The sequence below is a fragment of the Mesorhizobium sp. WSM4806 genome (assembly GCF_055811635.1).
The window spans coordinates 58,607-114,066 of the sequence record NZ_JBVVQZ010000020.1 but is presented as its reverse complement, the minus strand read 5'-3'; the positions used below and the strand labels follow the sequence as shown (position 1 = coordinate 114,066).

The 55,460-nt window shown below is 63.7% G+C and carries 54 protein-coding genes and 1 tRNA gene (1 of these 55 cut by a window edge); 29 read left to right on the top strand and 26 right to left on the bottom strand.

Annotated elements, in window-relative coordinates; translation table 11 throughout:
- Positions 1–88: 88 nt before the first annotated feature.
- A complete protein-coding gene (locus tag AC0L2M_RS27035; protein ID WP_473536351.1) occupies positions 89–808 on the top strand; it encodes a hypothetical protein in 720 nt (239 codons plus the stop codon).
- 94 nt (positions 809–902) lie between these two features.
- On the opposite strand, the gene AC0L2M_RS27030 is transcribed toward AC0L2M_RS27035, so the two are convergent.
- Positions 903–977: transfer RNA gene (locus AC0L2M_RS27030), tRNA-Gly, on the bottom strand.
- 248 nt (positions 978–1,225) lie between these two features.
- Between AC0L2M_RS27030 and AC0L2M_RS27025 the strand changes: the two genes are divergently transcribed.
- The 4 genes from AC0L2M_RS27025 (at position 1,226) to AC0L2M_RS27010 (ending at position 4,092) form a co-directional block, all read left to right on the top strand.
- Entirely contained in the window at positions 1,226–1,723 is a 498-nt protein-coding gene (locus AC0L2M_RS27025; protein WP_287250584.1) for a prolyl-tRNA synthetase associated domain-containing protein, read from the top strand.
- Positions 1,724–1,815: 92 nt separating this feature from the next.
- Positions 1,816–2,814: a thioredoxin gene (trxA, locus tag AC0L2M_RS27020; protein ID WP_473536350.1), complete on the top strand. Its 999-nt coding sequence runs from the start codon at positions 1,816–1,818 to the stop codon at positions 2,812–2,814.
- Positions 2,815–2,979: 165 nt separating this feature from the next.
- On the top strand, positions 2,980–3,651 hold the full coding sequence (locus AC0L2M_RS27015) for an LON peptidase substrate-binding domain-containing protein (RefSeq protein ID WP_128187761.1): 672 nt from the start codon (positions 2,980–2,982) through the stop codon (positions 3,649–3,651).
- A gap of 201 nt (positions 3,652–3,852) precedes the next feature.
- A complete protein-coding gene (locus AC0L2M_RS27010) occupies positions 3,853–4,092 on the top strand; it encodes a Trm112 family protein (RefSeq protein ID WP_128170053.1) in 240 nt (79 codons plus the stop codon).
- 37 nt (positions 4,093–4,129) lie between these two features.
- On the opposite strand, the gene AC0L2M_RS27005 is transcribed toward AC0L2M_RS27010, so the two are convergent.
- From AC0L2M_RS27005 to AC0L2M_RS26995, 3 genes are read right to left on the bottom strand one after another with little or no spacing between them, the layout of a single operon-like run.
- Positions 4,130–7,408 carry an error-prone DNA polymerase gene (locus AC0L2M_RS27005; RefSeq protein ID WP_473536349.1) on the bottom strand — a complete coding sequence of 1,093 codons (3,279 nt, stop codon included), beginning with the start codon at positions 7,406–7,408 and terminating at the stop codon, positions 4,130–4,132.
- Positions 7,405–8,874 (bottom strand): DUF6504 family protein, encoded by a 1,470-nt coding sequence (locus AC0L2M_RS27000; protein WP_473536348.1) that lies wholly within the window; start codon positions 8,872–8,874, stop codon positions 7,405–7,407. The genes AC0L2M_RS27005 and AC0L2M_RS27000 overlap by 4 nt, the downstream gene beginning before the upstream one ends.
- Complete coding sequence (locus tag AC0L2M_RS26995) at positions 8,816–9,871, bottom strand: ImuA family protein (protein WP_473536347.1); 1,056 nt, start codon at positions 9,869–9,871, stop codon at positions 8,816–8,818. The genes AC0L2M_RS27000 and AC0L2M_RS26995 overlap by 59 nt, the downstream gene beginning before the upstream one ends.
- A 185-nt stretch (positions 9,872–10,056) precedes the next feature.
- Here AC0L2M_RS26995 and AC0L2M_RS26990 point away from each other — a divergent pair, with 185 nt between their 5' ends.
- On the top strand, positions 10,057–10,479 hold the full coding sequence (locus AC0L2M_RS26990; RefSeq protein WP_023802719.1) for a metallopeptidase family protein: 423 nt from the start codon (positions 10,057–10,059) through the stop codon (positions 10,477–10,479).
- 227 nt (positions 10,480–10,706) lie between these two features.
- On the opposite strand, the gene AC0L2M_RS26985 is transcribed toward AC0L2M_RS26990, so the two are convergent.
- Complete coding sequence (locus AC0L2M_RS26985) at positions 10,707–10,913, bottom strand: DUF1737 domain-containing protein (RefSeq protein WP_023804277.1); 207 nt, start codon at positions 10,911–10,913, stop codon at positions 10,707–10,709.
- A gap of 25 nt (positions 10,914–10,938) precedes the next feature.
- Entirely contained in the window at positions 10,939–11,823 is an 885-nt protein-coding gene (locus AC0L2M_RS26980) for an HpcH/HpaI aldolase/citrate lyase family protein (protein ID WP_473536346.1), read from the bottom strand.
- A 562-nt stretch (positions 11,824–12,385) separates the two neighbouring features.
- On the opposite strand from AC0L2M_RS26980, the gene AC0L2M_RS26975 reads away from it, so the two are divergent.
- The 4 genes from AC0L2M_RS26975 to AC0L2M_RS26960 all read left to right on the top strand — a co-directional run bounded on the left by AC0L2M_RS26975 (position 12,386) and on the right by AC0L2M_RS26960 (position 17,430).
- A complete protein-coding gene (locus AC0L2M_RS26975) occupies positions 12,386–13,942 on the top strand; it encodes a DUF4153 domain-containing protein (RefSeq protein ID WP_473536345.1) in 1,557 nt (518 codons plus the stop codon).
- Positions 13,943–13,945: 3 nt separating this feature from the next.
- Positions 13,946–14,641, top strand: a complete 696-nt coding sequence (locus AC0L2M_RS26970) for a response regulator transcription factor (RefSeq protein WP_128245785.1) — start codon at positions 13,946–13,948, stop codon at positions 14,639–14,641.
- A 59-nt stretch (positions 14,642–14,700) separates the two neighbouring features.
- A complete protein-coding gene (locus AC0L2M_RS26965; RefSeq protein WP_473536375.1) occupies positions 14,701–16,197 on the top strand; it encodes an ATP-binding protein in 1,497 nt (498 codons plus the stop codon).
- 66 nt (positions 16,198–16,263) lie between these two features.
- A complete protein-coding gene (locus AC0L2M_RS26960; RefSeq protein WP_128245786.1) occupies positions 16,264–17,430 on the top strand; it encodes an NAD(P)/FAD-dependent oxidoreductase in 1,167 nt (388 codons plus the stop codon).
- 42 nt (positions 17,431–17,472) lie between these two features.
- Here the strand turns inward: AC0L2M_RS26960 and AC0L2M_RS26955 are convergent, their stop codons facing one another.
- A complete protein-coding gene (locus AC0L2M_RS26955) occupies positions 17,473–17,898 on the bottom strand; it encodes a GNAT family N-acetyltransferase (RefSeq protein ID WP_023803775.1) in 426 nt (141 codons plus the stop codon).
- 152 nt (positions 17,899–18,050) lie between these two features.
- On the opposite strand from AC0L2M_RS26955, the gene leuD reads away from it, so the two are divergent.
- Positions 18,051–18,656: a 3-isopropylmalate dehydratase small subunit gene (gene leuD, locus AC0L2M_RS26950; protein WP_023803774.1), complete on the top strand. Its 606-nt coding sequence runs from the start codon at positions 18,051–18,053 to the stop codon at positions 18,654–18,656.
- A gap of 61 nt (positions 18,657–18,717) precedes the next feature.
- Positions 18,718–19,647 (top strand): hypothetical protein, encoded by a 930-nt coding sequence (locus tag AC0L2M_RS26945; protein ID WP_473536344.1) that lies wholly within the window; start codon positions 18,718–18,720, stop codon positions 19,645–19,647.
- A 116-nt stretch (positions 19,648–19,763) separates the two neighbouring features.
- On the opposite strand, the gene AC0L2M_RS26940 is transcribed toward AC0L2M_RS26945, so the two are convergent.
- On the bottom strand, positions 19,764–20,558 hold the full coding sequence (locus AC0L2M_RS26940; RefSeq protein ID WP_023803772.1) for a lytic murein transglycosylase: 795 nt from the start codon (positions 20,556–20,558) through the stop codon (positions 19,764–19,766).
- Between the two features lie 265 nt (positions 20,559–20,823).
- On the opposite strand from AC0L2M_RS26940, the gene AC0L2M_RS26935 reads away from it, so the two are divergent.
- The 7 genes from AC0L2M_RS26935 to rpsP all read left to right on the top strand — a co-directional run bounded on the left by AC0L2M_RS26935 (position 20,824) and on the right by rpsP (position 27,890).
- A complete protein-coding gene (locus AC0L2M_RS26935) occupies positions 20,824–22,071 on the top strand; it encodes a flavin monoamine oxidase family protein (RefSeq protein WP_473530378.1) in 1,248 nt (415 codons plus the stop codon).
- A 115-nt stretch (positions 22,072–22,186) separates the two neighbouring features.
- A complete protein-coding gene (locus AC0L2M_RS26930; RefSeq protein ID WP_128245790.1) occupies positions 22,187–23,281 on the top strand; it encodes a zinc-binding metallopeptidase family protein in 1,095 nt (364 codons plus the stop codon).
- A gap of 63 nt (positions 23,282–23,344) precedes the next feature.
- On the top strand, positions 23,345–23,944 hold the full coding sequence (locus tag AC0L2M_RS26925) for a DUF1236 domain-containing protein (RefSeq protein WP_128245791.1): 600 nt from the start codon (positions 23,345–23,347) through the stop codon (positions 23,942–23,944).
- 251 nt (positions 23,945–24,195) lie between these two features.
- Positions 24,196–25,158, top strand: coding sequence for a CPBP family intramembrane glutamic endopeptidase (locus AC0L2M_RS26920; RefSeq protein WP_128245792.1), 963 nt, complete (start codon positions 24,196–24,198; stop codon positions 25,156–25,158).
- A gap of 323 nt (positions 25,159–25,481) precedes the next feature.
- Positions 25,482–27,110, top strand: a complete 1,629-nt coding sequence (gene ffh, locus AC0L2M_RS26915) for a signal recognition particle protein (protein WP_473536343.1) — start codon at positions 25,482–25,484, stop codon at positions 27,108–27,110.
- Positions 27,111–27,117: 7 nt separating this feature from the next.
- Positions 27,118–27,444, top strand: coding sequence for a chorismate mutase (locus AC0L2M_RS26910; RefSeq protein WP_095495656.1), 327 nt, complete (start codon positions 27,118–27,120; stop codon positions 27,442–27,444).
- A gap of 44 nt (positions 27,445–27,488) precedes the next feature.
- Positions 27,489–27,890 (top strand): 30S ribosomal protein S16, encoded by a 402-nt coding sequence (gene rpsP / locus AC0L2M_RS26905; RefSeq protein ID WP_027153676.1) that lies wholly within the window; start codon positions 27,489–27,491, stop codon positions 27,888–27,890.
- Positions 27,891–27,966: 76 nt separating this feature from the next.
- On the opposite strand, the gene AC0L2M_RS26900 is transcribed toward rpsP, so the two are convergent.
- The 5 genes from AC0L2M_RS26900 to AC0L2M_RS26880 form a co-directional block, all read right to left on the bottom strand.
- Positions 27,967–28,230, bottom strand: coding sequence for a YMGG-like glycine zipper-containing protein (locus AC0L2M_RS26900; protein ID WP_287173062.1), 264 nt, complete (start codon positions 28,228–28,230; stop codon positions 27,967–27,969).
- A gap of 144 nt (positions 28,231–28,374) precedes the next feature.
- Complete coding sequence (locus AC0L2M_RS26895) at positions 28,375–28,785, bottom strand: DoxX family protein (protein WP_091592141.1); 411 nt, start codon at positions 28,783–28,785, stop codon at positions 28,375–28,377.
- A gap of 124 nt (positions 28,786–28,909) precedes the next feature.
- A complete protein-coding gene (locus tag AC0L2M_RS26890; protein WP_473536342.1) occupies positions 28,910–29,815 on the bottom strand; it encodes a bestrophin family protein in 906 nt (301 codons plus the stop codon).
- A 319-nt stretch (positions 29,816–30,134) separates the two neighbouring features.
- Positions 30,135–31,169 (bottom strand): aspartate-semialdehyde dehydrogenase, encoded by a 1,035-nt coding sequence (locus tag AC0L2M_RS26885; protein WP_091592145.1) that lies wholly within the window; start codon positions 31,167–31,169, stop codon positions 30,135–30,137.
- 106 nt (positions 31,170–31,275) lie between these two features.
- Positions 31,276–31,425 carry a hypothetical protein gene (locus AC0L2M_RS26880; RefSeq protein ID WP_198032945.1) on the bottom strand — a complete coding sequence of 50 codons (150 nt, stop codon included), beginning with the start codon at positions 31,423–31,425 and terminating at the stop codon, positions 31,276–31,278.
- Between the two features lie 199 nt (positions 31,426–31,624).
- Here AC0L2M_RS26880 and AC0L2M_RS26875 point away from each other — a divergent pair, with 199 nt between their 5' ends.
- Together AC0L2M_RS26875 and AC0L2M_RS26870 are read left to right on the top strand one after the other, a co-directional pair.
- Positions 31,625–33,481, top strand: a complete 1,857-nt coding sequence (locus AC0L2M_RS26875; RefSeq protein ID WP_473536341.1) for a DEAD/DEAH box helicase — start codon at positions 31,625–31,627, stop codon at positions 33,479–33,481.
- 378 nt (positions 33,482–33,859) lie between these two features.
- Entirely contained in the window at positions 33,860–34,543 is a 684-nt protein-coding gene (locus AC0L2M_RS26870) for a DUF805 domain-containing protein (protein WP_473536340.1), read from the top strand.
- Positions 34,544–34,603: 60 nt separating this feature from the next.
- Here AC0L2M_RS26870 and leuB read toward each other — a convergent pair whose 3' ends face one another.
- The 3 genes from leuB to AC0L2M_RS26855 all read right to left on the bottom strand — a co-directional run bounded on the left by leuB (position 34,604) and on the right by AC0L2M_RS26855 (position 38,251).
- A complete protein-coding gene (leuB, locus tag AC0L2M_RS26865) occupies positions 34,604–35,707 on the bottom strand; it encodes a 3-isopropylmalate dehydrogenase (protein ID WP_128170067.1) in 1,104 nt (367 codons plus the stop codon).
- A gap of 224 nt (positions 35,708–35,931) precedes the next feature.
- Positions 35,932–36,309, bottom strand: coding sequence for a RidA family protein (locus AC0L2M_RS26860; protein WP_473536339.1), 378 nt, complete (start codon positions 36,307–36,309; stop codon positions 35,932–35,934).
- A 718-nt stretch (positions 36,310–37,027) separates the two neighbouring features.
- Positions 37,028–38,251, bottom strand: a complete 1,224-nt coding sequence (locus AC0L2M_RS26855) for an argininosuccinate synthase (RefSeq protein WP_023803324.1) — start codon at positions 38,249–38,251, stop codon at positions 37,028–37,030.
- 171 nt (positions 38,252–38,422) lie between these two features.
- Here AC0L2M_RS26855 and AC0L2M_RS26850 point away from each other — a divergent pair, with 171 nt between their 5' ends.
- Complete coding sequence (locus AC0L2M_RS26850; protein WP_023803325.1) at positions 38,423–39,064, top strand: LysE family translocator; 642 nt, start codon at positions 38,423–38,425, stop codon at positions 39,062–39,064.
- Here the strand turns inward: AC0L2M_RS26850 and AC0L2M_RS26845 are convergent.
- From AC0L2M_RS26845 to AC0L2M_RS26825, 5 genes are all read right to left on the bottom strand, one after another.
- Entirely contained in the window at positions 39,036–39,515 is a 480-nt protein-coding gene (locus tag AC0L2M_RS26845) for a hypothetical protein (RefSeq protein WP_023803326.1), read from the bottom strand. The two genes, AC0L2M_RS26850 and AC0L2M_RS26845, sit on opposite strands and share 29 nt — an antisense overlap.
- Positions 39,512–40,747: a dual-specificity RNA methyltransferase RlmN gene (gene rlmN, locus AC0L2M_RS26840; RefSeq protein WP_023803327.1), complete on the bottom strand. Its 1,236-nt coding sequence runs from the start codon at positions 40,745–40,747 to the stop codon at positions 39,512–39,514. The genes AC0L2M_RS26845 and rlmN overlap by 4 nt, the downstream gene beginning before the upstream one ends.
- A gap of 181 nt (positions 40,748–40,928) precedes the next feature.
- A complete protein-coding gene (locus tag AC0L2M_RS26835; protein WP_023803328.1) occupies positions 40,929–41,432 on the bottom strand; it encodes an invasion associated locus B family protein in 504 nt (167 codons plus the stop codon).
- A 234-nt stretch (positions 41,433–41,666) separates the two neighbouring features.
- Positions 41,667–42,029: a YkvA family protein gene (locus AC0L2M_RS26830; RefSeq protein WP_023803329.1), complete on the bottom strand. Its 363-nt coding sequence runs from the start codon at positions 42,027–42,029 to the stop codon at positions 41,667–41,669.
- A 116-nt stretch (positions 42,030–42,145) separates the two neighbouring features.
- Positions 42,146–42,466, bottom strand: a complete 321-nt coding sequence (locus tag AC0L2M_RS26825) for a 4a-hydroxytetrahydrobiopterin dehydratase (protein WP_023803330.1) — start codon at positions 42,464–42,466, stop codon at positions 42,146–42,148.
- Between the two features lie 52 nt (positions 42,467–42,518).
- Here AC0L2M_RS26825 and AC0L2M_RS26820 point away from each other — a divergent pair, with 52 nt between their 5' ends.
- On the top strand, positions 42,519–43,037 hold the full coding sequence (locus tag AC0L2M_RS26820) for a low molecular weight protein-tyrosine-phosphatase (RefSeq protein ID WP_023803331.1): 519 nt from the start codon (positions 42,519–42,521) through the stop codon (positions 43,035–43,037).
- Here AC0L2M_RS26820 and thpR read toward each other — a convergent pair.
- Both thpR and AC0L2M_RS26810 read right to left on the bottom strand, forming a co-directional pair.
- Entirely contained in the window at positions 42,941–43,537 is a 597-nt protein-coding gene (thpR, locus tag AC0L2M_RS26815; protein ID WP_023803332.1) for an RNA 2',3'-cyclic phosphodiesterase, read from the bottom strand. The genes AC0L2M_RS26820 and thpR overlap by 97 nt on opposite strands.
- A 138-nt stretch (positions 43,538–43,675) precedes the next feature.
- A complete protein-coding gene (locus tag AC0L2M_RS26810; protein ID WP_031256803.1) occupies positions 43,676–44,320 on the bottom strand; it encodes an arylesterase in 645 nt (214 codons plus the stop codon).
- 85 nt (positions 44,321–44,405) lie between these two features.
- Between AC0L2M_RS26810 and AC0L2M_RS26805 the strand changes: the two genes are divergently transcribed.
- The 4 genes from AC0L2M_RS26805 to AC0L2M_RS26790 all read left to right on the top strand — a co-directional run bounded on the left by AC0L2M_RS26805 (position 44,406) and on the right by AC0L2M_RS26790 (position 49,480).
- Positions 44,406–45,101 (top strand): ABC transporter ATP-binding protein, encoded by a 696-nt coding sequence (locus tag AC0L2M_RS26805; protein WP_473536338.1) that lies wholly within the window; start codon positions 44,406–44,408, stop codon positions 45,099–45,101.
- Positions 45,102–45,270: 169 nt separating this feature from the next.
- A complete protein-coding gene (locus AC0L2M_RS26800) occupies positions 45,271–47,769 on the top strand; it encodes an ABC transporter permease (protein WP_473536374.1) in 2,499 nt (832 codons plus the stop codon).
- A 241-nt stretch (positions 47,770–48,010) separates the two neighbouring features.
- Entirely contained in the window at positions 48,011–48,790 is a 780-nt protein-coding gene (locus tag AC0L2M_RS26795) for a Bax inhibitor-1/YccA family protein (protein ID WP_473536337.1), read from the top strand.
- A gap of 117 nt (positions 48,791–48,907) precedes the next feature.
- Positions 48,908–49,480, top strand: coding sequence for a GNAT family N-acetyltransferase (locus AC0L2M_RS26790; protein WP_473536336.1), 573 nt, complete (start codon positions 48,908–48,910; stop codon positions 49,478–49,480).
- Here the strand turns inward: AC0L2M_RS26790 and AC0L2M_RS26785 are convergent, their stop codons facing one another.
- A complete protein-coding gene (locus tag AC0L2M_RS26785; RefSeq protein ID WP_023803338.1) occupies positions 49,481–49,867 on the bottom strand; it encodes a DUF2794 domain-containing protein in 387 nt (128 codons plus the stop codon).
- Positions 49,868–50,456: 589 nt separating this feature from the next.
- Complete coding sequence (locus tag AC0L2M_RS26780; RefSeq protein ID WP_091592176.1) at positions 50,457–51,251, bottom strand: DUF1223 domain-containing protein; 795 nt, start codon at positions 51,249–51,251, stop codon at positions 50,457–50,459.
- A gap of 178 nt (positions 51,252–51,429) precedes the next feature.
- Between AC0L2M_RS26780 and AC0L2M_RS26775 the strand changes: the two genes are divergently transcribed.
- Positions 51,430–52,098 (top strand): ceramidase domain-containing protein, encoded by a 669-nt coding sequence (locus AC0L2M_RS26775; protein ID WP_473536335.1) that lies wholly within the window; start codon positions 51,430–51,432, stop codon positions 52,096–52,098.
- A 72-nt stretch (positions 52,099–52,170) separates the two neighbouring features.
- Here the strand turns inward: AC0L2M_RS26775 and acnA are convergent, their stop codons facing one another.
- On the bottom strand, positions 52,171–54,861 hold the full coding sequence (acnA, locus tag AC0L2M_RS26770; RefSeq protein ID WP_473536334.1) for an aconitate hydratase AcnA: 2,691 nt from the start codon (positions 54,859–54,861) through the stop codon (positions 52,171–52,173).
- 285 nt (positions 54,862–55,146) lie between these two features.
- On the opposite strand from acnA, the gene ccmA reads away from it, so the two are divergent.
- Positions 55,147–55,460, top strand: the 5' portion of a protein-coding gene (gene ccmA, locus AC0L2M_RS26765; RefSeq protein ID WP_473536333.1) for a heme ABC exporter ATP-binding protein CcmA. Its footprint extends 295 nt past the window's final position; 314 of the gene's 609 nt are visible here — the first part of the coding sequence; it begins with the start codon at positions 55,147–55,149; the stop codon falls past the right edge of the window.

The following is a 55,460-nucleotide window of genomic DNA, read 5'->3' as shown; positions in this document are numbered from 1 at the left end:
AGTGCGCAAAGTCGAGGCTGTCAAGAAATCCAATGTGCTAGGCAGCCATTGTTTGCGAAAGTTGGCGTAGCCTTGAGAGGGGTTAGGGATGTGGCAATGGCTGTCAGAACTACAGGGTGCGCAAGCGAGCTTGCTAGGCTCGTTTGCCGGCTTTTTGTTCGGTATCTGCGCGCTTGTCGTCGGCGCACTCGTCAATTTTCGGCTAAACCGCAGAAGGGATGCCCTGCTTCGTGGTGAGGAAGCCGACTCGGTCGCTGCGGCCCTATACGGCGAGATCGTCCTCATTAGGAAGGAATTAGCACGAACGGCCAACATCGTGGCGAAGACTGAAATGAGAGGTGGTACGTTCGACAAACACTTCCTCGAGTTGACCCGACTTCAAGAGCCGTTGCTCTACAAGGCGCTCGCAAACAAATTGGGCCTGCTTGCCCCGGAGGTGGTTCTGGCAATTACCGACTTCCATGGCAATGTTGAACTCGCACGCGGCTGGCTTCCCCAGCTGGTAGAAAGTGATGATCGCAAGTTCAGCTACAGTCCGCTTACCGTCCTGGAGCCGGCAATAAAGGCGATCGATGGCGTTAAGCCGACGCTGGATCATACGCCAAAACAATGCGAATTGGACCGCCAGAAGATGATTTCGATCTCAGCAATCCCTATGCAATCGCCGAAAATGAAAGGGAAAAATTTGGAGAGAGATAGGCGCAATCTGTGGCAAAGGCGCACTTCAGGGAGACCTGGTGACGCCGCGATCCCATACGACTTCTTAACTTCGCGAACTCGTAACCGCGCGGTAACCATGGCCTTCTGAGCTGCCTAAGCCAACTGCGATTTCGACAACCCCGAAAACGAAAAAGCCGCGGCGAACCGCGGCTTTTCGATGGCTTGATTCCCCTTGGGGAAACTGGAGCGGGTGAAGCGATTCGAACGCTCGACCCCAACCTTGGCAAGGTTGTGCTCTACCCCTGAGCTACACCCGCTCGCGCGGCGTTTGGGCCGCAAGCCGAGCCTATATGGCTGAAGGGCGCGGCGATTGCAACAGGGAAGTCGCAGGTTTTTTGGCCGCACCCGGCGACGTAAACGAGCCTTCCCGGCGCGGATGGGAATGCAATCGGCAGCCTTGCTGCGCAATGGTCTTGTCTCGGCCGCGTCATTGGCCGTAAACGGCATGATCCAACCACGACAACAAGCCAAACCGCAACAACAAGAAAGTCCGACAAGAAACGACATGCCGAAAACCGAAGCCGAGCTTTTCGCCTTTCTCGCCGATCTCGGGATCGAGGTCTCGACGCTCCGCCATCCGCCGCTGTTCACGGTCGCCGATTCGCAGGCGCTGCGCGGGGAAATCGCCGGCGGGCATACCAAGAATCTGTTCCTCAAGGACAGGAAGGACAATTTCTTCCTGGTCAGCGTCGCTGAGGAGGCGGTGGTCGATCTCAAGCAGATCCACCAAATCATCGGCGCCGCCGGGCGCGTTTCCTTCGGCAAGCCGGAGATGCTGATGGAGCTTCTCGGCGTCGTACCGGGTGCGGTCACCGTGTTCGGCTTGATCAATGATACGCAGTTGCGGGTCAAGGTCGTTCTCGACCAGGAGTTGATGCGCCATGCCGTCATCAACGCCCATCCGCTGACCAACGAGGCAACGACATCGATCGCCGCCGCCGACCTGGTCAAATTCGTCGAGGCAACCGGGCATGATGCTGTTATCTTGAAAGTCACGGCATGATCGCCACATGGATGACGATAAACCGGCTTCTGAGTGAGAATTAAGGATGTTGCGCCGGGCTGGCGGCCGGGCGGCGACCGAAAGGGCACGAGATGAGCGACAACAATCAATTTGGCGGCCCGTTTGGCAGCAATGCCGGACAGTATGCCACCACTGTGCAGTATGGCGGCACTGACGCCACCCCCGCGAAAGTGGCGCTTGGCGACCCGCCTGTCGCTGCCGACGTCATCAAGGAGACGACGACCGCCACATTTGCCGCCGACGTCATCCAGGAATCGCGCCGTCAGCCGGTGCTCGTCGATTTCTGGGCGCCATGGTGCGGGCCCTGCAAGCAACTGACGCCGCTGCTGGAAAAGGCGGTCACCGCCGCCGGCGGCAAGGTCAAGCTGGTCAAGATGAACATCGACGACCATCCTTCGATCGCCGGACAGCTCGGCATCCAGTCGATACCGGCAGTCATCGCATTCAAGGACGGCCAGCCGGTCGACGGTTTTATGGGGGCCATTCCCGAGAGCCAGATCGCCGCCTTCATCCAGAAGGTCGGCGGCAAGGGCAATGGTGCGCCGCAGGTGGCCGAGGCGCTTGCCGCGGCCGCGGAGGCGCGCGTCGCCGGCGATGTGCATACCGCGGCGGACATTTTCGACGCGATCCTGGAACAGGCGCCGGAGACGATCGAAGCGATTGCCGGGCTGGGCGATCTGCTGTTCGAGGCCGGCGATGCCGAGGGCGCCGAAGCCGTGCTGGCGCGGGCGCCGGAAGCAAAAAAGGATGCGCCGCCGCTCGCCGCGGTGCGCGCCAAGATGGCGCTCGCCGTGCAGGCACAAGCACTTGGCAATCCGGCCGAGCTCGAGCGCCGCCTGGCTGAGAACCCCGGGGATCATCAGGCACGTTTCGAGCTTGCCATGATCCAGAACGCCAACGGCGAGCGCATGGCCGCAGCCGACAATCTGCTGGCGATCGTCAAAGCCGATCGCTCGTGGAACGACGACGGCGCCAAGACGCAGTTGCTGCAGTTCTTCGAGGCCTGGGGCATGACCGACGAGGCAACGCTGGCGGCACGGCGGAAATTGTCGTCGCTGCTGTTTTCCTGAGCCCGCACCAAGCTGTTTTTGCCTGATGGCCTTGCGGTCGACAATGGCTGCGCCAGATTAGGAGGCCTGACCGATCCGTTCTTCGCTTGCTGGCGATTATGCGCCAGGTTGCGAAAGGATGGGCGGGCTTGGTGCGCTTCTTGAGGGAGCGAGCGGAGGTTTGAAGTGCAGGCGGGAAACGCGCATTACCGGCTCGATACGGATTTGCCGCCGACGGTGCCGATCTTCCCGCTTGAAGGCGCCTTGCTGCTGCCGGGCGGCCGCATGCCGCTCAACATTTTCGAGCCGCGCTATCTGGAGATGGTCGATGAGGCGATCGCCGGATCGCGGCTGATCGGCGTCATACAGCCCAGCCTCGACGGCGCGCGGCGTCCCGACGGCGAGCCGGCGCTTTGCAATGTCGGCTGCGCCGGCCGTATCATCGCGCTTTCCGAGAGCGGCGACGGCCGCTACCTGATTTCGCTGCAAGGTGTGTGCCGGTTCCGCATCGTGCAGGAGCTTGTGGTCAAGACGCCCTTCCGCCAGTGCCGGTTTGCACCGTTTCTCACCGATCTCGACGAAGATCAAGCCGAGGCCGAGATCGACCGGCCGGCGCTGCTCAAGGCATTTCGCGCCTATTTGCAGGCCAATGATCTTGAAGCCGACTGGGAAAGCGTCAGCCGCGCCGAAAACGCCATGCTGGTCAATGCGCTGTCGATGATGGCGCCCTACGGGCCGGCCGAGAAACAGGCGCTGCTCGAAGCGGCGGACCTGAAGACACGCGCCGAAACGCTGATCGCCATTACCGAAATGGCGCTGGCACGCGAAAACGAGGATTTCGGGTCGAGTTTGCAGTAGAAGGCGCCTCCTTCTCCCCTTGTGGGAGAAGGTGGATCGGCGCGCAGCGCCGAGCCGGATGAGGGGTGTTGGACGGAGTGCCGGTGGTGCCAAGCTGGAGCACCCCTCATCCGTCGCCTTCGGCGACACCTTCTCCCACAAGGGGAGAAGGAAGAGCCGCGCGAGACCGGCAGCGATTGTCCCAGAGAAGGTAGACAAAAAATGGTGGATGGGCGTGAGGGAAAGAAGGCCAATGTCGACCCCAAGCTGCTGGAATTGCTGGCCTGCCCGCTGACCAAGGGTCCGCTTAGCTGGGATCCGGAGCGCAGCGAGCTCATCTCGAGGGTCGCACGGCTTGCCTATCCGGTGCGTGACGGCATTCCGATCATGCTGCCTTCGGAGGCACGCTCGCTCCCCTTCGACGACGGATTGCCGCCGCCGCGGTTGGGTGGGCCGTCCTGAAGCGTGGTGATCCTTCGCTGTCCCGCCGACACATCCCCTATTGAAAATTGCGCCCCTTGGGCATGACCCTTTCTGCCTTCCCCGCGATGTCCTGCCGGTCGTTTTGCACGACAGGGACATCGGGTTTCTCCTGCAAAAGCACGGACAGCCAGGGTGTCAGGTCCTCGACCTTGTCGGCGACGATATGGATGACGTCCGATTCCGACTGCAGTTTGCCGGTGACGCGGATCAGCCGCGCGCCCATGACAATGGGCCGGTAGCGGTTGAAGGTCCTTTCCCAAAAAATGACGTTGGCGACCGCCTGCTCGTCTTCCAGCGTCAGGAAAATCGCTTTGGCGTTGCCCGGCCGCTGCCGCACCAGGACAAGGCCGGCGACCGAAACGCGCTTGCCGTCCCGAACCTGGCCGAGGCGCGCATTGGGGGTGACGCCGGAACGGTCCAGCCGCTGGCGCAGAAAGGCCAACGGATGCGCCTTCAGCGACAGGCCGAGCGAACGGTAGTCGTGGACGACGTGCTCGCCGAGCGGCATTGTCGGCAGCCTGGTCTCGGGTTCGAGATCGCGCAAGCGGATCGCCGGCCGGTCGAACAGCGGCAGGGTCTCCGTGGCACTCCTGCCGTCGAGCGCGCGGACTGCCCACAGGGCGTCGCGGCGGTCGAGGCCGAGCGAACGGAAAGCGTCGGCTTGCGCCAGCTTCTCGATCTCGTCGACGTGGAGGCCCGAGCGCAGCCAGACATCGCGAACGGATGTGTAGCCGTCGCCGCGTCTGGCGACAAACACCTCCATGCGCTCCTTCGACAGGCCCTTGACCTGGCGAAAGCCCAGCCGGACGGCATGATTGGTCCGGATGATGCCGCGCATCTGGGCATGGCGGTCGAGGATGCGGGTTGGATCGAAAGGCACTTCCTCCAGCGCGCAGTCCCAACCGGAAAAATTGACGTCGACCTCGCGGATTTCAACGCCATGGTCGCGCGCGTCGCGGACAAGCTGAGCCGGCTGATAAAACCCCATCGGCTGGGAATTCAGGATCGCGGCGCAGAACACGTCGGGATAGAAGGTCTTGAACCAGCAGGAGGCATAAACCAGCAGGGCGAAGGAGGCGGCATGGCTTTCGGGAAAGCCATATTCGCCAAAACCCTCGATCTGCTTGAAGCAGCGCTCGGCGAAGTCCTTCTCGTAACCCCGCAAAATCATGCCGTCGACCATCCGCCTGCGATAATTGCCGATCGTGCCGGTGCGCTTGAAGGTGGCCATGGCGCGGCGCAGTTCATCGGCCTCGCCTGGCCTGAAGCCGCCGGCGACAATGGCGATCTTCATCGCCTGTTCCTGGAACAGCGGCACGCCCAGCGTCCTGCCGAGTATCTCTTCCAGTTCCGGCTTGGGATATTCGGGCTTTTCCTTGCCTTGCCGACGGCGCAGATAGGGGTGGACCATGTCGCCCTGGATCGGGCCGGGCCGGACGATCGCCACCTCGATGACGAGGTCATAGAATGTTTTCGGCTTGAGCCGCGGCAGCATCGACATCTGGGCGCGCGATTCGATCTGGAAGACGCCGATCGTGTCGGCGCGGCAGATCATGTCGTAGACATGTTTGTCCTCGGCAGGGAGGGTGGCCAGCACATAGGGCCGGCCAAAATCATCCCGTGCATCGGGATAATGATCTTCAAGCAGGGTGAAGGCGCGCTGCAGGCAGGTCAGCATGCCGAGCGCCAGCACGTCGACTTTGAGGATTTTCACCGCGTCGAGATCATCCTTGTCCCACTCGACCATCTTGCGCTCGTCCATCGCCGTCTTGATGATGGGCACGATCTCGTCGAGCCGATCCCTGGTAATGACGAAGCCGCCGACATGCTGCGACAGATGACGGGGAAAGCCCATGATCTCGTTGGCGCATTCGATCACCTGCCTTGTCGACGGATCGGTCTGATCGAGGCCGCCGGCCCTGGTCTCCTTTTCGCCGAGCTCCGAGGTCGACCAGCCCCAGATCGAGCTGGACAGCGCGCTCCTGACATCGTCCGACAGGCCCATCGCCTTGGCCACTTCGCGCATCGCCGACCGGCCCCGATAGCTGACGACGGCCGCGGCCAGCGCGGTGCGCTTGGCGCTGTATTTCGAGTAGATATACTGGATGACCTCCTCGCGCCTTTCATGCTCGAAGTCGACATCGATGTCGGGCGGCTCGTTTCTTTCCTCGGAAATGAAACGCTCGAAAAGCGAATCGATCCGCTCGGGCCCCACCTCGGTGATGCCGATGCAATAGCAGACCACCGAGTTGGCCGCGGAGCCACGTCCCTGGCAGAGTATGCCCTGGCTGCGGGCGAATTTGACGATGTCGTATACAGTCAGGAAATAGCGCGCGTAATTCAGGCGCTCGATCAAAGCGAGCTCCTCGCGGATGCGCCTGGTCACATCGGCGGGAACGCCCGAGGGGTAGCGTATCGCGGCTCCCTCCAGAGCCAGCCTTTCCAGTTCGGCCTGGGGCCCGAGGCCCGATTCCGTCGGTTCGTCGGGATAGTTGTATTGGAGGTCACTGAGAGAGAAGCTCAATTCGCCGGCAAAGTGCTGCGTTTGCGCCAGTGCCTGCGGATGCCGCCGGAACAGCCGCGCCATCTCCATTGGCGGCTTCAAATGGCGCTCGGCATTGGCCGCCAGTTCCAGCCCGGCTTCGGCAACAGGCACGTTGAGGCGGATCGCCGTCAGCACGTCCTGCAACCGGCGCCGTTCGGACGTATGGTAAAGAACGTCGTTGGTCGCCATCAGCGGAATGCCTGATGCCTCGGCCATGGCAGCCGCCTGCTCGATACGGTAGCGGTCGTTGCCGTGATAATCCGGCGAAACGGCAAGCCGCAGGGTCTTGCCGAAGCGATCTTTCAGGCGGCTGATCAGCCTGAGGTGATCCTCGGCCGGCGTCGACAGATCGGGCAGGATCGCCAGCGACATGCGATCGCCCCATTCGAAAAGGTCGTCGCGATAGAGCAGCGGTGCGCCCTTTTCGCTGTCGTCGCGCATATTGGCCTGCGTCAGCATGCGGCACAGATGGCCCCAGCCCTTGCGGTCCTGCGGATAGGCGAGAACGTCGGGCGTGCCATCGCAAAACACCAGGCGGCAGCCGGGATGACAGGAAAGACCTTCCACCTTGGCCTGCTGCCAGGCGCGCACGACGCCGGCCACCGTGTTGCGGTCGGCAAGCCCGATCGACGAAAAGCCCAAAAACTTTGCCGCGACCACCAGCTCCTCCGGTTTCGAGGCGCCGCGCAGGAACGAGAAATTCGACTGGATGCCGAATTCGGCATAGGGAACGACCGCCAGCGCATTCATGCGAAGACCCCATGCATGAACCAGCGCGGCGCCGCCTGCGAGGCGCCGTAGAGACCCTGGCGATAAAGCCAGTAACGGCGGCCGTCGCTATCCTCGATGCGGAAATAATCCCGGGTCGCTTCCTGCCCCGCTGCCTCCCGCCACCATTCCGCGGCGATGCGTTCCGGCCCTTCGGCGCGCGCCACCCGGTAGAGAGCCCGCCGCCAGCGGAAATTCATCGGCGGTCCCTCAGGCATTTCGGTGGCCGGCACCTCGATCGGTTCGGGCGAACGGAACAGCCGGATCGGCCGTTCCGGCGGAAAGACAGGCCTAGTGTCTTTCATCTTGCCCGGCTGCTTCGGCGCAGAGACCCTTTGCGGCGCCTCCGCATAGGGAAGCATGGCGACGGCGCGCTCGGGCAGATGACTCTCGACGGCGACCGGTTTCAAAACCGCGCTGTCGCCGAGCCGGGCGCGGATGCGGTCGGCGAAAAGCGCGATGTCGGCGCCGTCGTCGCGCGTCTCGCCGGTCAGATCCGCCTGCTGCATGTCGAAGGCCGCGGCCGACAGCACCGAGAGGCGCACGAGATCGAAGCCATAGCCGGCATCGATGTCCTGTTCGAGCGCGGCAAGCCTCTCGTGGAACAATTTCTGGATCAGCAACGGCTCGCGCAACGGCCGCGAGGTGCCGACGGCGATGCGGCTGACGGCGCCGTCCACGCGGAAAAGCAGCAGCGCCAGCCTTCTTGCGCCCTCGCCGCGGCGCTCGAGGTCCGCCTTCAATGTCGTCGCCAGCATTTTCACCAGCCGCTCTATTTCGTCGGTCAGCATGATCGGTTCGGCGAGATGGCGTTCGACCGAAAGCGGCGCCACCGGCAGGCGCGGCGACACCGCCTCGTCGAGGCGGCCGAGCGCCTGGTCGAGACGCAAAAGCAGCGATCTGCCGAAGCGGCGGGCCAGCGGCGCGCGCGGTGCTGCCATGACGGCGCCCGCCGTGCGCAGGCCGACGCTTTCCAGGCTGGCGCGGATGTCAGGCTCGATGCGCAGCGCCGCCAGCGGCAAGGGCGCGAGAAGCGCTTCCTCCTCGCCACCGGGGACGATGCGATCACCAGAAAACCGCGCTGCCGCCCAGGCTGCACCTGGTGTGGCGGCAAGGCCGGCGCGGACATCGAAACCCTGATGGAAAAAGCGCGACAGGATGTCGTCCAGCATCGCCCGTTCGCCGCCGAAAAGATGGGTGCAGCCGGTGACGTCGAGGAACAGGCCATCGGCTGCGTCGATCGCCACCAGCGGGGTGTAGCGGTCGCACCAGTCGGCGAGGCTTTCGAGCAGGCGGCGGTCGGCCTCGGGATCGGCTTCCACGACGTCGATCGACGGATGCATGGCGCGCGCGTCGGCTATGCCCATGCCGCGCTTCAGATGAAGCGCCTCAGCCCGCTCGTCGAGGGCGGCGATGCGCTGCGCGTTCGCCTGGCGATGGCTGATCACCAGCGGCAGGTGATCCGACGGCCGCGAACGCCAGGACCGCCCCAGACGCTGGCGCAGGATCCTTTCCGCGGCGAGATGCGGAAACCACAGGGACAGGATTCGCTGCCCGTTCTTGCCGTCTTTCCCCGGCCCTTCTTTCCTCGAAACTGCGTTCATCGGGGTTCCACTCCAGTGTGAATTGTCCTGGCAAGGCGGTGCGGCTCTTGCCGATGCTGACGGTGAAGGCGGGACGGCCGATCGAGCCGGCGAGCGGCCCGGCGATCGTCTGGCGTGGTGCCGACGGCGCCGCCGACAGGACGAGGCGGACGGGTGCCGCCGTCGGCTCGGGTTCGCCGGCCTGGCGCAGCAAAAACACCGGCCGGCCGGCGCTCTGTGCCCGGGCGTGCAGCCGCCGCGTCGCGGTGAGGTCCAGCCGCTGCGGACTGCCGCGGATTTCGAGGATGACGGCGGCGAGCGCCGTCATCCGGGCGGCCTCCTCGGCGGTCCACAGCGCATCGAGGAGCCTTGGCGCCTCGGAAAACAGCAATTGCTCCGGCTCGATGCCGAAAAGGCGATGAAGTCCTGTGGCATAGGGGAAGCCGGCCTCGCGGAAGATTTCCGCGGTGCCGATCCACAGGACCGGCAGTCGCGGCCCCTGTTTGAGGATCAGGCTGACGAGCGACAGGGCGAAGCCGGCGACGGCCCCGGCATCGCGGGTCGCGGCGCCATGGATCTCGCTCAGCGCCGCCTTCGGCAGGCCGCCGCCGAGCGCAGTATCGAGATCTTCGGCGCCGGTGCGCAGAAACGCATCGGGCGGCGCCACGGCGAGGCCGCGGCGGACGATTGTCAGATTCTTGGGCGTGATTTTTTTGGACGTGACATCAGCTGTTGGATTCCGGGGCGCATCAACGGGGGCTGCGGCCGGCGCCTGCAGGCGCTCGGGCAGCGTTCCCTCGATCTTCGCGATCTGGCGGCGCAGGGCAAAAACAGTCTCCCGCGCCACGGCGCTTGTCGCCATGACGGTCAGCTTCCACTCACAATTGTTCCTGTTATGTTCTAATAGATTCCAGAGGGCGGCCGAAGAGTCAAGCGGAGTCATGGGCGCAGTCATGAGGAATTTATTCCTGCCGCGCGTGGACGGCAACCCGGCCAATTGCCGAGTCCGGCGCGAAAGCCTATATGCCGGGATCAGAAGGACAAAGCATGGCCCGCATCTACAAAACCCGTACCTGGCACGACGAGCTTTCGCCGTCGATGGAGGAAATGGAGTTCCTGGCGCTAGAAGCTTACGCCCATCTGCCGGAGGAGTTTCGCAAGCTGACCGGCGAGATCGTCATCCAGATCGCCGAATTCCCGACCGACGAGATCATGGACGATTTGTCGCTGGAAACGCCTTTCGACCTGCTCGGCCTGTTCGAGGGGCGCGGCATCGCCGAGCGCTGGAATCCGCAGACCGGCGAGGGGCCGAACCGCGTCACGCTCTACCGCCGCGCCATCCTCGACTACTGGGCCGAGAACGAGGAGACGCTGGGCGACATCGTCACCCATGTGCTGATCCACGAGATCGGCCACCATTTCGGCCTGTCGGACGATGATATGGAGCGGATCGAAGAGGCAGCCGAGTAAAGGGATCGACGTCTCATTCCTTCGCGGCCCCCCTCTGTCCTGCCGGACATCTCCCCCTCAAGGGGGGAGACTGGCAGCTTTGGCCCGCACCGCACACGCTGCAACTCTGAAGATTGGCGAAAGCCGATGCGACATCCGATCTCCCCCCTTGAGGGGGAGATGTCCGGCAGGACAGAGGGGGGTGCTGGCCCGCCGACATCTGGAAGATGTTTATGCTCGATGCGATGTCACCAATCGCTGAGCTTGGTGCCAGGGCCGTATTCCTGGCCCTCGACATCCTTCACCACGGCCTGGCCGCAGCGCATGACCTTGGTCTGCTTGTCGTAGGAATAGGTTGGCGAGCCGAACAGGTGCCAGCCCTTGTTCAGCGCCGCCGTCACCTTGTGGCAGAAGCTGGAATCGTCCGGGCCGGACAGAAAGCGGTAGAGTTTCATTTTTCATTCCTGTGGTGGGTTGCGATCATGTCCCGCTGGCGCTGGCGGCCGCCTTCGCCAGCAGTTTCTCGGCCTGCGCCAGATGCAGCCGCTCGAGCATTTTTCCGTTCAGCGCAATGACTTGCCTGCCGGCATTTTCGGCAAGCGCGAAGGCCTCCTTGACCGCACGCGCCTCGGCCACGCCTTCGGCAGATGGTGCAAAGGCGCGGTTTGCGGCATCGATCTGGGCCGGGTGAATCAGCGATTTGCCGTCGAACCCCATGGCGGCTGCTTCCGTGCATTCGCGCGCAAAAGCGTCCAGATCACGAAAATCGTTGAAGACACCGTCAAGCAGGTCGAGGCCACCGGCGCGTGCTGCGAGCACCATCTGCATCAGCCATGGCGTGAGATAGCGCCGGTCGGGCGTAGCGAGAATGCCGGTGTCCTTGACCAGGTCGTTCGTTCCGGCAACGAAACAGACCAGCCGCGAGGCCGGATCGCGGCCAAGCTCGGCAATCGGGCCGATGTTGAGCAGCGCCTTGGGCGTCTCGATCATCGCCCACAGCTTCACCGCGTCGGGTGAAAAATTGTCGTCGAGGACGTCGCCGGCTTCCAGGACGTCGCGCGGCGTGTCGACCTTGGGCAGCAGGATGGCGTCGGGCTCGCAGCTTGCCGCCGCCAGCAAGTCCTTGGCGCCCCATTCGCTGGAGAGCGGGTTGATGCGCACGATCATTTCGCAGCGCAGGTTTGCGCGGTGAGCGAAAATATCAGCCAGTTTTTCGCGCGCAAAAACCTTGTCGGCCGGGGCGACGGCATCTTCGAGATCGATGATGACGGCATCGCAGGCCAGCGACGAGATCTTGGCCAGCGCCTTGTCGTTCGAGGCCGGGACGTAAAGCACCGAGCGGCGCGGGCGGCAGGTTTCAGTCATGCCTGATCTATGCCGCCTGGAGGCGATCGAAGCAAGCACACAGGGCAATCGCTTCGGGCAGTCATAGCTTGCATTGGATGCAAGCCAATCATCGAAGTTGGCGCCGCCCCTCATCGCCCTGCCGGGCACTTCTCCCCGTATAGGGACGGGGAGAAGTGGGTGGCGCAGCCTCGACGCCATTCTTGCAACGCTGGTGATTGGCGAAACCGGCGATGAGAGCACCCTCTCCCCGTTACTATACGGGGAGAGGATGCCGGCAGGCAGGTGAGGGGCAGCGCAAGAGCCCGGAAAGGGGTGACGGGGCGGATTCAAAGCTGAAGTGATTCCTGACCCTGCACAAAAACTGCACAACATTGCGGAAAATCTCCTCGGACCCGCCTCGCTGCCTGCATTTCGGCCGGCGAAAAGGGCGCATGCAAGAGCGCGAAAAGCCCCGTTGGTTCCTGCCCCTCCGCGATGACGGTTGCTGGCTCATCGATCCGCCGCGTTCGGCGACTCTCTTTCCCTTCATCCGCAAATCTCCGCCCCCCGGCCGGATCAAAGCCGCTGAGAAAACCCGATCATGACATCGCTGCTTACCGCCGCGCCGGGCACTTGCGCGCGCTTCGGCGTTGCCGTCCTGCTTGCCGCGCTGGCCGATTTCTTCTTCTATGGGCAGCCGGTCGGCATCACGCTCTTCCTGTTCGGCATGACGCTGGCCGCCGCGGCCGCGGCGCTCCAGCCGTCGGCGCTCGGCGCCGGCCGGGGCTGGTTCAAACCCGTTGGCCTGCTTGTCGGGCTACTGCCGTTCCTTGAAAATGTCAGCGCGCTGTCCGTCGCGATCGGGCTTGCGGCGCTGGCCGTCTTTACGCTTTCGCTGGTCGGGCGGCTGCGGCGCGGATTTGCCCGCATTGCCGGCCAGGTCGCGCTGTTCCTGCTCGCAGCGCCGTTTCGGTTCGTCCACGATTTCGTCCGCTGGCGCAAGGCGGCGCAGCGGCTTGGCCGGCGGCGCATCGGCTTTGCGGCGATCGCCGTCTGGATCATGCCGCTGACCCTGGGCGCAGTTTTTCTGGCGCTGTTCGGCGCCGCCAATCCGGTTATCGAGAACTGGCTGTCGCTGATCGATCTCCACGCACTGCTCGACCTCATCCAGCTGCCGCGGCTGGCCTTCTGGCTGCTCGTGCTTGCCGGCGTCTGGGCTTTTTTGCGGCCGCGCCTGCCGCGCTTCTTGCGCCGCATTGCGCATCGGGGGACACCTGTCCCTGTCAGCGGGGTGACGACAACGACAAAACCCGCCAGGGCGATCGAGGACATCATCTTCGGCAAGGCCGCCATCCTTCGCGCGCTGGTGGTCTTCAACATCCTGTTCGCGATGCAGACGGCGCTCGACGCCACCTATCTGTGGGGCGGCATCGCCCTGCCCGACGGGCTGACCTACGCCGCCTATGCGCATCGCGGCGCCTATCCGCTGATCGTCACGGCGCTGCTCGCCGCCGGTTTCGTGCTGGCGGCGCTCAGGCCGGGAAGTGCCACTTCCAGCGATCCGTTCATCCGCCGGCTGGTCTATGTCTGGGTGGCGCAGAACATCGTGCTGGTCATCTCGTCGATCCTGCGGCTTGAACTCTATGTCGGCATTTATGCGCTGACCTACTGGCGCGTCGCCGCCTTCGTCTGGATGGGGCTGGTGGCGGCGGGCCTTACCCTGATCATCGCCCGCATCGCGCTCGGAAAATCCAATGAATGGCTGCTTTCCGCCAATCTTCTGACGCTATCGGCGACGCTTTATGCCTGCTCGTTCATCAATTTTGCCGCCCTGATCGCCAACTACAATGTCGAGCACTCATTCGAAATGACCGGCCATGGAACCGAGCTCGATTTCTGGTACCTGCGTTCGCTCGGTCCCAGCGCCCGGCCGGCACTCGATCGCTTCCTCGAGCAGCAGGCCAGGACGAATGCGGCCAGCTTTTCCCCCTACCGCGAACTCGCCCGTTTGCTGGGACAGGACGAGGCCCGCTACCGCGCGGCCCAGGAAAACTGGCGCGCCTTGAGCTTTCGCGACTGGCGGCTCCTTCGCACTCTCGACACGTCTATCCCGTTCGTGGTTCCTCAGGGCTCCGAACCCTTCGTGCCGGGCCGCTGATCGATGCCGCATCACATCCTGATCGCCGACGATGATCCGCACATCCGCGAGATCATCTGTTTCGCGCTTGAAAAGGCCGGCATGAAAACGGTTGCGGTAGCCGACGGCGCCGCCGCCTTGCAGGCGATCGAGCGCCGCGCGCCCGACCTTGTCGTGCTCGACATCGGCATGCCGGAGATGGACGGGCTGGAGGTCTGCCGGCGGCTGCGGCACACATCCGATGTACCGGTGCTGTTCCTGTCGGCGCGTGATGAAGAAATCGATCGCATCCTCGGGCTCGAAATGGGTGGCGACGACTATGTCACCAAGCCGTTCAGCCCGCGCGAGCTGGTCGCCCGCGTCAACGTCATCCTGCGGCGTGCCCGCCCGGCAAAAGCCGAACCGGCCGACGACAGGCAATTTTTGCACGGCCGTCTGGCTTTGCTGCCGGCCAGCCACGCCGCCAGCTTCGACGGCAGGCCGCTGGTGTTGACCTCGATCGAATTCGCCATCCTGAAAGGGTTTCTGGCGCGCCCGGCGCATGTGCTTGGGCGCGACATGGTGATGGCCAATGCCTATGCCGGCAACATCCATGTCGCCGACCGCACCGTCGACAGCCATATCCGCAACATCCGCGCCAAGCTGGCGGCGGCCGGCTGCACGGATGCGATCGAGACCGTGCATGGCGTCGGCTTCCGGCTCGGCCGGTGCGGCGCGTGACCGCGCATAAATGGCGGCCGCGCCTCGCCACCATCGTTGTCGCCATCCTGATCATGGTGATGGCGCTGCCGCTGGTCGGCCTGTTCTTCTTCAGGCTCTACGAGAACCAGCTGATCCGCCAGACCGAGGCCGAGCTGATTGCGCAAGGTGCCGCCCTTGCCGCCATCCATGCGCAAGAGGTCCGCGACGCCGGCATCGCGGCTGAAAAGCTCGGCGCGGCCGTGCCTGCCGACAGCGACAATCCGGACTCTCCCTACCGGCCGATCGAGCCGCGTCTCGATCTCGCCTCCGACAGGGTTCTGGCGACACGGCCCGCGGCGACGGTCGCCACCGTCGATCCCGCCTTCACGGCGATCGGCGCGCGGCTGTCGGGTATTCTTGCCGAGACGCAGAAAACCACGCTTGCCGGCTTTCGGCTGCTCGATCCCAAAGGCGTCGTCATCGCCGGACGCGAGGAGATCGGCCTGTCGCTCGGCGCCGTCGGCGAGGTTCGCGCAGCACTTGCCGGCCGCTATGCCAGCGCGCTCAGGCAGAGGATATCAGACGAGCCGCCACCTTCGCTCTATTCGGTCAGCCGCGGCACGAGAGTCCGCGTCTTCGTCGCAATGCCGGTCGCCGTCGCCGGCAAGGTCGCCGGCGTCGTCTATCTGTCGCGGACGCCGAACAACATCGTCAAGCATCTTTATGGCGAGCGCGGCAAGGTGGTGCTGGCGGCGATCGCCATCCTCGGCGGCACGCTGCTCATCGGCCTGATCTTCCTTCGCACCGTCAGCCGGCCGATCTACGCGCTGATGGAGCGGACAAAGCGCATCGCCGCCGGTGATCGAGCAGCGATCAGGCCACTCGACCATCATGGCACGCGCGAGATGGCAGCGCTGTCCGACGCTTTCCTCGAGATGGCCGAAAAGCTGCATGCGCGCTCCGACAGTATCCAGACCTTCGCCACCCATGTCTCGCACGAGCTCAAATCGCCGCTGACGGCGATCCAGGGGGCGGCCGAACTGCTGCGCGATTCAGGTAGCGCAATGGACGAGGCCGAGCGGCGGCGGTTTTCAGACAATATCGTCACCGACGCCGGGCGGCTCAATCTGCTGGTGCGTCGTCTGCTCGACCTGGCGCGCGCCGAAAATCTTGCGCCCAGCGGCGAAAGCACGTCGCTCACTGCGGCCCTGGCGCTGTTGCCGACCGAGGACAGGCTGGCGCTTCGGGTCGAGGCGGGCGGCGAGACCGGCCTGCGCATCTCGGCCGAGAACGCAGCGATCGTGCTCGCCAATCTCATCGACAATTCGGCAAGGCATGGCGCGACGATGGTTTCGATCACGGCGGCGAGCGCAGGCGGCAAGGCGACGATCCAGGTGAGCGACGACGGCGCCGGCATTTCGCCGAGCAACCGCGCGCGTATTTTCGAGCCATTCTTCACCACACGCCGCGATTGCGGCGGCACCGGCATGGGCCTCGGCATCGTTCTGGCCCTGCTGAAAGCGCATGATGGCACGATCCGCCTGGTTGACTCCGAGCGCGGCACGCGCTTCGAGATCATCTTGCCGGCTGTATGAATTGCAGCATGATCGTTTCAGAAAACCGGCTTCGGGATCATGCTTCAGAACTGGAGAAGCGAAAAAGTGCGCTACGACGTCATCATCATCGGCGGAGCCATCGTCGGCTCCTCGATCGCCTATTATTTGCGCGCGGAAGGGTTTTCGGGCTCGATCGCGCTGGTCGAGCGCGACCCGCAGTTTGCCCATGCGGCGACGACGCTGTCCTGCGCTTCGATCCGCCAGCAGTTTTCGATTCCGCAAAACATCCGGCTGTCGCAGTTCACGCTGAAACTGTTCCGGCGGCTGACGGAAGAGTTCGGGGCCGACGCCGATATAGGTTTTCGCGAAGGCGGCTACCTCATCCTTGCCGGCGAGAACGGGTTGCCGATCCTTGAGGCCAACCACCAGACGCAGTTGGCCGAGGGCGCCGACATCGTGCTTGAGGATGCGGAGGCGCTCGTCCGCCGGTTTGCATGGCTGTCGGCCGAGGGCATCACCGCCGGCGCCTATGGCCGCAGCGGCGAGGGCTGGTTCGACGCGCATGCCATGCTGATGCTGTTCCGCAAGGCGCTGCGCGACAAAAAGATCGATTTCATCACCGCCGACGTGACCGGCATCGAACGGCAGGGCGACCGTGTCACCGGCGTCAGCCTCGACAATGGCGAAAGGCTCGACGCCGGCATCGTCGTCAACGCCGCCGGGCCGAATGCCGGAAAAGTCTCGGCAATGGCCGGACTGGTGCTGCCGGTGGAACCGCGCAAGCGCAATGTCTTCATCTTCGAGGCGCGCGAGAAATATGACGACATGCCGCTGCTGGTCGATCCCTCAGGCATCTATGTCCGGCCAGAAGGCTCGATCTACATCACCGGCGGCGCCGAACCGGAAGACGGCGACGGCCCCGCCGATCCCAGCGATTTCGAGCCCGACTGGCCGCTGTTCGAAGAGGTAATCTGGCCAGTGCTGGCGACCCGCATTCCGGCCTTCGAGGCGATCAAGGCGACGCGCGCCTGGGCCGGCCATTACGATTACAACACGCTCGACCAAAACGCGGTGATCGGCCCGCATCCGCAGGTGCAGAATTTTCTCTTCGCCAATGGTTTTTCCGGCCACGGCCTGCAGCAGGCGCCGGCGGTCGGCAAGGCGCTGGCCGAGCTGATCGTGCATGGCGGCTACCGCACGGTGGACTGCTCGGCGTTTGGGTACAGCCGTGTCGCTGAGGGGCGGGCTTTCAGGGAGTTGAATGTGATCTGACGCTGGCGGGCATCAAAGGGTTCCGCACCGCAAGGCCAGCCGTCAGCGCTCGCGGCCAAACCAGAACGCGTCCGCCATCCGCGTCATGCCGATCCGTTCGTAGAAGCCGACGGCGTCGGGCACGGAGATCAGTGACATGGCGACGGATGGCCCGAGCTGCCGCCGCGCTTCGTCGAGCAGGCCCTTGCCGATGCCGAGCCCTTGCGCCGATTTGCAGACGGCGAGCTCGGAAATATAGCACACCCACGAGAAGTCGGTGATGCCTCGGGCGAGGCCAATCAGCGGCTTGCCAGGCGCATCGAGGCGCGCCGTCAACACCAGATCTGCATTGGCAAGCATCGCCTTCAGACGGACGTCGTCATCGATGGGCCGAGTGACGCCGAGGCCGGATTCCACCAGCACGCGGCGGAACTCGGCTGCGTCGAGGTTCGGTTCGGTGGCGTAGAGTACTTTGGGACGTGTTGTCATGCCGGCCAAGGTGCACCATAGGGCGGCAACTTTGAAGCCGTCCGTGCTCTAGGACCAAAGCTTGCGAAAACAGCCGCCTTTTATTTGCCTGCAGCTTTGTATAAACCGGGCGCCAATACATCCCCGCAGCGAAAAGAAGACGGGCAAGACCTATGGAAAAATTCACCAAGCTCACCGGCGTTGCCGCGCCGATGCCGATCGTCAATGTTGACACCGACATGATCATTCCCAAGGATTATCTCAAGACGATCAAGCGCACCGGGCTCGGCAGCGGACTGTTTGCCGAAATGCGCTACACGGACGACGGCTCGGAAAACCCCGACTTCGTGCTCAACAAGCCGGCCTACCGCAAGGCGCAGATCTTGGTCGCCGGCGACAATTTCGGCTGCGGCTCGTCGCGCGAGCATGCGCCGTGGGCGCTGCTCGACTTCGGCATACGCTGCGTCATTTCGACCTCGTTCGCCGACATTTTCTACAACAACTGCTTCAAGAACGGCATCCTGCCGATCACCGTCAGCCCGGAGGATCTGGACAAGCTGATGGACGACGCCTCGCGCGGCTCCAACGCAACGCTGTCGATCGACCTCGAAGCCAAGGAAATCCGCGGACCGGACGGCGGCGTGGTCAAGTTCGACCTCGACGACTTCAAGCGGCACTGCCTCTTGAACGGGCTCGACGATATCGGCCTGACCATGGAGAAGGCCGACGCCATCGCCTCGTTCGAGAAGAAGAACGCCGAGCTGCGGCCCTGGGCCTGAACGGTAGGATGACCCCGGCCGCGACAGGCCGGGTTCGTGGCGGCTGAACGGAGGGACAGGCATGACACGTTCGCTGCTTGCCGGCGCCTGGGCGCTGGCGTGGATTCTGATGCCGGTGGCTGGCGCGCATGCACAGACCGACACGGTGCTCGTGCCGGCTGACGATGCGTCCGGCGGGGCCGCCGACCTGGGCGCGTCGAGCAATGCGGCCCTGGCCGAGGATGACGGCCAAGCACCGGTCCCGTTCGAGAATGGGCAGCTGACCATCACCCAGCAGGAAGACTATGGCGAGAAGGTGCTGGCTTATGACGGCAAGCAGCTGGCGCGCAATTACGATGTCTTCTTCGACAGGATTGTCGAGGTCGGCGGCGTTACGGTGGCGCTGGTCGATGTCGGCGACGGCGGCAATCAATGCGGTCCGGCCAAGGTGATCGTGTGGAAGCCGGAAGGCGGCACGATCCAGACGACCACCGTCGAGCAGGACGAATGCGGCGCACCGCCGGCCGCGCTATCCGACGGCGCCATCTATTTCGTGCCCAATCTCTTGCCGGGCGAATCGAAGCCGGCGCTGCAATGGTCGCCGACCGGCGGGTTGTCGACCTCGGGCAACCTCGCCTACATGCCGGAGCCGGGTACAGGCTGGAAAGATGTCGACCCGGAGAAATACGACAGCATCGTCGATGCCTTCCATAACGAGGCCGTCTACAGGCAAGCCGCGTCGCTGCTCGGCAAGGAGATGCCCGACATGGCGACCAGCCTGCTGGTCGGCGGCGGCACCGAGAAAACCACCTCGGGCGTCTTCCACGCCAGCGGCTGCATCCCGCATGATTGCGGCGGCGACGACGGCTTCATGGCGATCGATTCGGCCAACCACAAGCTCTATTTCGCGCGCCGCGGCGACAAGACCGAGCCGGATGCGTGGCCGGCTGTGAACACGTGGCCCCCGGACGTGAGGGAAGCGATGGACAAGGCGCTCGGCTCGCCGAATTAGCTTCTCTGCTTCATGCCTTCGTTCGCAAGGCGGGGCCGAGCGGCGGCAGTCGTACTCAGACCATCGACAAAAAAGCCCGGCGCATCGCCGGGCTTTCCGTCGAATAGAGACTTGTATCACTCGCCGTCGATCGCCGTGGCGATGCGGGCGATGGCCTGTTGATAGTTGCTCGCGTCATTCCAGCCGGCAATTGCACCGAGATTCGCCTGTGCGCTGGCACCCGCCTGCCAACCATGAGCCTTGAGGAAGTTGGCGGTGGAAGCCAACGCAGTGGCCTTGTCGCGCAGATTTCCGCTGCCGACCCCGTATTTCAAGACATTTCCGGGCAGGAACTGTGTATGGCCAATCTCGCCATGCATGGCGCCGACCGACGAGGCGCTCAACGCGCCGCGATCAACCAGTTTCAGGGCTGCAACAGCATGCGGGTAGAAGAACTCCGGGCGGCGGCAATCATAGGCGAGCGTTACAATGGCAGAGACCGTATTCTGCTTGCCCAAGAAGGAACCGAAGCCGGTCTCCATCCCCCAGATGGCGAGCAACACACCCGGCGTCACGCCGTAGGTCCGTTCGATCTTGTCGAACAGCGCCGCGTTCGACTTCTTCAGTGAACGGCCCTTGGAAATGATCGTGGACGCGCCACGGCGCTTCATGAAAGCATCCACCGAGCCACCGAAAGCCTTGTGGATAGCGCGGTCGGCGGCGATCGTCCTTTTTGCGTAGGTCGCACTAGCCAGAGCGGCCAGACCCTTCGAGCCTACACCGCTGGCCCTTGCTTCCTGCGCGAACTCCGCCTTCCACGCTTCGAAGCCCGCGCCCGTTTTGCCGCATTGGGCGGCCTGTGCCGCTGTTGCCGCCGCAAGCATCATCGATGCCGCCGCCGCTAAAATCTTTGCCTTGGCAAAAAATGCCATGTTGCTCTCCTGGTTGCCTGGATCTTGTCCCAAATACGAATTTGCCAGCGAAACGCCCGCTTGTCACCGTTGGAGCGATTTGCGCCCACTTGGACGCAGACGCTCCAACACTTTACAATCTGCGCATCGTGCTTTCCGAAAATCGGCACCGATTTTCGAGCCGATGCGCTAAGAACTCGTTTACGCATCCTCGCCGCAGCGCTGGCGAATGCCGGACAACTTGCTTACGATCAAGTAATTATTGTGGCGGGGGGCTAGAATATTCATGGAAGACGTTGACGTCGTGGTCATCGGCGCCGGTTCGGCGGGACTTTCCGCCGCCAGGACCCTGCGTACGGCCGGCCTTTCCTTCAAGCTGGTCGAAGCGATGAACCGTATCGGCGGCCGCGCCTGGACCAGCGACCAGCATTTCGGTGTTCCTTTCGACATCGGCTGCGCCTGGCTGCACGCGGCCGACCGCAATCCCTACTTTCCCGAGGCGCAAGCCGCTCGCTGGACGCTCCATCATCACGACATGAATGTCGATCATCTCTACTATCGCAACCGAAAGGCGAGCGAGGACGAAGAGGCCGCGATGAAGGCGGCCGATATCAGGCTGTTCGAGCTGCTGGCGGCGCATGAGGTCAAGGTTGGTGACGACGACCGTCTTTCGGCCCTGCTCGCCAAAGGCCATGCGCCGCGCGCCGCCGCCACCTTTGCCGGGCCGATGGACTTTGGCGCCGACGAGGACGAGATATCGATCCGCGACTTTCAGGCTGCCGCCGATCTCGATCCGAACTACTTCACCAAGGAGGGGTTCGGCGCGCTGGTCGCCCGTTTCGGCGCCGACGTGCCGGTCGAGCTGTCGACGCCGGTGCGGAAAATCCTCTGGGACGTGCCCGGCGTCGCCTGCGTCACCGATCGCGGCATCATCCGCGCCAAAGCGGTCATCGTCACCGCCTCGCCGGCGGTGCTCGCCTTCGAGGAGATCGAATTCGCGCCGGCGCTGCCAGACAGGCATTTCGCTGCCTTCTTCGACCTGCCGATGGGCATGCTGACCAAGCTGCCGGTTGAGATCAGGGGCACAAGGCTCGGGCTGGCGCCGTTCGACGACCTGCTGATCGAGCGGCTGGCCAGGCACGACATCTACTTCCTTTGCTTTCCCTTCGACCTCGACCTGATGGTCGGCTTCGTTGGCGGCGATTTCGCCTGGGAGATGTCGGCGGCGGGCGAGGCGGCAGGCGTCGACTTCGTCGTCGACCGGCTGTGCGCCATCTTCGGCGGCGACGTCAGAAAACATGTCGGGCGCGCCATGATGACCAATTGGGGCGGCGAGCGGTTCGTGCGCGGCGCCTATGCGGCGGCCCGACCCGGCCGTTCGCAGGCGCGCGCCACGCTGATGCAACCAGTGGCGGAAAAAATCTTCTTCGCCGGCGAGCATCTGGCCGGTCCGCTGATGCAGACCTGCGGTGGCGCCAGGCTGTCGGGCGAGGCGGTGGCGAAAACGGTCGCCGCCCAGCTTGCGGCAAAATAGCAACAGCAGGAACGCCGGCCGCCGACAGGCGTTTGGGCGATATGCCGCTGCGCACTATATCCGGGCCTGATGATTTGAGACTTGGTGATTTGAGATCTGGTGATTCGAGATCGGTATGAAGCTCTTCGATTGCCCGCATTGCGGCCACCGCCTCTATTTCGAGAACGCCCAGTGCCTGAACTGCGCCAGCTCCGTGCTCTACGATCCCGGGCATGCGCGCTTCGTGCTGTCTGGCGCCGGCGGCGTTTTCCAGTGCACCAATGCCGACGAGTGCGCCTGCAACTGGATGGCGGAACCTGGCCATGCCTTCTGCGGCGCCTGCGCGCTGAACCAGCTGATCCCGGACCTTTCGGTCGATGGCAACCGCCGTCGCTGGATCCGCGTCGAAGCGGCAAAGAAGCGGGCCATCTATTCGCTGCTCGCCGCCGGACTGCCGGTCGCGCCCAAGCGGAACGCCGGCGACGAGGCCGGCCTCGCTTTCGATTTCCTTGCCGATCCGATCGGCGGTCCGGGTGGCGCGCGCATCCTGACCGGCCATGACAACGGCCTGATCACACTCAATGTCGCCGAGGCGGATTCGGCCGAGCGCGAAAGACGGCGCGTCGAGATGGGCGAGAACTATCGCACTTTGCTCGGCCATTTCCGCCATGAACTCGGCCACTATTACTGGGACCGCCTGATCCGCGACGACCCGCAACGGCTTGCCGCCTTCCGCACATTGTTCGGCGACGAGCGCGCCGATTACGAGCAGGCGCTGAAGGCCTACCATGCCAATGGCGCGCCGCCCGACTGGCAGCAGGACCACATTTCCGCCTATGCCACGTCCCATCCCTGGGAGGACTGGGCCGAGACATGGGCACACCATCTGCACATCACCGATACGCTGGAGATGGTGCATGCGCTGAATTTCCCGCTCGGCCGGCTGGAAACCATGGAGGCCAACGACCTGTCGCGGGGCGACACCGGCGGCGAGCTCCAGCCGGCGCCGTCGGAACCTGCCGCCGTTCCCGAACCGTTCGAAAAGGTCCTAGCCCGCTGGCTGGTGCTGTCGGAAGCGTCCAACTCGATCAACCGCTGCATGGGCCTGCCGGACCTCTATCCCTTCGTCATCTCGGAGCTGACGGCACAGAAGCTGGCCTTCGTCCATGAACTCCTGACCGGAGTCGTGAAAGAAACCGGAACAAAACGTGAGCCGGCCGAGGCGTTTTAGCCGGAACGCATGAGGTTTTGTTTCGTTTTCGTTCGCGAGGGACCATCAACACGGAGCGAAACCATGAAGCGCATACTGTTTCCTGCTGTCGCCGGAGCGCTTGCCGCCATGTCCGGCACAGCCTTGGCCGATACCGCCGTTTCGGCGGTCGCCGATCTCAACATTCGCGCCGGCCCAGGGCCGCAATACCCGGTGATCGGCGTGCTCGCCGCCGGCCAGTCGGCAACGCTCGATGGCTGCATCCAAAACAGCAAATGGTGCACCATAGCCGAGGCCAATGGCCAAGGCTGGATCTATTCCGACTATGTGACGGCCGATTTCGGCGGCAACGAGGTCGTCCTGACCCGGCGCCCGGCCGACGCAGACATTACCATCGTCGAAGCCCCCGCCGATGTCGACGATCCCGACATCTATACCGGAGCGATCGTCGCTGGCGAGCCGATCGAGCCGATCAGGCGGCCGCCGGCCGAAGTCCGCACCTACATCGAGACCAACCGGGTCGACCCGGTTTATCTCGAGGGCGAGGTGGTTACCGGCGCGACCTTGCCCGATACCGTCGAGTTGCGCGAGATTCCGGACTATGACTACCGCTATGTCTATGTGAACGGTCAGCCGGCACTGGTCGACCCCGGCACCCGACGCATCATGTACGTCGAGCGCTGACGGTGCCGAACAGGGCAATCGCCTCAGACAATTGACGGAATCCATGCTCGTTGGAGACCACCAATTGTTGAGATTGGCGCCGCCCCTCATCGTCCTGCCCGTCCTCCGCAGCAGCTGCGGAGGGTGGACCGGGCACTTCTCCCCGTATCGTGACGGGGAGAAGTGACCTTGCAATGCTGGCGGCTAGCGATTGCGCGGCACGACCCGATCGAATAGATCATGCGACCCGAAGCACCAGCCTGTGAGCCCGCGTGATAGACCCTGCCGCCTTCGAGCGCTATCGGCATACTCCCAACGCCAAGACGACCCTGCCGCGGCTCCTGCTCGGAACGGCGATCGTCGTCCTGTTCTGGGTCGCGACGACCGTCGCCGTGCTGTTCGGCGGCGCCTATTTCTTCGTCGTCTGGCAAGCATCGTCCGGCGCCCCGATGGAAGGAGGGGCGGTGCAGAATTTCATGGCCTCGTCCACCGGGATCCTCGCCGCGCTCGCCTCCTTTGCCGGAATCTGGCTCGGCCTGTGGGCTGCCATGCGCTGGGTCCATCGCGAGCCGCTGATGGCGCTGATCGGCACCAGCCGCCGCGTTTCGCGCTCGGGATTTTTTAGGGGATTGGCCGCGGTGCTGGTCACATCGCTGCTCTCCGAGATACTGCTCTATCTCTTGCAGCCCGACATTGCGCGCGGTGCGATCGGCCTGTCGTCCTGGCTGCTGTTCCTGATCCCGATCGCCGCGCTGACCCTGCTGCAGACCTCGTCCGAAGAGGTGCTGTTTCGCGGCTATCTCCTCAGGGGCCTGGCCAACCGCTTTCAAAACCCCTTCATCTGGGCGCTGCTGCCAGGACTTCTGTTCACTGCGATGCATTGGAACCCAGGCTCGACGACCGCCATCAACGCCTGCGTGCTGGCCTCGATCGCCGCTTTTGCGCTGCTCCTGACGCTTGTGGTATATGCCACGGGCAATCTCGGCGCGGCCTTCGGCGCCCACCTCGGCAACAATCTGACCGGCTTCCTGCTGATTTCGCACCAGCAAAGCTACAATTCCTTCGCCCTGCTCAACGCCAAGCCGCTCGAAGGCCCCGGCTGGACGACGCTTGATGCCGTCCTCATCGCGGCGATCGGCATCGTCTGCAGCCTGTTGACCGTTCTGCTGCTCCTGCACCCGCGCTCGCCGCTGAAGGTCGAGCCGGATTTTTCGCACCCCGGCGGCCCAAGCTGATGCGCATCACGCTGGTGGTGCTGCCATAAACCAAACCGGCCCGGTTCAGCGTATTCGGCCCGTACCTTGACTCCGCGGCCGATTTCCTGTCTACAGCCCGCGAATTCCGCGACGAGTATCCCTCCGAGCAAGCCGACCGGGACGCCGAAGCCTGTTTGAGGCGACGTGCTGTAAATCGATCCTGGAGGCCAACATCCGGCAGCGCTGTGCGCCCCCGGGTGCTTTTTGGCTTTTGGCTTTTGCCTGGACAGCTTGGGTTGGATACTGGGCGCGAACGCATTACCTCTCGGGCATCATCCGGGTGCCAGGGAAAAGGAAGAAGAATGTTTGAATCGCTACAGGAACGTCTTGGTTCGATCCTGAACGGCCTCACCGGCCGCGGCGCCCTGTCCGAGGCCGATGTCTCGGCGGCGCTGCGCGAGGTGCGCCGTGCGCTGCTTGAGGCCGACGTTGCGCTGGAAGTGGTGCGTTCCTTCACCGACAAGGTGCGCGAGAAGGCCGTCGGCGCCGCCGTGCTGAAGTCGATCAAGCCCGGGCAGATGGTCGTCAAGATCGTCCATGACGAGCTGGTCGGGATGCTGGGCGCCGAGGGCGTCGCCATCGACCTCAATGCACCGGCTCCAGTCGTCATCATGATGGTCGGCCTGCAGGGTTCCGGCAAGACCACGACATCGGCCAAGATCGCCAAGCGCCTCACCGAGCGTCAGAACAAGAAGGTCCTGATGGCCTCGCTCGACACGCGGCGTCCCGCCGCGCAGGAGCAGCTCCGTCAGCTCGGCGAGCAGGTCAAGGTCGCCACGCTGCCGATCGTCGAGGGCCAGACGCCGGTCGACATCGCCCGCCGCGCCGTGCAGGCGGCAAAGCTCGGCGGCCATGACGTCGTCATCCTCGACACCGCCGGCCGCACCCATATAGACGAGCCGCTGATGGTCGAGATGGCCGACATCAAGAAGGTCTCGTCGCCGCACGAAATCCTTTTGGTCGCCGATTCGCTGACGGGCCAAGATGCCGTCAATCTGGCAAAAAGCTTCGATGAGCGCGTCGGCATCACCGGCCTGGTGCTGACCCGTATGGATGGCGACGGCCGTGGTGGTGCGGCACTTTCCATGCGCGCCGTCACCGGCAAGCCGATCAAGCTGATCGGCACCGGCGAGAAAATGGACGGGCTGGAGGAATTCCATCCCAAGCGCATCGCCGACCGCATTCTCGGCATGGGCGACATCATCAGCCTCGTCGAAAAGGCTGCCGAAAACATCGACGCCGAGCAGGCGGCGGCGATGGCCAGGAAGATGCAGTCGGGCAAGTTCGACCTGAACGATCTTGCCGGCCAGCTTCAGCAGATGTCGAAGATGGGCGGCATGGGCGGCATCATGGGCATGATGCCGGGCATGGGCAAGATGAAGGACCAGATGGCTGCCGCCGGTCTCGACGACAAGATGTTCGGCCGCCAGCTCGCCATCATCTCGTCGATGACCAAGGCCGAGCGCGCCAACCCCGATATTCTGAAGCACTCGCGCAAGAAGCGCATCGCCGCAGGCTCCGGCACCGATGCGGCCGAGATCAACAAGCTCCTGAAGATGCACCGCGGCATGGCCGACATGATGAAAGCGATGGGCGGCAAGGGCAAAGGCGGTGGCCTGATGCGTGGCATGATGGGCGGTCTGGCCCAGAAGATGGGACTCGGCGGCATGATGCCAGGGGGCATGGGTGGCCCGGGCGGCATGATGGGCGGCGGCATGCCGGACCTGTCCAAGATGGGCCCCAAGCAGCTCGAAGCCTTGCAGAAGCAAGCACAGGCAGCCGGTCTCGGCGGCATGAAGGGTCTTCCCGGTGGCCTCCCAGGTGGCGGTGGTCTGCCTGGGCTGCCCGGCGGCATGAAGCTTCCTGGTTTGCCAGGATCCGGCGGCGGTCTGCCAATGCTCGGGAAGAACGCCCCTGGCAAGAAGAAGTGAGGGCGCGATGAACGAAGAGAAGGACATGGCCGACGCACGCGCGGCGCTGGTCGACTACCGCGCCTCGATCGACAACATCGACGCAGCGCTCATCCACATGCTGGCCGAGCGTTTCCGCTGCACCAAGGCGGTCGGCGAGCTGAAGGCATCGCATGGCCTGCCGCCGGCCGATCCGGCGCGCGAGCAGCAGCAGATCGCCCGCCTTCGCCAACTGGCGAAGGACGCCCATCTCGACCCGGATTTCGCGGAGAAATTCCTGAACTTCGTCGTCCGCGAAGTGATCCGCCATCACGAGCATATCGCCGCATCCAACGGCGTAACGAAAACCGGCTGAGGACCAGCCGTAAACCCGAAAATCAGCGTTTTAGGAGAAAAGAAATGCCCTTGAAAATCCGACTGGCCCGTGCGGGCTCGAAAAAGCGTCCCTATTACCACGTCGTCGTCGCCGACGCCCGTTCGCCGCGCGACGGCCGTTTCATCGAGTCGCTCGGCTCGTGGAACCCGCTGCTGCCCAAGGACGGCGAGCGGGTCAAGGTCGACGCCGACCGCGTCAAGCATTGGCTCTCGCACGGCGCCCAGCCGACCGACCGCGTGCTGCGCTTCCTCGACGAGGCCGGCATCGCCAAGCGCGAGGCCCGCTCCAATCCCAAGAAGGCCGAACCCGGCAAGAAGGCGCAGGAACGCGCCGCACTTCTGAAGAAGGCGCAGGACGATGCAGCCGCCGCGGTTGCCGCCGCGGCAGCCGCGCCGGCCGAGGCGGAAGCCGCGACCGCCGAATAATCCGCTTTTTATCGCTTACGGAACGGCGGGCGCTTTGCCCGCCGTTTCATTTCGTCGGAGCTATGACGCGGCCCGATCAATAGCCTGCCGGGCAGCGGGCGATGTAGACGCGTCCATAGCGATCGCGATAGCGGCACCGGCCGGGTTCGGTCGCACGACCGATCAGTGCGCCGGCGACGGCGCCGACAGCACCACCAACAACAGCTCCCTCCACCGGGTCATTTGCAACGGCAGCGCCGACAGCAGCGCCTCCCAAGCCACCGACCGCGGCGCCCTGTTCTGTCCGGGAACAGGCTGCGAGCGTGGTTGCCAATATGATCATGACCACCAATTTCTTCATCGTCGCTCCTCCCAAATGGGGTTTTCCGTCCTCGCCCCACATCGTCTAACTCGCAACCGGGCGATTTGATCCACGGACAAGGAAGAAGGGTGGCGGCGCCCTCTCTGGCGGCGCGACCGCCATCGAACGGCTTTGATGTCGCCGCTACCGGCTGAACGGGATCAGCGAGCGCACCCCGGGATTGCGCAGGAAAAGGCCGCCCCACAGAATGAGGCCGAGATAGACGCCGAACAATGTGTGCGAGAACAGCGGGCTGCCAAGACGCGCGTGGGTCGCGATGGCGCCGCCGAGATAGGCGGTGAGCAGGACGGCGCCGAGCACCGAGGTGCGCGGCACCGCATAGAGCGCGGTCGAGACCAGCCCGACGATGCCGAGCATGCGCGAGACATCGGGATCGGCCGGCCAGCCGAGTTGCACCATGGTCTGGGTGACGACATCGAGCGGCGGCAGCTTGATGACGCCGTCGAAGGTCATGAACAGCACGATGAGGGCGCTGAGCCCGCGGCCGGTCCACAGCGCGCTCGGCGTGACGGATGCTGTTTGAGACATGGTCATTGGTCCTCCGGTTGTTTCGAGCCCTCTTGGCGAGGGTCGAACCAAGGACGCGGCGTGAGGCGGCGATCCGACACGCTTATGATTTTTCCAGCGCACGGTGCTTCGGTGAGCGCGGGAACAAACCCTAGGAAAAATAGTATTTTTTGGCGGGGATCATTTTTGGCGGCGCTTCGCCGAGCGCCTCGAACACCGAGATTTCACAGACGCGGCACAGACCGTCGAGGGCGAGATCGTTGGCCTCGGTGCCGAACGGGTCCTCGAGTTCCTCCGAAAGCGCGTCGAGGCCGAAAAAGGTGTAGGCGATCAGCGCCGTGAACAGCGGCGTCGCCCAACCGGCAGTCGAGGCCAGCCCAAACGGCAGCAGCAGGCAAAAGATATAGGCGGTGCGCTGCAACAGCAGCGTGTAGGCAAACGGAAGCGGTGTTCCCATGATGCGCTCGCAGCCGGCCTGCGCTGCGGCGATTTGCGACAGGCGCTCGTCGAGAATGCGGTAGCCCATGACATCGATTGCGCCGGCCCTGTACAACGCGGCGGCTCGCTCGCCCATCCGCCGCAGCATGGCGTCCGGCGGGTTGGCCAGCTTGGCAGCACTTTCGGCCGCTTCATCGATGAACGCGCGTGCTTCGGTCGTGGCATCGACCCGCCGAAGCAGGCCGCGCAGGAAGTGACAGAAGGCGATCGCCTCCATCAGCAGCCCGTGCAGTTCGACCCGATCCTCGATCAACCCGGTGCTGGCGCGCGCCAGATTGCGAATGTCGAACACAAGCTGGCCCCACAGCTTGCGCGCCTCCCACCAGCGGTCATAGGCGGCATTGTTACGGAAGCCGAGATAGATCGACAGCGCCACACCGAGCAAGGCGAGCGGCGCGGGCCCGGCATTGCCGAGGTCAAGCTGCAGGGCCCCGACCGCCAGCACCACCAGTGCGCCATAAATGCCGAAGCCGAAGATCTGCGGCAGGATGCGCGGCACCACCGAGCCGCGCATGATGAAGAACAGATGCAAAAATCCCGGGCGCGGGCGAACGATCATCGAAACCCCTTTCACGGACCGGCAATGATCCTGGTCGGTTCCATTGTGCGACGCAGTACACGCACAAGCCCAGCCGCCAGCGACATGGCGATGTCGTCTTGCCGGTTTGAGGGCAGAGCAGGGCCAGGTGATGCCGGCCCGACGCGACCTAACTGAGGCGCCGGTGCCGCCCCTCATCCGCCTGCCGGCACCTTCTCTCCGTGAACGGGGAAAAGGGGGCTAACGGCCGAAGGCCGAGCCCGCGACTGCGGGCCGCCGGTCGTCCGGCGCCCCGCGGAGGGCCCGCCGCGGCAGCGGCGATACGGCCCGTGAGCGAAAACTACGCCGCCTTCTTCTTCGGTTGGATCAGCCCACGCTCGATCAGCAATTCGGCGATCTGCACCGCGTTGAGTGCGGCGCCCTTGCGCAGATTGTCGGAGACGATCCACATCGACAGGCCGTTGTCGACGGTCGAATCCTCGCGGATGCGCGAGATGAAGGTCGCGTCCTCGCCGGCCGAGTCCAGCGGCGTGATGTAGCCGCCGTCCTCGCGCTTGTCGAGAACCTGGCAGCCCGGCGCTTCGCGCAGGATCTCACGAGCTTCCTCGGCGGTGATCGGCTTTTCGAACTCGATGTTGACCGCTTCGGAATGGCCGATGAACACCGGCACGCGCACGCAGGTCGCCGTCAGCTTGATCTTGGGGTCGAGCATTTTCTTGGTCTCGGCGACCATCTTCCACTCTTCCTTGGTGAAGCCGTCGTCGAGGAAGACGTCGATGTGCGGGATGACGTTGAAGGCGATGCGCTTGGTGAACTTCTTGACGTCGACCTGGTCGGCGACGAACACCGCGCGGGTCTGCGTGAACAGTTCGTCCATGCCTTCCTTGCCGGCGCCGGACACCGATTGATAGGTGGCGACGACGACACGCTTGATGGTGGCGAGGTCATGCAGCGGCTTCAGCGCCACGACCAGTTGCGCCGTCGAGCAGTTCGGGTTGGCGATGATGTTCTTGCGCGTGAACAGCGAAATCGCGTCCGGGTTCACTTCCGGCACGATCAGCGGCACGTCCTGGTCATAGCGGAAGGCCGACGAATTATCGATGACGACGCAGCCCTGCTTGCCGATCTTCGGCGACCATTCCTTCGAAACGTTGCCGCCGGCCGACATGATGCAGATGTCGGTATCGGAAAAATCATATTGGTCGAGCGCCCTGACCTTCAGCGTGCGATCGCCGAACGACACTTCCGTGCCCTGGCTGCGCCGCGAGGCCAGCGCCACCACCTCGCTCACCGGAAAGCCGCGCTCTTCCAGTATGTTGAGCATTTCCCGACCCACATTGCCCGTGGCGCCGACGATTGCAACCTTGAAACTCATCGAAATCTCCTGTCCTCTCCGCTCGGTTTTTTGGAGAAAACCCGCCGGCCGATGCGGGTTTCAACCCCCGGGCCGGACCCGGGAGAGGGTGGTTAGGCCAAGGGAATCAGACCGTTTTAGGGGTCGTTTTACCGGTTTTTTTGGCCAAGAACGTGGTTTTGCTGGAACGAGCAGACGCGCCGAAACGCCCGGCCCAATGGTTCACATTGCGGCCCGGGACGTCGAAGGCAAGAAGCGCCATCAAAAGGCCGCGCATCGAAACTACCCCATTCGGTGCCGGCTTTTACGCGGTTTGCGTAAAGAGTCAATCGCGACGCAGCCAGACGGCTTGCCCTGTACAATGGCGGCGGCGCGAAGTACGAACGATTGGATCGTTTGGCTCGTGGCGCTCCTGGCGCTCGCCGACGGATGACCCATTGCCGGGCATAAAAGAATCCGAATTCCGAAAGAGTGAAATGTCCAATTTCGAAGCACTTGTCCCCGCGCTGGCAAAGGCGCTGGAAAAACGCGGCTATGTCGAGCTGACGCCGGTGCAGAAGGCGGTACTCGAGCTCGGACAGGCCGATGCGCTGGTTTCCGCCCAGACCGGCTCCGGCAAGACCGTCGCCTTCGGGCTGGCTCTGGCGCCGACCCTTCTCGACGGCGCCGAGCGCTTTTCCCAAGCCGCAGCACCGCTGGCGCTGGCCGTGGCACCGACGCGGGAGCTCGCTTTGCAGGTGACGCGCGAGCTCGAATGGCTCTACGAACTGACCGGCGCAGCGATAGCCTCCTGCGTCGGCGGCATGGACATGCGGACCGAGCGCCGCACGTTGGGGCGCGGCGCCCATATCGTCGTCGGCACGCCCGGCCGGCTGCGCGACCACATTACCCGCAATTCGCTCGACATGTCCGAGCTGAAGGCAGTTGTGCTCGACGAGGCCGACGAGATGCTCGATCTCGGCTTTCGCGAGGATCTGGAATTCATCCTCGACGCCGCTCCGGCCGAGCGCCGCACCTTGATGTTTTCGGCCACCGTGCCGCGCTCCATCGCGACGCTGGCCAAGGGCTACCAGCGCGATGCGGTGCGCATCTCGGCCGCCGGCGAGGAGAAGCAGCATCTCGACATCGAATACCGGGCGCTGAGCGTAGCCCAGGCCGACCGGGAAAATGCCATCATCAACGTGCTGCGCTATTACGAGGCGAAGAACGCTCTTGTGTTCTGCAACACGCGCGCCGCCGTCAATCACCTGACCGCGCGCTTCAACAACCGCAACTTTTCCGTCGTCGCGCTTTCGGGCGAGCTGAGCCAGAACGAGCGCAGCCACGCGCTGCAGGCGATGCGCGACGGCCGCGCAAAAGTCTGCATCGCCACCGACGTGGCGGCGCGCGGCATCGACCTGCCCAACCTCGAACTGGTGATCCACGCCGACCTGCCGACCAATCCGGAGACGCTTCTGCACCGAAGCGGGCGGACGGGACGGGCGGGACGCAAGGGTGTCAGCGCGCTGATCGTGCCCAACAATGCTCGCAGGCGCACTGAACGGCTGCTGCAAAGCGCTGGCCTTGCGGCGACCTGGGCAAGCCCGCCTTCGGCCGACGACGTCCTGCGCCGCGACGACGAGCGCATCCTCGCCGACCCGGTTTTCAGCGAGCCTGTGACGGATGATGAACGCGGCTTCATCAATGCGCTTCTTGAGCAGCATGGCCCCGATCAGGTGGCCGCCGCCTTCGTGCGTCTGTGCCGTTCCAGCCGTTCGGCGCCCGAGGATCTCCTAGACGTCGCTCCGTTCACGCCGTCGGGCGACAGGCCCTCTGGCGACAGATCTACCCGTCGCGACGAGGCGCCAAGCCGCCGCGACGATTTTGGCGACAGCGTCTGGTTCTCGCTGTCGGCGGGACGCAGGCAGAATGCCGAGCCGCGCTGGCTGATCCCGATGCTGTGCCGGACCGGCGGCATCTCCAAGCGCGAGATCGGCGCCATCAAGATGCAGCCGGAGGAAACTTTCGTGCAGATCGCGGCGGATTGGGCCGATCGGTTCCTCCAGGCGATCGGCCCGGACCGCAAGCTGCAGAACAACATCGCGGTGAAGCGGCTGGACGGCACGCCCGACCTGTCGCGGGCCGGCTACCAGGAGCCACGGCCGGACAAGAAGCCGCACCGCGGCAAGCGGACGTTCGACCAGAACGCGCCCAAATTCGAGAAGCGCGCACCGTCAGCCGATCAGCGCCCCGCCGCATTCGAGGCAAAACCCTGGGCCGGGAAGACAAGCAAGCCGAAATTCGACAAGGCCGGACCCGCCAAGAGCAAGAAAGCGAAGAAGCGGCCGGCTTAGCGATTTGCTGGCATCGTTGGCTTGTCATGGCCTGCAAGGGCTGGTCCTCGCCAAGGCAATCGATTCAGGTCTGCGCCGCCCCTCATCCGCCTACCGGCACCTTCTTCCCGTAAACGGGGAGAAGCCCGCTGGCCGCAGCCTCGGCGTTCTTTCCGCGACGCCCGCGATTGGCGAAACCGGCGATGACAGCGTCCTTCTCCCCGTCACTATACGGGGAGTGCCCGGCAGGGCGATGAGGGGCGGCGCAGACTTCGACGATTGGTCGTCTCCAACACGAGTCGCGCGCTATCTTTTGTCTGGAGCGATGCTCCCGCGCACGCACCCCTTGCGGTCTGCCGCAACTTTGAACAGTCTGGCCAGCGGGACGAGGGGCAGGACATGCGCGGCGAAGTGCTTCACTATGACGAGGATCAGGGTTTTGGTTTCATCTCCGGGGCCGACGGCAACCGCTACACGTTCGCGCGCGAGGATCTGCGCCGAGAGGCGACGATACGCAGGGGCACGGCCATCGAGTTCCAGCCGGCTGGCGGACGGGCACGCGAGGTTTTTTCGATCCGTGTCCAGGCTGCCAGTCCGACGGACGCAACCGTGGCCCCGTCTCAGGCCGGCAATGCGCCCGTGGCGCCGCAACATTTCGGCCGTTTCGCTGAAAATGCTCCCGCCACCGACCTTTGGAGCTACTTCCGGCGGGGCCTGACTGAAAATTACTTCAATTTCGCCGGCCGTGCCCGCCGCAAGGAATATTGGGGCTATTGCCTGTTCTGGGCGATCGCGCTGATCGTGGTCGTCGGCGTCGGCCTCTTCATCGACGACGCGATGGGCGATCTTGACGAATTGCCGGCAGCGACGGTCGGTCTTTGCGGCGCGTTTGTGCTGGCGACAATCCCGCCTTGGATCGGACTGAACGTGCGTCGCCTGCACGACATCGGCCTGACCGGCTGGCTTTTTCTGGCGGTGCTCATCCCGACCATCGGCTGGCTGATCATCCTGGTCTTCGCGCTGATCCCGACGCAGACCCGTGAAAATCAGTGGGGCCCGGTGCCGGCGGGGGTCAGGGCCTAGCTGGTCGACACAGCGATTTTGAGGGACTGGAAGCCGGGCGGACGTCGATCGCCAGCAGGCTTAGCCCAGGAATCTGGCGATGATCGCGTCGCCCATCTCAGCGGTGCCGACCTCGGTCATGCCAGGGGAAAGAATATCCCTAGTGCGCAAGCCCTGGTCGAGCACGGCGGCGATGGCGCTTTCCAGGCGATCGGCCTCAGCCACCATGCCGAAGGAATAGCGCATGGACATGGCGAAGGAGGCGATCATGGCGATCGGGTTGGCGATGCCCTTGCCCGCGATGTCGGGCGCCGAACCGTGCACCGGTTCGTAGAGCGCCTTGCGCTTTTTCGTCTTGGCATCCGGCGCGCCGAGCGACGCCGAAGGCAGCATGCCGATCGAGCCGGTCAGCATGGCGGCGATGTCGGACAGCATGTCGCCGAACAGATTGTCGGTGACGATGACGTCGAATTGTTTCGGCCAGCGCACCAGCTGCATGCCGCCGGCATCGGCCAGCATGTGGTCGAGCTTGACGTCGCCATATCTGGCCTTGTGCGTCTGCGTGACGACCTCGTTCCACAGCACGCCCGACTTCATCACATTGCGCTTTTCCATCGAGGTGACGTGGTTCTTGCGCGTGCGTGCCAGCTCGAAGGCGACGCCCGAGATGCGCTCGATCTCGAAGGTGTCGTAGACCTGGGTGTCGATGCCGCGCTTCTGGCCGTTGCCGAGGTCGATGATCTGCTTGGGCTCGCCGAAATAGACGCCGCCAGTGAGCTCGCGCACGATCAGAATGTCGAGCCCCTCGACCACCTCCTGCTTGAGCGAGGAGGATGCCGCCAGCGCCGGATAGCAGATGGCCGGCCTGAGATTGGCGAACAGCTCCATGTCCTTGCGCAGCCGCAGCAGTCCGGCTTCCGGGCGCACCTCATACGGCACCGCATCCCATTTCGGCCCGCCGACGGCGCCGAACAGCACCGCGTCGGCGGCCATCGCCTTGGCCATGTCGGCATCGGAAATCGCCGCGCCATGCGCGTCATAGGCGCAGCCGCCGACCAGCCCCTCATCGGTGACAAAACCGCTGTCGAGCTTGTCGTTCATGGCGGCGATCAGCTTCTTCACTTCGGCCATCGCCTCGGGGCCGATGCCATCGCCGGCGAGCAGGAGAAGATTTTTCGAAGCCATCCGGAACCGTCCTAATTGTGGCGCATGAAATCGGAATCGATTTCGCAAAGCATCATGCGCAGAAACAAAATTCTACAGCGTCCCTTTTCGCGGCCAAAGGACGCGCGGCGCTGTCGTGAGCCGCGGCCTTGCTAAACGCCCAGTGGGCTATGTGCAAGCCTTTGCATCCTTGTCGATGAACGCGCCTCGACAAGGTCGCGCAAGCTCCTGCACCGCCGTCGAACTCAGCGCTTGAGTGCCGTCACTTCGATCTCGATCTTCATTTCCGGCTTGTTGAGCTGACAGACGATCATCGTCGCCGCCGGCCTGATGTCGCCAAAAGCCTCGCCGAGGATCGGAAAGACGATGTCGACGAAGGCCGCGTCGGAGATGTAGTAATGCGCCCGCACCACATCGGCCATCTCAAAACCGCCGTCCTGCAACGCCTTGGCAATCGTCGCCAGGCAATTGCACGTCTGCGCCTCGACCGTCTCCGGCATCGACATGGTCGCATAGTCGTAGCCCGTTGTTCCGGAAACGAAACACCAGTCGTCCTGTACCACGGCACGCGAATAACCGGCGGCCTTCTCGAAGGGCGAGCCGGTGGAGATCAGTTTTCGCATGGTTCCCTCGCATATTCTTCAGGCGATATTGAGCTGAAGACGTGCCTTCCGGCTATGGGCCAGGCGGGGTGGATCGACAGCGCAAACCGTTATAGGCAGGCATGTCGGCCCTGCGTTCGATCGCAGCGAGGTCGAGCGAGCGGCTCGAACTCCTCAAGGCCCCACCAGAAAGGCAGCGGAACAGGCATCGGCCAACGCAGTGGTCTCCGTCCCGAAAGCCGAGCGGCAGCGAACGTCGATTGTTTCAGCGGCGATTTCATGGCAGGGCGCAAGGACATTCGAGATTGGCCGAAAAATCCTCCACTTCGTCATCCTAGGGCGAAGCAAGGAGCGAAGCGACGCGGCGCAGACCCTTGGATCCATGCCGTCACCTCGCGGCAGTGCTCCTGCGGACCAGAACCGAACGCTACCACCCCGTTCCGCGCTCGACCCTTCTGGATTGGTCTTCTCGATCAGTTCGATCTTCCATTGGCGCAGCGGTGGACGCAAGCGCCGTTCTGAGCCGCTGCATTCTTGGGCTGATGTCACGGAATGGATCCCAGGGTCTGCGCTGCGTCGCTTCGCTCCTTGCTTCGCCCTGGGATGACGAGGGCGTAGTAGCTCACGGCTTGTCGCAGACGCTGGTGATTGGCAGCTGGGGCAGGCGGCCGCCAACGACCGTCCATCGTCTCTTTCGGGCTCGGTCTAAGAGCCAAAGCCCTCCGTGCAGAGAAACTGGCTAGCTTTTTCGGCCCCGCGCCGCCAGCGTCCGCAACCTCAGCGCGTTGAGGCGGATGAAGCCTTCGGCGTCCTTCTGGTCGTAGGCGCCGCGGTCGTCCTCGAAGGTGACCAGCGCGTCGGAATAGAGCGTCTTGTTCGACTTGCGGCCGGTGACGATGACGTTGCCCTTGTAGAGTTTCAGCCGCACCGTGCCTTCGACGTCTTCCTGGCTCTTGTCGATCATCGCCTGCAGCATCAGCCGCTCGGGCGCGAACCAGAAGCCGTTGTAGATCAGCTCGGCGTAGCGCGGCATGAACTCGTCCTTGAGGTGGGCGGCGCCGCGGTCGAGCGTGATCGATTCGATCGCCCGGTGGGCTGATATCAGGATGGTGCCGCCGGGGGTCTCGTAGACGCCGCGTGATTTCATGCCGACGAAACGGTTCTCGACAAGGTCGAGCCGGCCGATGCCGTTGTCGCGGCCGAGATCGTTGAGCGCCGCCAGCATCGTCGCCGGCGATAGTTTCTTGCCGTCGAGCGCGATCGGATCGCCCTTCAGGAATTCGATTTCGATCTCGGTGACCTTGTCCGGCGCGTCCATCGGCGAGATGGTGCGCTGGTGGACGAATTCCGGCGGCTCGCTCCACGGGTCCTCCAGCACTTTGCCTTCGGAGGACGAATGCAGAAGATTGGCGTCGACGGAAAACGGCGCGTCGCCCTTCTTGTCCTTCGGCACCGGGATCTGGTGCTGCTCGGCGAAGTTGATCAGGTCGGTGCGCGACTTGAACGACCAGTCGCGCCATGGCGCGATGACCTTGATGTCGGGATTGAGCGCATAGGCCGAAAGCTCGAAACGGACCTGATCGTTGCCCTTGCCGGTTGCGCCATGCGCAATCGCATCGGCGCCGGTTTCTTTTGCGATCTCGACCAGGTGCTTGGAGATCAGCGGCCGGGCGATCGAGGTGCCGAGCAAATAGGTGCCTTCATAGACGGCGTTGGCGCGGAACATCGGGAAGACGAAGTCGGAGACGAACTCCTCGCGCACGTCGACGATGCGAATGTCCTTGATGCCCATCATCTCGGCCTTGCGCTGCGCCGGCTCCAGTTCGCCGCCCTGGCCGAGATCGGCGGTGAAGGTGACCACCTCGGCGCCAAGCTCGGTCTGCAGCCATTTCAGGATGATGGAGGTGTCAAGGCCGCCGGAATAGGCGAGCACGACCTTCTTGACGGCTTTTGCTTTCGACATTTGGCTGTTCCGCGACAGGGTTCTTTGCGGGCGAGGTATCACGGCCTTTCCGGGCTGCGCAAGAGACGAACGGTCCCTCGGTCGCTGCTGGCATACTGGATCAGGCCAGTCGCTGGTGCGGAGAAGACGCTTGCGGTATAGGCTGCGCTTTCTTTATCCAGGGGCCCGCAGATGTCCTTCATTCCCGACACCACCACGCTGATCCAGTTCGCCATCGCCACCGTGATCCTGGCGATCACGCCGGGCCCCGACATGACGCTGTTCGTGTCGCGCACGCTGAGCCATGGCCGCGCCACCGGCTTTGCCTCGATGGCCGGCGCGCTGTTCGGCACGCTGATCCACACCACGCTGGTGGTGGTAGGAATCTCGGCGTTGATCGTCGCCTCGCCGATGTCTTTCCTGGCCCTGAAGATCTTCGGCGCTGCCTATCTCGTCTTCCTGGCGTGGCAAGCGATCACCAAGGGATCGGCGTTTTCGCCCGAGAAGAAGAGCGGGCCGGAGATTTCGCTGTTTCGCGCCTGGGCGGCAGGGCTCGGCGTCAATCTGCTCAACCCGAAGATCATCCTGTTCTTCATGACCTTCCTGCCGCAGTTCGTCTCGGCCCATGATCCCAACGCGCCCGAAAAACTGTTCTTCCTCGGCGCGATGTTCGTCGTTTTGTCGATCCCGGTAACAGCGCCGATGGTCTTTGCGGCAGAAAAATTCTCGGCCGCGATGAAAGCAAGCCCGCGGGTGACGCGCGCCGTCGACTATCTGTTCGCCGGGGTGTTTTCGGCCTTCGCGCTCAAGATCCTGACCGCCCAGGCGAAGTAGACCTTCCGGCTTGGCGCCAGCTTCCGGCCGAGCGCCCGGCGCTCAGCCAGTAGAAAATGCCGCCGACCATGCCGCTGCCGATCACGGCAGCGACGACGCGCGGGTCGGTGATCTCGAAGTTGGCGTCGGCGGTCTGGTGGGCGAAGCCGAGGAAGACCGCCGCGACCACCGCGCCCGCCAGCGCATAGAACAGCCAGTCGCGCCGTCCGAGGATTTCCGAGACGAGAATCGCCACCGCTGCCGGCATAAAGGCGAAATAGGCGACGAACAGCGCAACGAAGGGGATTGAAAAATACAGCGAGGCCGTCGCCGCCGGCTGCACATGCTCCGGCGTATAGCCCAGCGACGCCAGGAACATGACGTTGAGGAAAGCGCTGGCCGCTAGCGCGGCAACGCCATAACCGATCAGGATGATGGCGAAGCGGATGAAGTAGGCGACAAGGCGGGTCACGCCTCGCCGTGCCCCGCGATCATCATTGCTTCCAGCGCGAGCCGATCGACCTTGCGCATGCGCTCGGATTCCGACTTGAGCTGGCCGCAGGCGGCGAGGATATCGCGGCCGCGCGGCGTGCGGATCGGCGAGGCATAGCCGGCATTGTTGATGTAGTCGGCGAATTTCTCGATGGTCTCCCAGTCCGAGCACTGGTAGTTGGTGCCCGGCCACGGATTGAACGGGATCAGATTGATCTTGGCCGGAATGCCTTTGAGCAGCTTGATCAGTCCCTTGGCGTCCTCGATCGAATCGTTGACGTCCTTCAGCATCACATATTCGAAGGTGATGCGGCGGGCGTTCGACAGGCCGGGATAGGCGCGGCAGGCGGCGATCAGCTCTTTCAAGGGATATTTTTTGTTGATCGGCACCAAAAGGTCGCGCAGATCGTCATTGGTGGCGTGCAGCGAGATCGCCAGCATGACACCGATCTCGTCGCCGGTGCGGAAGATCTCCGGCACGACGCCGGAAGTCGACAGCGTGATGCGTCTCTTCGACAGGGAAAGCCCGTCGCCGTCGGACGCGATCAGCAGCGCCTTCTTCACCGCCTCGAAATTGTAGAGCGGCTCGCCCATGCCCATCATGACGATGTTGGACACTTTCCGGCCCTCGGCCGGAACGACCGCGCCATCGGGCGTGTCGCGGTCGGGGAAATCGCCGAGCCGGTCGCGGGCGGTCAGAAGCTGGGCGAGGATTTCCTCCGCGGTCAGGTTGCGCACCAGCTTCTGCGTGCCGGTGTGGCAAAAGGAGCAGGTCAGCGTGCAACCGACCTGTGAGGAGATGCAGAGCGTGCCGCGGCCTTCTTCGGGAATGTAGACGGTCTCGATCTCGACCGGCCGGCCGGCGCCGCGCGGCGGAAAGCGAAACAGCCATTTGCGCGTGCCGTCGGAGGAAATCTGCTCCTCGACGATCTCGGGCCTGGCGACGGTAAAATGCTTGTCGAGCTCGGCGCGCAGATCCTTGGAGATGTTGAACATACCGGCAAAGTCGGAGACGCCGCGCACATACATCCAGTGCCAGAGCTGCTGGGCGCGCATCCTGGCCTGGCGCTCCGGCACGATGCCTGATGCAACGAGCGCAGCGCCAAGCTCGGCGCGGGTCAGGCCGATCAGCGACGGTTTTTCCGCCGGCGCGGCGCGGGGGCGCAACGCGTCACGGGCGCCTTCAGTGGTAAGGTCGAATGAGAGGGTCATTGTTGCGCCAATATAAGCGATTCACGGCCGATTACAGCATCGTGCCCGAAATGAAGCGCGGCGCATAGCACAGCTTGACGGCGGAGTCATGCAGGGGCGATCTTTACCTTCTTCCCACAAGGGGGGGAAGGGAGAGCCGTGCCAGGCCCGGACCCGGCCGCTCACTCAAACCCGGCTTTGGCTATTTGCACTTGGCGATGGACGACAGCGCCGCCGAAATGCCTTTCAGCGAAAAGACATAGGTGGTGGTGTTGCCGCGGCCGGACTTCGCCTGCACCTTCATGTCGCTGCCGGTTTTCATCGCGGCGATCAGCACCGGCTCCTCGGCGGCGTTTTCGACCCAGGCCGACTTGCCGCGGGTGAACATCGAAAAGCTCTTGCCGTCGATGGTGACGGTGGCCTTGGAGTTTTCCTGGAAATTGTAGCCGGCGATGAATTGCGGCTCGTAAGACACTTGCTGTCCCGGCCGCTGGCTGACGAAGAAGAACATGTCGCCATGGTCAAGCGTCGGCGGCTGCTTGTCGGTCGGCACGGTCAACACATAGCAAACCTTGCCGCCCGACGCCTGGTAGCTGTAGGTGCCCCAGGCATTGTGCTGGCCGATTTTGGTTGCCGACTGCGCCAGAGCCGGCGCTGTCATGGCCACCAGTGCCAGGCTCGAAATTGTAGCAATCAATCCGCGCATCGCTTTTCCCATATATGGTGCGGAGGCAGGCCGGCTCGGCGTCCTGCCCGTCGCTTCATTTTGATTTAATCTGGGTTACCAAACGGTGAAGTTCCCTCAGGAAAAGGACATCCACCCCAGGAAACCGCCGCCATCCTTGCGCCCGTCGCTCGAAAGCGGCAGTTGCAACGTCCCTTTCGCGACTTGGATGCCACGAAAGCGGCAAGAGTTTGACTTTTCTGCCTTATCGCCGGCTCAGCCGTTGTCGGCAATCGCCTGTTTGGCGGCGAGCCGATGCGCTGATGTGATGTGGGCTTTGACGGTGGTGATCGCGGCGGTCAGCACGGCGATGTCGTCGGTAAAGCCCAGTCCGAGGACGAAGTCGGGGATGACGTCAGCCGGCAGCACGAAATAGCCCAGCGCCGCCACCAGGATGCCCTTGGCGCGCAGCGGCGTGTTCTTGTCCATGGCGCAGTAGTAGGCGGCGACCAGTTCCTCCATGAACGGGATCTGCCGGGCAGCCCGCTTGGCCGTGCGCCAGAATTTCTCGCGCACTTCGCTCTCGTCGCCCGGCTTGCCGCCAAAGCCGAAGAAATCAAAACCTGATTTTTGCGCCATCAGTCTCTCCTAACGAGGCTGCGCATGGCGTTCCACGCGCGCCTGCCAGCGGAAAATGTGGTGAAAGCCCCAGTCCACTACAAGAGCCCGGCCGTTCCGCGGCCTGAAAAATCAGGCTACGGCGTCGACAGATCTCCAACGACCTGACCGAAATAGCGGCTCATCGTCCTGGCCAGTTCTAAGTCGAGCGCGGTCAGGCCGCCGGCATCATGGGTGTTCAGCGTCACGTTCACGGTGTTGTAGACGTTCGACCAGTCGGGGTGATGGTCGATCGTCTCCGCCGCCAAGGCGACGCGGGTCATGAAGGCGAAGGCTTCGGAAAAATCGCTGAAGGTGAAGCTGCGCGTGATCGAGCCGCCATCCTCGGCCAGCGACCAGCCGTCGAGCCCGGCCAGCGCCTCGGCGACCGCCTCCCTGCCCAGTTTCTCTCTCGCCATGGTCGCTTCCCGTGCTATCTGGATTTGCAGTCTTCAGCATAGTGCCGGATCGATGAGCCCCAAGCCGATAAAATCCATTCTCTTTGTCTGTCTCGGCAATATCTGCCGCTCGCCACTGGCGGAGGGCGTGTTGCGCGCCGTCCTGGCAGAGCGCGGCCTCGATCGGGATATCCTGCTCGATTCGGCCGGGACCAGCGACTGGGAAGCCGGTTCGGCACCCGACCCGCGCTCGATCTCGATCGCCAAGCGGCACGGCGTCGATATTTCCGGACAGACGGCGCGCAAGCTGGCGCCGGACGATTTTTCGCGTTTCGACCTCATTCTCGCCATGGACCGATCGAATCTCCGGGATCTTAAAGCGCTGGTGCCTGCCGCCATGCGCGACCGTGTCCATCTGTTCCTCGAGTTCGCCGAGGGAAAGGTGGGCGACGTGCCGGACCCCTATCATCAGGGGCCGGAGGCGTTTGCCTCGGTCTACCGCATGATCCGCGAAGCGTCGGAGGCGCTGGCGACGCGGCTCGATGCACGGGCATCGGCGCCCGACAGCGGCCAGGCCTCCTCGACGATGTAGGGTCCGCCGCCGACCGAATCGCGCGACGACATCAGGACGAAGCGGCCGACACGGAAGGGCAGCGTCGAAAAATTGCCGCGCGCCGAAAGATACTGGGCGACGTCGAGCGGGCTCGAATTGCGCAACCTGGCCAGCGTCACATGCGGCATGAATTTGCGCGGGTCGGCGGGGATGCCGAGGCGCTGGCAGATGCGCTCGATCTCGGCTTGCAGCGCCGCAAGATCGGGCGAGAAGGAGACGCCGGCCCACACCGCGTGCGGTTTTTTCTGGCCGAAGGCGCCGACGCCGGACAGTGTCAGCGCGAAGGATGGGCGGTGGACACGGTCGAGCGCGTTGGCGATCTCGTCGGCGACATGGCCCTCGACATCGCCAATGAAGCGCAGCGTCATATGGTAGTTCTCGACGTCGATCCAACGGGCCCCGGGCAGGCCGCCCCGGAGCAGGGACAGCGAAAGGGCGGCATCACGCGGTATTTCGAGGGCGGTGAAAAGACGCGGCATGGCAAGCCTCCTGTCCTCGAATCGAACTCTGCCCCTAGCGAATCATCGAAAATCGAGCGGGGCAAGCGGTTTGTTGGTTGCACCTGGCCTAAAATCAAATCGTGCGGGAATGCGGAGCTTCATCGAAATCCGGTCCCTTCAAGAGTTGCCCTTAACCACGGCAATGGCTTTCTCGACATCCGGCAGTACGCGCTCGACCATGCGGTCGATGCCCTTGGCATTCGGGTGCAGGCCGTCCTCAAGTTGCATAGCTGGTTCGCCGGCGACGCCGTCGAGAAAGAATGGATAGAGCGGGACGCCGTGTTTTTCCGCCAGTTTCGGGAAGATCGCGTCAAAGCCGTTCTGGTAGTCGGCGCCGAGATTGGGGGCGGCGCGCATGCCGGCCAGCAGCACGGCGATGTTGCGCTGCTTCAGCTTCGCCAGCATGGCGTCGAGATTTTTTTGGGTGATATCGGGAGAAACGCCGCGCAGCATGTCGTTGGCACCGAGTTCGAGAATGACAAGCTGCGTGCCGTCCGGCACCGACCAGTCGAGCCGCGACAGGCCGCCACTCGACGTATCGCCGGATACGCCGGCATTGGCGACGGTCACATCGTGGCCCTTGGCGCGGAGTGCTGCCTCAAGTTTCCGGGTGAAGCCTTCGTCCGGTCCGAGGCCAAAGCCTGCCATCAGGCTATCGCCGAAACCGACGATCGTGAACGGCTCGGCGCGCGCCGATGAAACGGCGCCGCAAATTTCGAGGAAAAGGAAGAAGGCTGCGGCAAGTCGGTGTTTGAAAGCCATGCGGCCGGGCCCCATATGACCGAGAACATTATACTGGCGGTAGGCGGAATTCTGCCCTCCCTTTCCCATATAGGACGATTTTATTTTGACAGAAGCCGTCATCGCGCTGAAAAATGTATCGCTGACGCTCGGCGAAGGAGCGTCTTCCGTCCATGTGCTGAAAGGGATCAGCCTTGACGTGTCAAGTGGCGAGGCGACCGGCATCGTCGGGCCGTCGGGCTCGGGAAAGTCGACGCTGCTGATGGTTTTGGCCGGTTTGGAAAGGGTCGATTCGGGTACGGTACGGATTGCCGGCGAATTGCTGAACGGCAAGAGCGAAGACCAGATCGCATCGTTTCGTGGGCGAAACATTGGCATTGTCTTCCAGTCCTTCCACCTCATTCCCAACATGACAGCGCACGAAAATGTCGCAGTGCCGCTGGAACTAGCCGGCCATGCCGATCCGTTCGGGGTGGCGGCGCGGGAGCTCGAGGCGGTGGGCCTGAGTGACCGCGTCACTCACTATCCCGGCGAATTGTCCGGCGGCGAACAGCAGCGTGTGGCGATCGCCCGGGCGCTGGCGCCTTCGCCGCGCATCCTGATCGCTGACGAGCCGACCGGCAATCTGGACCAGGCGACGGGACGGCAGGTCGCCGATCTCCTGTTCGCCAAAGCGGCCGAGCGCGGCATGACGCTGGTGCTGGTCACCCACGATCCGGCGCTCGCCGCACGCTGCTCCCGGCAGGTGTCGATGCGGTCGGGCCGAATCGAGGATGCGCCATTGCTTAAAGTGACGGCGTAGCGCAATGGCTGATAAGACCCCCTCATCCGGCCCTTCGGGCCACCTTCTCCCCGGCGGGGCGGTGGCGACCTCTTCTCCCCTCGGGGAGAAGGTGGCCGCGAAGCGGCCGGATGAGGGGGTCCCTTGGGCGCGCACCTTTTCACTCGCCTTCCGCTTCTCGCTGCGCGAGATGCGCGGCGGGCTGTCCGGCTTCCTGATCTTCCTTGCCTGCATTGCGCTTGGCGTCGCGGCGATCGGCGGCGTCAATTCGGTGGCCCGGGCGATTACCGCCGGTGTCGCTAACGAAGGCCAGTCGCTGCTCGGCGGCGACCTTCGTTTCCAGCTCAATCAGCGCGCCGCGACGCAGGCCGAGCAGGTCTTTCTTGACGGGCTGGGCACGGTCTCGCACAGCGCCAACATGCGCTCGATGGCGCGGGTCGAGGACGGCTCCGACCAGGCGCTGGTCGAGGCCAAGGCGGTCGACGGCGCCTATCCGCTCTATGGCGCGCTGCAGACCGAGCCGGCGCTGTCGAAGCAGGAATTGTTCGGCGAACAATCCGGTGTTTTCGGCGCCGCCGCACCCGACCTTTTGTTCGAGCGGCTGAACCTTCGGATCGGCGACCGGCTGAAGCTGGGCAGCGCCACCTTCGAACTGCGCGCCCGGCTCGTCAACGAGCCGGACGCGGTATCCGACGGCTTCGGCTTTGCGCCGCGGCTGATGATCTCGACGGACGGGCTTGCCGCTTCCGGTTTGATCCAGCCCGGCAGCCTGGTCGAGAACGCCTACAAGGTGCGCCTGCCCGGCGGCACCGGCGAAACGCGCATAAAAGCCATTCAGGATCAGGCGGCGGAGGAGTTTCCCGAGTCCGGCTGGTCGATCCGCACGCGCAGCAATGCAGCACCGGCGTTGTCCGCCAATATCGAACGGTTTTCGCAGTTCCTGACGCTGGTCGGGCTGACGGCGCTGGTGGTCGGCGGCGTCGGCGTAGCCAATGCGGTGCGCGCCTATCTCGACGGCAAGCGCGGCGTCATTGCCACCTTCAAGAGCCTGGGAGCTTCGGGCGGTTTCGTCTTTGCCGTCTACCTGGTGCAGATCCTGATGATCGCCGTGCTTGGCATCACGCTCGGCGTCGTGCTTGGCGCGCTGATGCCGTTCGCGGCGAGCGCGGCGCTGCAGTCGATCATTCCGGTGCCGGCGGAAGGCGGATTCTATCCCGGCGCGCTCGGCATGGCGGCGCTGTTCGGGCTGCTGGTGACGCTGGCTTTCGCCTTGCTGCCGCTCGGCCGGGCGCGCGACGTGCCGGCGACGGCGCTGTTTCGTGAAATGGGTTTTGAGGGCCGCGGTTTTCCGCGCCCGCTCTACACGGCGGCGGCGCTCGGCATCGCGCTGCTGTTGGCGGCGCTGGCCATTCTGTTTTCCGGCGACCGCTACATCGCCTCGATCTTCGTCGGCGCCACCATTTTTGCTTTTTTGGTGCTGCGCCTTGTCGGCGCGCTGGTGCAGTGGGCCGCCAAAAGGAGCCCGCGCGTTGGCTCGACGGTGCTCAGGCTCGCCATCGGCAACATCCATCGGCCGGGCGCCTTGACGCCGTCGGTGGTGCTGTCGCTGGGACTGGGGCTGACGCTTCTGGTGACGCTGGCGCTGATCGACGGCAATCTCAGGCGGCAGATTTCCGGCAGCCTGCCGGAGCGGGCGCCGAACTTCTTCTTCGTCGACATCCAGAGCAGCGATGTCGATGCGTTCTCGGCGCTGGTCGGCAGGGAGGCGCCGCAAGGCACGCTGGTCAAGGTGCCGATGCTGCGCGGCCGGGTGATGGCGCTGAACGGCGTCGACGTCGACAAGGTCAAGGTCCCGGCGGAAGGGGCCTGGGTGCTGCGCGGCGATCGCGGGCTGACCTACGAGGCCAGAATTCCTGCGAATGCGACGCTGACCGAAGGGACATGGTGGCCCGACAATTATGCCGGCGAGCCGTTGGTGTCGTTTTCGGCCGAGGAAGGCAAAGAGATCGGGCTGAAACTCGGCGATACCGTCACCGTCAACGTGCTTGGCCGCAACGTGACAGCGAAGATTGCCAATTTCCGCCAGGTCGAGTGGGAGACGATGGGCATCAATTTCGTCATGGTGTTTTCGCCCAGCACATTTGCCGGCGCGCCGCACAGCTGGCTGGCGACGCTCACCGAAAAGGGCGCGTCGCCGGCCGACGATGCCCGTCTTCTCAACGCTGTCACCCGTGCCTTTCCCGCGGTGACGACAGTCAGGGTCAAGGACGCGCTCGACATCGTCAACCGGCTGGTGGCGCAACTCGGCACCGCGATCAGGGCCGCGGCCGGGGTGGCGCTGATCGCCTCGGTGCTGGTGCTGGCCGGCGCGTTGGCGGCCGGCAACCGCGCCCGCATCCACGATGCGGTGGTGCTGAAGACGCTGGGCGCCACCAGGAAGACGCTGATCGCGGCCTTTTCGCTGGAATACATGCTGATCGGCCTCGCCACCGCGATCTTCGCGCTGGCGGCAGGCGGCATTGCGGCGTGGTTCGTTGTCGCGCGCGTCATGACGCTGCCGTCACATTTCATGCCCGATGTGGCGGTGGCAACCATTGTCTTTGCCTTGCTGGTCACGGTCGGCATCGGCCTCGCCGGCACCTGGCGGGTGCTGGGCCACAAGGCGGCGCCGGTGCTGCGCAATCTCTGATCTGCAAGGGTCGGCAAGCTCAACGCGACCGGGATTTGGTTAAATCTTGTTAATGTTGGGCTTCGGACGGCCGATAAATCCGGATTTTTGCTACTTCACGAAGCATTACGCCCGGTTACGGTCTTGTTCTTGACGCCAATAACCATCATATTTCGCGGCAGGCATGCTGGAGCCCCGCCAGCGGCGCCTCGGTCCAAATCGACCGGACACCGGACGGGGCAGAAGCAATATGAGGATTTCCATGGCTGAACCCGTTCGCAATTATCAGACGCGTGCCGTGCCCGGCGTCGGCGTCGATGCTGCTATCGACCAGGGCCTGCGCGCTTATATGATCAAGGTCTACAATCTGATGGGGCTTGGCCTCCTCATCACCGGCCTCGCCGCGGTCGGAACGATCATGCTGGCCACCACCACCGATCCGGCTTCGGCGGTCGCTACGCTGCCGAACGGCGATATGCTGACATCCTTCGGCTACGCGATCTTCGGCTCGCCACTGAAATGGCTGGTGATCTTTGCCCCCCTGGCAGCGGTGCTGTTCCTGTCGTTTCGCGTCCAGTCGATGAGCGTTTCGGCCGCGCAGACGACGTTCTGGGTCTATGCCGGCCTCGTCGGCCTGTCACTGTCGTCGATCTTCCTGGTCTACACCACCGCCAGCATCTCGCAGACCTTCTTCGCCACCGCCGCCGCCTTTGGCGGGCTGTCGCTCTACGGCTACACGACCAAGCGCGATCTTTCCGCGCTCGGTTCGTTCCTGATCATGGGCCTGATCGGTCTGATCATCGCAAGTGTGATCAACATCTTCCTGCAGTCGTCGGCGCTTTCCTTCGCCGTTTCGGCGATCGGCGTGCTGATCTTCGCAGGGCTGACCGCCTACGACACGCAGAACATCAAGGAGATGTATTTCGAGGGCGACGAGACTGATGTCGCCGGCCGCAAGGCTATCATGGGCGCTCTGAGGCTCTATCTCGACTTCATCAACCTGTTCATGTTCCTGCTGCAGTTCATGGGCGATCGCCGTTAACAACGGCCCCTTGAGTCTGTGGACCAGCGAATTTGGAAAGGGCGGCCCAACGGCCGCCCTTTCCTTCTGTGCCGGCCTTTGCTGTTATAGAAGGCAGATGAACGGCTTGCATAAATTATGAGCAGCATCACGATACGCGGCGCGACAGCGGCCGATCTCGACCGGATCACCGACATCTATGCTGATGCGGTGATCCACGGCACGGCGAGCTACGAACTGGAGCCGCCTGATCGTGCCGAGATGGGCGAGCGCTTCGACAGTTTGATAGCGGGCGGCTTTCCCTATCTGGTGGCGGAAAAAGCCGGCATCGTGCTCGGTTATGCCTATGCCGGCGCCTTCCGGGCGCGGCCTGCGTACCGGTTCATCGTCGAAGATTCTGTCTATGTCGCGCCCGAGGCCAAGGGCCATGGCATCGGGCTGAAGCTGATGCAAGGGCTGATCGCGGCGGCCGAGGCGGCGGGCTTCCGCCAGATCATCGCGGTGATCGGCGACGGTCGGCCGGACAGTGCCTCAGTCCGGCTGCATGAAAAGCTCGGCTTTCGCCATTCGGGCCGTCTGGAAGCCTCCGGCTACAAGCTCGGACGCTGGCTCGACACGGTGTTCATGCAACTGCCGATCAATGGCGGGTCTCAGGTTCCGCCCGATCCCAACTCACTGCCGGAACGGAGATTCCGGAAGCACAACAAGTAGTTAGGCTTCGACAAGTTTCAGCGTGCGGTCGAACACGCCAAGCACGCGGCCAAGCTCCTGGCCGCGCTTAAGGATGCGGCCGCCGGCGGCGATGACGGCGAAAGCCCCTTGCCGGCGCGCCAGCTTCGGATCCTTGACGATCTGGAACAGCGGCACCTCGCTGGTGCGACGGAAGACGGAAAAGACGGCGCGGTCGGCAAGATGGTCGATGGCGTAGTCGCGCCATTCATTGGCGGCGACCATGCGCCCGTAAAGCCTCAGGATCTGGTCCAATTCACGCCGGTCGAACCGCACCGGCTGGTCGAGGCGTTCACGTCTTGCCTCATGCAGCGGGATCAGTATTGCGGATGCGTCCCCATCCTCCGTCCCACTGCCGTGATCAGTCATGCCTCGATCCCTTCGAATGAATCTTACACCAATCAAAGTTGGCGCTTTCGCCATGGAATTGCAAGCCCAGCTGGGCAAAAGCTGGCGGCGCAACGTTTCCGCGGTGTCCAGTCACGTTTATAAAAACGCCCGTTGAAATTGGTGATGCTTTGCCACAATCCTGCCTTCTTTTAACCGCGCTAAAGCCCCAATCTCCGACGAATTTACGGGTGTTGCCTGAGACGGTTCGGTCCGGCACTGGCTCGTAAACCCCAAGCCCCCCGCCCACGGGTCTGCGTCGGATCGAACCAACCTCGGTTTCTCCTCTGGAGAAATCGAGCGCGACGATCCCAAAACCTAAATGACCGGCGTCAGAAGCAAGCTGACGTCGGTTTTTTATTTTATTGGCCGAGTGAATGCGCGGCCTTCCCTTCTCCCCTTGTGGGAGAAGGTGTCGCCGAAGGCGACGGATGAGGGGTGTTGCAGCTTGGCAATTTGCTTGAAATCGCCGCTGCCTCATTCTTTCGACGCTGCGCGCGATCCACCAACCGAGGCGAGTCGTGGGCCTCGCCCGCCCTTCGGGCCCCACAAGGGGAGAAGGAGAGGGCGTTCAGGGCTTGTGGATCAGGGCGGCGCCCAGGATGGGGCCCGGCATGCCGTCCTTGCCTACCGATTGCAGCAGCACGGCGCAGCCGCCTTTCTTGGCAATCACGCTCATCGGCAATTCGTAGCGCTGCGCCTTGCCGTGCCACATGCCGGCGGTCTGGATGCCGGAGACGGCGTTCCAATAGGTCATGCTGCGGCCGGTGTTCTCGCCCTTGCCGATCTTGATCGTCTGCGGCGGGTCGAAATAGACGATGACGACATGGGCATCGCTGGGGCCGCTCCCGGCATCGCCGGCGTCGATGATGACGCGGTCGCTGGTCCGGCTGACGTCGATGGGGACCTGCATGCCTTCGCCGGACGTTTCCATGCGGGCGAGCGCGCCGTCGACTTCCTCGCGGCGGGCGCCGTTGACATGGCTGCGGCCATTGATGACGGCCTGCGGCGTATAGACCGAGCGGCTGCCGAAGGCACGCATATATTCATACTGCCGCTCGGTGTTCTCCTTGCGGCTCAGCGTGTCCTTCCAACCGAGATAATCCCAGTAGTCGACGTGATAGGCGAGCGCGACGATGTTCTCCTTGGCGGCAAGCTCGGCGAAAAATGCATCGGCCGGCAGGCAGGAACTGCAGCCCTGGCTGGTGAAGAGCTCGACCACGCCCAAGGGCTGGCCGACCAGGGATTTATCTGTCTGGGAGCGGTCGGCCTCGCCGGCAAGCGCATTGGCGGCAAGTCCAGCTCCGGCAAGCACCGAGAGGGCCAGCGCAAACGCCGCAAGCCGCAATGGTCTTCGAGGTGTCATGGCCGTTTCGACTCCCGCCGGTGATGGCCGGCTTTGTTCTGGTTGGCGAAATATGTGGCAGAAGCGGCAGTCAACGGGAAGTCACGTTGCGGTGAAATTCTACCGTTGCGACAAACTGCAAGGGCGCAACAGGATGGGCTACACTTTAAGGTAGATACCGATTCGGGCGACAATCAGCATGTGGCAAACTCTCCTGACGCCGGTCGACCTGTACTGCGAGCGGGTCGGGCCACAGTTCTGGGCCGAACCGGTGAACGCACTGACCAATATGGCTTTTCTTGTCGCCGGGCTATGGGGTGTCCGGGAGGTGCGCCGGCGCGGCACAGGCATCTTCGCCGAAATTCTGGCCTGGTGGGTGGTGGCGATCGGCATCGGCTCGGCGCTGTTCCACACCTTTGCCAACCATGCCATGGTCTGGGCCGACGTGCTGCCGATCGCCGGGTTCACGCTGGCCTACACGCTGTTCAACCTGCGCCGTTTCCTCGCTATGCAATGGGGCAAGGCGATCGCCATCTTCTTCGCCTTCTATGCCGTCACCGGGTTGTTGACCTGGGCCGTGCCGGACTGGCTGCGCCAGGCATCGAACGGCACGACCGGCTACCTGCCGCCCTTCCTGGCGCTCGCCTTCTTCGGCGCCTGGGTGGCGGCGAGCGGCAACCGCGCCGGCTGGTACAATCTGGCGGGCTCGGCGATCTTCGTCGCGTCGGTCATCTTCAGGACGATCGATCCGCTGGTCTGCGGCAGCTTCCCGCTCGGCACGCATTTCCTGTGGCACATCCTCAACGGGCTGATGCTCGGCGTGCTGCTGGCGGCGGCGGCGCGGTTCGGTAGGGGAATAGGGGAATAGGGGAATAGGGGAATAGGGGAATAGGGGAATAGGTATTGTCTTCCCTACTCCCTTACTCCCTTACTCCCCTCTCTATGCTGCCAGATCGCGCAGCACATATTGCAGGATGCCGCCGTTCTTGAAGTAGTCGAGTTCGTCCAGCGTATCGATGCGGCAGATGATCGGAATGTTCTTCACCGTGCCGTCGCCATAAGTGATCTTCGCGATCATCTTCTGACGCGGCTTGATGGCGTTCAGTCCGTCGATTTCGACCAGTTCGTCGCCCTTGAGGTTGAGCGAGGCCCATGAGGTGCCTTCCTCGAAGACGAAGGGGATGACCCCCATGCCGACCAGGTTCGAGCGGTGGATGCGCTCGAAGGACTGAGCGATGACGGCGCGAACACCCAACAGGTTGGTGCCTTTGGCCGCCCAGTCGCGCGACGAGCCGTTGCCGTATTCGACACCGGCGAAGATGACCAGCGGCACGCCTTCCTTCTTGTACTCCATGGCGGCGTCGTAGATCGATTTCTCTTCCTTCGACGGATAGTGGATCGTGTAGCCGCCCTCGCGGCCGTTCTCACCCAGCATGTGGTTGCGGATGCGGATATTGGCGAAGGTGCCGCGCATCATCACCTCGTGATTGCCGCGCCGTGTGCCGTATTGATTGAAGTCGGCAACGCCGACGCCATGATCGATGAGGTACTTGCCGGCCGGCGAGGCCGCCTTGATCGAGCCGGCCGGTGAGATGTGGTCGGTGGTGATCTTGTCGCCGAACAGGCCGAGCACGCGGGCGCCCTTGATGTCGCCGATCGTGCCGAAGCCCGATGTCATGCCAGCGAAGTAGGGCGGGTTCTGCACATAGGTCGAATTGTTGTCCCAGGAATAGGTCTGGCCTTCCGGCGCCTTGACGTTCTGCCAGTATTCGTCGCCCTTGAAGACGTCGGCATATTTGCGGGCGAACAGTTCGCGCGTCACGTTCTTCTCGATGAACTCCTGGATCTCGACCGAGCTCGGCCAGATGTCCCTGAGGTAGACCGGGTTGCCGTCGCGGTCCTCGCCGAGCGGTTCGGTGGTCAGATCCTTGGTCACGGTCCCGGCCAGTGCGTGGGCGACGACCAGCGGCGGCGAAGCGAGGTAGTTCGCCTGCACGTCGGGCGAGACGCGGCCTTCGAAATTGCGGTTGCCGGAAAGCACCGCGGCAGCAATCAAGCCCTTGTCGTTGATGGTTCTGGAGATCGGCGCCGGCAACGGGCCGGAATTGCCGATGCAGGTGGTGCAGCCGAAGCCGACCAGATTGAAGCCGATCTGGTCCAGTTCCTTCTGCAGGCCGGATTTCTCCAGATATTCGGCGACGACCTGGCTGCCCGGCGCCAGCGATGTCTTGACCCACGGCTTCTGCTTGAGTCCGAGCCGGTTGGCGTTGCGTGCCAGCAACCCGGCGCCGATCAGCACGCTCGGGTTCGAGGTGTTGGTGCAGGAGGTGATGGCGGCAATGACGACGTCGCCATGGCCAAGGTCGTAGTCGTTGCCCTCGACGGCATAGCGCTTGTCGATTTCGACCGCCTTCTTGTACTCGGTTTCCATCGCCTTGACAAAGCCGGCCGGAATGCCTTCGAGCGCGACCCGGCCTTCTGGACGCTTGGGTCCGGCCATCGACGGCACGACACTGCCGAGATCGAGCTCGAGCAGGTCGGTGAAGACCGGATCGGCCGACCCGGTATCGCGCCACATGCCTTGCGCCTTGGCGTATGCCTCGACCAGCGCGATGCGGTTTTCCTCGCGGCCGGACATGGTGAGGTAGCGGATGGTTTCGCCATCGACCGGAAAGAAGCCGCAGGTCGCGCCATATTCGGGCGCCATGTTGCCGATGGTGGCGCGGTCGGCCAGCGTCATGTTGGACAGACCAGGACCGAAGAATTCGACGAACTTGCCGACGACGCCCTTCTTGCGCAGCATCTGCGTGACGGTGAGCACGAGATCGGTGGCGGTGACGCCTTCCCTCAGCCTGCCGGTGAGCCGGAAGCCGATGACTTCGGGCAGCAGCATGGAGACGGGCTGGCCAAGCATCGCGGCCTCGGCCTCGATGCCACCGACGCCCCAGCCGAGCACGCCAAGGCCGTTGATCATGGTGGTGTGCGAATCGGTGCCGACGCAGGTGTCGGGATAGGCGGTGGTTTCGTCGCCTTCAGTGTTGGTCCACACGACCTGGCCGAGATATTCGAGATTGACCTGGTGGCAGATGCCAGTGCCGGGCGGCACGACGCGGAAGTTGCGGAAGGCCTGCTGGCCCCATTTCAGGAATTTGTAGCGTTCCTCGTTGCGCTCGTATTCAAGCTCGACATTCCGGGCGAAAGCCAGCGGCGTGCCGAACTCATCGACGATGACCGAGTGGTCGATGACCAGGTCGACCGGCACCAGCGGATTGATCTTTTGCGGGTCGCCGCCGAGCGAGGCCATGGCATCGCGCATGGCGGCCAGGTCGACCACGGCCGGAACGCCAGTGAAATCCTGCATCAGCACGCGGGCCGGGCGATAGGCGATCTCGACCCCGGCGGTGCCCCTGTCGGTCAGCCAGCCGGCGACCGCCTGGATGCTCTCCTTGGTGACGGAACGGCCGTCCTCGTTGCGCAACAGGTTCTCCAGCAGCACCTTCATCGAATAGGGCAGTTGGGCGATGCCGGTGAGGCCGTTCTTCTCGGCCTCGACGAGGTCGTAGTAAACATAATCGGAGCCGCCCGCGGTCAGCGTGCGACGGCAATTGAAACTATCGAGGGATTTTGACACGTGCGATCCGTCCTTGTCTGTTCAGCCTGAAAGGGAACGGACGCCGATGGCATGCAATCACGCGCAAAGGTGCGGGTACGGCCATTTCCGCTGTCCGTTCCCAGCCAACCCGAGCCGTTCAAGGCGGCGCGTGCGCTGGTTCGGCGCTAATTCGCTTCCCGTGCCGACCGCTGGCACGGATGCCCCGCATATAGAGAATTTCCTGGAATAGTTCTAGACAGTCGAACGGCTATTTTGTGCGATGCGGCAGCTGCCGTGGCGCGATGTTTTCGGGACGGGCATGGAATGCGGCTGATCGCCGAAAATCTGGGCGGCGAACGCGGCGGCGAGGCGGTTTTTTCCGGCCTCGACTTTGCCCTTGGCAAAGGCCAGGCGCTGATCGTCACCGGGCCGAACGGCGCGGGAAAATCGACACTGCTCAGGGTCGTTGCCGGGTTGCTGCCGGTGGTGGCAGGCCGTTTGCTTCTCGAAGGTGGCGGTGAGGATTTTCCGTCGGTCGCCTCGGCCTGCCACTATCTCGGCCACCAGAACGCGATGAAGACGGCGCTGAGCGTGGCGGAAAATCTGCGCTTCTGGCGCGATTTTTCGGGTCCGGATTT

Bases quoted from the DNA above. Each gene is read 5' to 3' on its own strand.
- AC0L2M_RS27035 (WP_473536351.1), top strand. From the start codon at position 89: ATGTGGCAATGGCTGTCAGAACTACAGGGTGCGCAAGCGAGCTTGCTA.
- AC0L2M_RS27025 (WP_287250584.1), top strand. From the start codon at position 1,226: ATGCCGAAAACCGAAGCCGAGCTTTTCGCCTTTCTCGCCGATCTCGGG.
- trxA (WP_473536350.1), top strand. From the start codon at position 1,816: ATGAGCGACAACAATCAATTTGGCGGCCCGTTTGGCAGCAATGCCGGA.
- AC0L2M_RS27010 (WP_128170053.1), top strand. From the start codon at position 3,853: ATGGTGGATGGGCGTGAGGGAAAGAAGGCCAATGTCGACCCCAAGCTG.
- AC0L2M_RS27005 (WP_473536349.1), bottom strand. From the start codon at position 7,408: ATGAATGCGCTGGCGGTCGTTCCCTATGCCGAATTCGGCATCCAGTCG.
- AC0L2M_RS26995 (WP_473536347.1), bottom strand. From the start codon at position 9,871: ATGGCGACAAGCGCCGTGGCGCGGGAGACTGTTTTTGCCCTGCGCCGC.
- AC0L2M_RS26990 (WP_023802719.1), top strand. From the start codon at position 10,057: ATGGCCCGCATCTACAAAACCCGTACCTGGCACGACGAGCTTTCGCCG.
- AC0L2M_RS26985 (WP_023804277.1), bottom strand. From the start codon at position 10,913: ATGAAACTCTACCGCTTTCTGTCCGGCCCGGACGATTCCAGCTTCTGC.
- AC0L2M_RS26980 (WP_473536346.1), bottom strand. From the start codon at position 11,823: ATGACTGAAACCTGCCGCCCGCGCCGCTCGGTGCTTTACGTCCCGGCC.
- AC0L2M_RS26975 (WP_473536345.1), top strand. From the start codon at position 12,386: ATGACATCGCTGCTTACCGCCGCGCCGGGCACTTGCGCGCGCTTCGGC.
- AC0L2M_RS26970 (WP_128245785.1), top strand. From the start codon at position 13,946: ATGCCGCATCACATCCTGATCGCCGACGATGATCCGCACATCCGCGAG.
- AC0L2M_RS26965 (WP_473536375.1), top strand. From the start codon at position 14,701: ATGGCGCTGCCGCTGGTCGGCCTGTTCTTCTTCAGGCTCTACGAGAAC.
- AC0L2M_RS26955 (WP_023803775.1), bottom strand. From the start codon at position 17,898: ATGACAACACGTCCCAAAGTACTCTACGCCACCGAACCGAACCTCGAC.
- leuD (WP_023803774.1), top strand. From the start codon at position 18,051: ATGGAAAAATTCACCAAGCTCACCGGCGTTGCCGCGCCGATGCCGATC.
- AC0L2M_RS26945 (WP_473536344.1), top strand. From the start codon at position 18,718: ATGACACGTTCGCTGCTTGCCGGCGCCTGGGCGCTGGCGTGGATTCTG.
- AC0L2M_RS26940 (WP_023803772.1), bottom strand. From the start codon at position 20,558: ATGGCATTTTTTGCCAAGGCAAAGATTTTAGCGGCGGCGGCATCGATG.
- AC0L2M_RS26935 (WP_473530378.1), top strand. From the start codon at position 20,824: ATGGAAGACGTTGACGTCGTGGTCATCGGCGCCGGTTCGGCGGGACTT.
- AC0L2M_RS26930 (WP_128245790.1), top strand. From the start codon at position 22,187: ATGAAGCTCTTCGATTGCCCGCATTGCGGCCACCGCCTCTATTTCGAG.
- AC0L2M_RS26925 (WP_128245791.1), top strand. From the start codon at position 23,345: ATGAAGCGCATACTGTTTCCTGCTGTCGCCGGAGCGCTTGCCGCCATG.
- ffh (WP_473536343.1), top strand. From the start codon at position 25,482: ATGTTTGAATCGCTACAGGAACGTCTTGGTTCGATCCTGAACGGCCTC.
- AC0L2M_RS26910 (WP_095495656.1), top strand. From the start codon at position 27,118: ATGAACGAAGAGAAGGACATGGCCGACGCACGCGCGGCGCTGGTCGAC.
- rpsP (WP_027153676.1), top strand. From the start codon at position 27,489: ATGCCCTTGAAAATCCGACTGGCCCGTGCGGGCTCGAAAAAGCGTCCC.
- AC0L2M_RS26900 (WP_287173062.1), bottom strand. From the start codon at position 28,230: ATGAAGAAATTGGTGGTCATGATCATATTGGCAACCACGCTCGCAGCC.
- AC0L2M_RS26895 (WP_091592141.1), bottom strand. From the start codon at position 28,785: ATGACCATGTCTCAAACAGCATCCGTCACGCCGAGCGCGCTGTGGACC.
- AC0L2M_RS26890 (WP_473536342.1), bottom strand. From the start codon at position 29,815: ATGATCGTTCGCCCGCGCCCGGGATTTTTGCATCTGTTCTTCATCATG.
- AC0L2M_RS26885 (WP_091592145.1), bottom strand. From the start codon at position 31,169: ATGAGTTTCAAGGTTGCAATCGTCGGCGCCACGGGCAATGTGGGTCGG.
- AC0L2M_RS26880 (WP_198032945.1), bottom strand. From the start codon at position 31,425: ATGCGCGGCCTTTTGATGGCGCTTCTTGCCTTCGACGTCCCGGGCCGC.
- AC0L2M_RS26875 (WP_473536341.1), top strand. From the start codon at position 31,625: ATGTCCAATTTCGAAGCACTTGTCCCCGCGCTGGCAAAGGCGCTGGAA.
- AC0L2M_RS26870 (WP_473536340.1), top strand. From the start codon at position 33,860: ATGCGCGGCGAAGTGCTTCACTATGACGAGGATCAGGGTTTTGGTTTC.
- leuB (WP_128170067.1), bottom strand. From the start codon at position 35,707: ATGGCTTCGAAAAATCTTCTCCTGCTCGCCGGCGATGGCATCGGCCCC.
- AC0L2M_RS26860 (WP_473536339.1), bottom strand. From the start codon at position 36,309: ATGCGAAAACTGATCTCCACCGGCTCGCCCTTCGAGAAGGCCGCCGGT.
- AC0L2M_RS26855 (WP_023803324.1), bottom strand. From the start codon at position 38,251: ATGTCGAAAGCAAAAGCCGTCAAGAAGGTCGTGCTCGCCTATTCCGGC.
- AC0L2M_RS26850 (WP_023803325.1), top strand. From the start codon at position 38,423: ATGTCCTTCATTCCCGACACCACCACGCTGATCCAGTTCGCCATCGCC.
- rlmN (WP_023803327.1), bottom strand. From the start codon at position 40,747: ATGACCCTCTCATTCGACCTTACCACTGAAGGCGCCCGTGACGCGTTG.
- AC0L2M_RS26835 (WP_023803328.1), bottom strand. From the start codon at position 41,432: ATGCGCGGATTGATTGCTACAATTTCGAGCCTGGCACTGGTGGCCATG.
- AC0L2M_RS26830 (WP_023803329.1), bottom strand. From the start codon at position 42,029: ATGGCGCAAAAATCAGGTTTTGATTTCTTCGGCTTTGGCGGCAAGCCG.
- AC0L2M_RS26825 (WP_023803330.1), bottom strand. From the start codon at position 42,466: ATGGCGAGAGAGAAACTGGGCAGGGAGGCGGTCGCCGAGGCGCTGGCC.
- AC0L2M_RS26820 (WP_023803331.1), top strand. From the start codon at position 42,519: ATGAGCCCCAAGCCGATAAAATCCATTCTCTTTGTCTGTCTCGGCAAT.
- thpR (WP_023803332.1), bottom strand. From the start codon at position 43,537: ATGCCGCGTCTTTTCACCGCCCTCGAAATACCGCGTGATGCCGCCCTT.
- AC0L2M_RS26810 (WP_031256803.1), bottom strand. From the start codon at position 44,320: ATGGCTTTCAAACACCGACTTGCCGCAGCCTTCTTCCTTTTCCTCGAA.
- AC0L2M_RS26800 (WP_473536374.1), top strand. From the start codon at position 45,271: ATGCGCGGCGGGCTGTCCGGCTTCCTGATCTTCCTTGCCTGCATTGCG.
- AC0L2M_RS26795 (WP_473536337.1), top strand. From the start codon at position 48,011: ATGGCTGAACCCGTTCGCAATTATCAGACGCGTGCCGTGCCCGGCGTC.
- AC0L2M_RS26790 (WP_473536336.1), top strand. From the start codon at position 48,908: ATGAGCAGCATCACGATACGCGGCGCGACAGCGGCCGATCTCGACCGG.
- AC0L2M_RS26785 (WP_023803338.1), bottom strand. From the start codon at position 49,867: ATGACTGATCACGGCAGTGGGACGGAGGATGGGGACGCATCCGCAATA.
- AC0L2M_RS26780 (WP_091592176.1), bottom strand. From the start codon at position 51,251: ATGACACCTCGAAGACCATTGCGGCTTGCGGCGTTTGCGCTGGCCCTC.
- AC0L2M_RS26775 (WP_473536335.1), top strand. From the start codon at position 51,430: ATGTGGCAAACTCTCCTGACGCCGGTCGACCTGTACTGCGAGCGGGTC.